Below are 53,987 nucleotides of genomic sequence, written 5' to 3' on the forward strand. Positions count from 1 at the left end.
AGATCGGCGTGGGACGTTTCGGCCAGCACCCATTGCTGGCTGAAGCCGTCGCGGAAATTGTGGCTTTCCGCCTCGCAAAGCGCGACGGCCTGAAGGCGCAGGATGCGCGTGGCGGGGGCCGCGCCCTCCCTCGCCATGCGCTACCCCCCGCGCCGGCGAAGCTCGGCCTGCGCTGCGCGCATAGCCTTGCGGAAATGCGGCGCCCGGCGGCGCGCCAGGATCGCCTCGCAGTAGCGGATCACCAGGCTGGGGCGGTTGCGCGCCTCGATCCGGCGCAGAAGTTCCTTTTCGTAGCGCGGGTTGCCCCGCCGCGCGCGCATGTGGCGGTAGAACCGCAGGGGCGTCAGGCGGTTCTCGACGCAGTCCAGGACGACCGGCTTCAGGATGCCGAGCCTCAGCCAGAGCGAAGCGATCCTGTGGCCCATGTGCCGGCAGTAGAATTTCCTGACATTGCCGCCCTGGAAAAGCGCCGCGTGCATCGCGTCGAGCTGAGACGACGGGTCGAAGAAGAGATGCACCCGGCGCGCCGCCGCCGTCATCTCCGGCGCGAAGCCGTAGCGGCCGGTGAAATCGCGCCGCCAGACCCGGTGATAGCGCGTTTCCCAGCTTGCGACCTCCCGCGAAAGCGTGGCCTGCGGCGAGATCGCGATCACCGTGGCGCCGGGCGCTGCGGCCGAGAAGACGCAGGCCGCGTAGCCGCCCATCGATGCGCCGTAGAAGACCACGCGCTCGAAGCGGTCGAAGAACCCCGCGTCGCGGAGCCGGTCGAAGAAATCGAACACCGCCGCGTCGCGGTACCAGGTCCAGCCATGCGCCATGAGGCCCAGCATCGACCAGCCCTGGCCCGAGACGAAGCCGTAACCCCAGGGCATCCGGTCGGCGGCGTTGTCGCGCACGTGGTCGAGGTTCTCGAAGGTGACGATGAGCGTCGGGCCCGCCTCCACGAAAAGCGCCGAGTGCTCCGACCCGATCTCCTCGTAGAAGCCGCGCTCCGCGCCGATCCGCGCCAGCGCCGCCCGCATCTCCGCGCGTGCCGCGGCCGGGGTGTCCGCCGGGGTCTCGAGCGCCTCGGACACGGGCTCAGCCGGCCTTCTCTATGAGCACGCGGCGGCGGTTGCCGCGTCGGTCGATCTCGCGCAGCGCGCCGAGATGGGCGAGCTCCGCGCACTGGGGCGCGAACCGGCCCTCGCGCAGGTCGAGAACGATGCGCCCGCCCGGTGCCACGTTGCGCTCGAAAAAGCGCATGTAGGCAGCGACCGGAAAGTGGAACCCGCAGGCCAGAAGGCTCACCGCGAGATCCACCTCGCCAAGGGCGTGCACGTCCTCCCGCTCCGGGTTGAGCGTGCGCACCCGCTCCGCCGGCACGCCGTTGCGGGTGAGGAACGCCCTTGCCCGGGCCAGGTCGGAGTAGGCCGCGCCCTCTTCGGCGAAACCGAAATGCCGGCGATCGTTCTCCTCGATGTCGATCAGGATCACCTCCGCGCCCGACTCGCGCGCTGCGAAAAGGTCGAAGACGCCGTAGCCGCACCCGATATCGGCGACCCGGCGGGGCGCCGGGGCGCCGAGCGCGGCCATGAGCGCGCGGTATTCCGCGCCGATGTCCGCCACGACGCGGGCGGGGATGTCCGCGCCCTTCTCGGCCACTGCCGCCTCCAGCGGGGCGGCGTCGCCGTGCGTCCACGCCTTGACGAGGCGTCCGACGCGCTTCACGTCCCACAGCACCTCGGATCGCTGAAGCACGAATTTCAGGTGATCGTCGGGACCGAACATCGCGTAGTCGAGCGTGTCGGGCGCGATCGCGTCCGGGCCGGCAAGGGCGTCTGGCGTCATGTTCCGGACCCTCCCGCGGCCGCGTCGCGAAAGAGCTCGGTCGCGCCCTGCTCGATCCGCTCGCGGCACGCCTTCACGAAACGCTCGTCGACCGCGTGGCGGCGGCAGAGTTGACCGACGCTTTCCTCGCCCCGCAGCGCCGCAAGCCCGATCTCGGCGCGGAACGCGGGGTCGTCGCGCCGCGCGGCGGCGGGCCGCGCCTTGGGCGGGATGGGCGCCGCGCCCGGGTCGATCCCGTGCTTCGCGATGAGGCCCTCCATGTAGCTGCCCCGGCGCGGGCGGTTGCCCTCCTTCTCCTCGAGGCGCGGCTTCATGCGCCGGGCCCAGAAATGCACCCCCCGCGTCTCGGGGCCGAGGCGGGAGGGGATGTCGAACCGGCTCTGGATCATGTGGTTCCGGTGCTTGAAGGAGACGGGGTAGAACACGCTCTGCGGCCGGGCGTGGCCGATCTCCCCGGTCTCGCGCAGGAACCACGTGACGGCGGCCGGGCCGGTGAACCCCCAGTCCTGCTCGGTCATGTGCACCGGCGCCCCGGCATCGCGCGCGGCCTCCAGCTCCTGCCGCTGCCAGGGCTTGAGCCACGGCGCGATGGCGTACTCGTCGCGGAAGAAGTCCAGCAGACCGTTGAGCGTGGGCGAATCCGGCGTCAGCCCCAGCACCGCGTTGCACACCAGCCCCTCCTTCTCCCATCCGAAGACGTGCGGCGTCTCGAAATCGAAGGGCCTGTGGCAGTACATGTCCGCGTCCACCCAGATCTTGCGCGTGTTGCGCAGGAGGTGGAGGCGCCAGAGATCGGCGTGGATCGCCGGGCTTCCGGTCCGGGCGTGGCGCAGCATCGGCTCGCCCGGAAAGATCTCGGCGGCGTTGCCGGGATGGACGCCGGGGGGCAGGTTGCCGACGGGCGCGTAGCTGTAAAGCGTCACGTGGTGGCCCGCGTCGGCAAAGGACTTCAGGCAGAGCTGCTCGAGCCAGGAGAGCCGCCCGCCGATCCAGAGGCTCGCAATTTCCGGGAGTGCCGCCATCCGCGCCCGTATACCGCCCTCTTCGCGCCTGCCATCGTGTCGCACCGCCGCCGACCCGCGTGGCCTGCGCCGATCTGTCGGGCGCTTCCCCGCCTCTTGGCGTATAGTGCCGGAAGCGGCAGTCTGCGGCAACCGTCCGATTCGCGGCCCGGTCACGGCGCGGCGCGGATCGGCCCGCAATTTCGCCGCAAAACGGCACTACCCCCTCGGCCAGAGGCCGGCGACAGACCGACGAACGAGTGATCCGATGCCCGACGCCCCCCTGCGCGACACCGAGCTCCTGAGCGGCCTCGACAGGCCGGAATGGCTCAGGCAGTTCGCGGCGATCACCCGCGCGAACGGGCATTTCCAGGTGCTCGATACGCGCCACCTCGCCGCCTACGTCGATCACGGCGCGACGCTTCTCGTCACCTTCGAGACGCTCGAGGGCATCCGCGCGCTCTCCGAACGCCACGAGCCGCTTGGCTGGGATTTCGTGCGCGCGGATGGCTGGTCGCATCTCGCGATCATCAGCGACGGCGATACCTGGTTCCGGTCCCAGGGCGTCTACGATTACGTCGACACGCTGATCGACGAGGCATTCTTCGACGATTTCGAGCGCGTTGTCGTCTACGGGGCCGGCCCATGCGGTTACGCCGCGGCGGCCTTCTCGGTCGCTGCGCCCGGTTCGGTGATCCTCGCCGTCCAGCCCCAGGCGACGCTCGACCCCGAGATCGCGGGCTGGGACGACCGCTTCGTCGAGATGCGACGGACCGATTTCACCGACCGCTTCGGCTTCGCGCCCCGGATGGCCGAGGGTGCCGAGGAGGGGTTCCTGATCTACGACCCCTTCGAGCGGCTCGACGCGATGCACGCGGCGCTTTTCCAGTCGGACCAGGTCGCGCGCCTCAAGTTGCGCCACATGGGCGATGCATTGCAGACCGATCTCATGGAGATGCGGCTTCTGACGCCGCTGCTGCGGGCCGCCGCCGACGGCGCGCTCGACGCGAGCCTTTTCCACGAATTGCTGCGCGCGCGGCGCGAGCATCTGCCCTACCTCCGCCGGCTTCTCGCCAAGCTCACCCAGGACCGCCGCGACGGCCTCGCGCGGCGGCTTTGCGCCAACGTGACCGCGCGGCTGAACGCGCCGCGTTTCGCCCGGCGCCTCGAAGCGCTGGAGGAGGCTGCCACGGCGGAGAAGGTGGGCGCCGACTGAGCCGCGGGCCGCGGGCTCTGGCGCGCCGCGGCGGGATTGTGTAAGCGCCGCATCCATGACCGAGACGCTGACGCTTCGCCGGCCCGACGACTGGCACCTCCACCTGCGCGACGGCGCGGTGCTGCGCGCCGTGCTGCCGGAAACCGCGCGCCACTTCGCCCGGGCGATCGTGATGCCGAACCTCGTGCCGCCGGTGGTCACCGCGGCCGACGCGCGGGCCTACCGGGACCGCATCCTCGCCGCGCTGCCGGCGGGCATGTCGTTCGAGCCGCTGATGACGCTCTACCTGACAGAGGACACAGATCCCGACGACGTGGTGAGCGCCCATGCCGAGGGCCTCGTGACCGCGGTGAAGCTCTACCCGGCCGGCGCCACCACGAACTCCGCCTCGGGGGTGCGCGATTTCGGGCGCGTGCGCGGGGTGCTCGAGCGCATGGCCGAGGCGGGCGTGCCGCTCTGCGTGCATGGCGAGGTGACCGATCCCGACATCGACATCTTCGACCGCGAGGCGGTCTTCATCGACCGCGTGCTCGACCCGATCCGCCGCGCGACGCCGGGCCTGCGGGTGATCATGGAGCACGTGACCACCGCCGACGCGGTGGATTACGTGACATCGGCCGCGCGCGACCTCGGCGCCACGATCACCACGCATCACCTCGTGATCAACCGCAACCACATCCTCGCCGGGGGCATCCGTCCCCATTACTACTGCCTGCCCGTGGCCAAGCGCGAGGCGCATCGCCGGGCGCTGCGTGCCGCGGCCACCTCCGGCGATCCCCGCTTCTTCCTGGGCACCGACAGCGCGCCCCACGTCGACGCGGCGAAGGAAACCGCCTGCGGCTGTGCCGGGATCTTCACCGCGACCAACACGCTTTCGATCCTCGCCCATGTCTTCGAGGAGGACGGGGCGCTGGACCGGCTGGAAGGGTTCGCCTCCCTGCACGGCCCGGCCTTCTACGGGCTCGCGCCGAACGCGGACACGATAACGCTGAAGAAGGGCGCGCCCACCGGCTGTCCGGAAAGGATCGAGACGGCCGACGGCCCGGTGACGGTGTTCGACCCCGGTTTCGACCTGCACTGGCGGGTGGCATGAGCGCGCACACGTCTTTCAAGACGTGTGGCAAGGGGCTTCGAAGCCCCTTGCACGCCCGGCCCAGGCGCCGCCCCCGGACCGAAACGATGCGAGGAAACAGCCGATGATCCCCACCGCCGCCCCGCCCCGCGAAGAGATCGCGCGCCTCGCGGCGCGCATGCTGCTCGAGGTCCGGGCCGTCCATTTCAACGCGGAGGAGCCCTTCATCCTGGCCTCGGGCCTGCCTTCGCCCACCTACATCGACTGCCGCAAGCTGATCTCCTTTCCGCGGGTGCGCGCGGCGCTCATGGACTACCTCGCCGCGACCGTGCTGCGCGAGGCGGGCTTCGAGGCCTTCGACGTGGTCGCGGGCGGCGAGACGGCGGGCATTCCCTTCGCCGCGCTCATCGCCGAGCGGTTGGCGCTGCCCATGGCCTATGTCCGCAAGAAGCCCAAGGGGTATGGCCGCAACGCCCGCATCGAGGGGGTCGTGGCAGAGGGCGACCGGGTTCTGCTGGTCGAGGACCTGACCACCGACGGCGGCTCCAAGCTTTCCTTCATCGACGCGATCCGCGAGACGGGGGCATCCTGCGCGCACACGGCCGTGATCTTCTCCTACGGGATCTTCCCGGAGACCGGGACGCGGCTGGCCGGGCACGGCGTACGGCTTCACGCGCTCACCACATGGCCCGACGTTCTGGCCGAGGCGCGCGCGCAGGGCGCCTTCGATCGCGCGACGCTCGACGAGGTCGAGTCGTTCCTGGCCGACCCCCGGGCGTGGCAGGCGGCACGGGCCGGCACCCCTCCGCCGCCCGAGAAGACATCCTGAACTTGCGACATCTTGTTGCGACTTCCTGCCGATACGCAGGATGTTGAGAAATTTATTTCACAGGAAATCCACAGAAACATACAATTTGCCCGCGCGACGACGGCTCGCCTAGACAGGCCGGACACAAGAACAAGAGGGCAGTCATGACCGAACTCGCGGCGATCAATCCGACCGGGGCCGAGATCGAGGCCCCGGAAACCATGCCGCACTCGATCGAGGCCGAGCAGCAGCTTCTGGGCGCGATCCTGACCAACAACGACGTCTACGACCGCGTGGCCAACCTGATCGGCCCGCAGCACTTCTACGAACCCGTGCACGCGCGGATCTTCGATCTCGCCGCGGCGCGCATCGCCAAGAACAACCTCGCCTCGCCGGTCACGCTCAAGGCCTTCATGGAAGACGACGAGGGGCTGAAGGAGCTGGGCGGGCCGGCCTACCTCGCACGTCTCGCAGGCGCCGCCATCGCGGCCTTCGCGGTGCGCGACGACGCGCAGCTCATCTACGACCTGGCGGTGCGGCGCGAGCTCATCGCGCTTGGCCGCGACATCGCCGCGCGCGCCGCGCGGGTCGACGTGGCCGAGGAGCCGCGCGAGCAGATCGTGGTCGCGGAACAGGCGCTTTACAGCCTCGCCGAGCAGGGACAGGCGCAGTCGGGCTTCCAGTCCTTCCTGAGCGCGGTCACCGACGCGGTGAAGGTCGCCAACGCCGCCTACCAGCGCGAGGGAGGGCTGGCGGGGGTGTCCACCGGGCTTGCGGATCTCGACGCGAAGCTGGGCGGGCTGCACAAGTCGGACCTGCTGATCCTCGCGGGGCGGCCCTCCATGGGCAAGACCTCTCTCGCGACCAACATCGCCTTCAACATCGCCAGGGCCTACCGGCGCGGTGCGCTGTCGGACGGGACAGAGGGCGCGGTCGACGGCGGCGTGGTCGGCTTCTACAGCCTCGAGATGAGCGCCGAACAGCTCGCCGCGCGGGTGCTCTCGGAGGCGGCCGAGGTGCCCTCCGAGCAGATCCGCAAGGGCGACATGACCGAGGAGGAGTTCCGCCGCTTCGTCGAGGCGGCCAAGGCGCTCGAGGCCTGTCCGCTCTACATCGACGACACCCCGGCCCTGCCCATCGCGCAGCTCGCCGCGCGGGCGCGCAGGCTAAAGCGGACCCACGGGCTCGACGTGCTGATCGTGGACTATCTCCAGCTCGTGCGCGGCACCGGCCGCTCGGAGAACCGGGTGAACGAGATTTCCGAGATCACCCAGGGCCTCAAGGCCATCGCCAAGGAGCTCGACATCCCGGTGATCGCGCTCTCGCAGCTCTCGCGCCAGGTGGAGTCCCGGGAGGACAAGCGCCCGCAGCTGTCCGATCTGCGCGAATCGGGCTCGATCGAGCAGGACGCCGACGTGGTGATGTTCGTCTTCCGCGAGGAATACTACAAGGAGCGCGAAAAGCCGGGCGACCACGACCTCGAGGCGATGGCCCGCTGGCAGGAAGAGATGGAACGGCTGCACGGCCGCGCCGAGGTGGTCATCGGCAAGCAGCGCCACGGCCCCATCGGCACGGTGGAACTTGCCTTCGACGGCCGCTTCACCCGCTTCAGCAACCTCGCGAAGCCCTGGCAGCGCCCCGCCGGGGAGAATTTCTGAGCAAGGCACGCGATGCCGCGCGGCCGCACGGCGATGTGACTGGACAGACGCGCCACCCCTTGCGCCAATGGGCCATGCGGTTCGCAGCCCTCATCGCGCTTGCCCTCTGGCCCGCAGCCGCCGCGGCGTGGGAGCCGGACGGCGTGGAGGTGGACCTCGAACTCGTGCTCGCGGTGGACGTCTCGCGCTCGATGTCCCCCGAAGAGCTGGAAATCCAGCGCCGGGGCTATGCCGAGGCGCTGCGCTCGCCCGAGGTGATCGCCGCGATCGAGGGCGGGCTGATCGGGCGGATCGCGCTCACCTACGTCGAGTGGGCCGGGCAGTACGCCCAGCGCGGCGCCGTCGACTGGGCCCTGATCGACGGGGCGGCGGCCGCGGACGCCTTCGCGGACCGGATCGGCGCGCATCTCGAGCCCGCGATGCGGCGCACCTCGATCTCGGGGGCGCTGCTCTACTCCGCCACGCTTTTCGAGCGGAACGGCTTCGACGGGTTGCGGCGCGTGATCGACATCTCGGGCGACGGCCCCAACAACGAGGGCCGGCCCGTGCCCGCCGCGCGCGACTCCGTGCTCTCGCGCGGGATCACGATCAACGGGTTGCCGCTGATGACGCCGGAAGACCGGCTTCAGGTCTGGGACATCGCCGATCTCGACGCGTATTACGAGGCATGCGTGATCGGCGGGCCCGGTGCCTTCGTCATTCCCGTGGTGGGCTGGGACCAGTTCGCCGACGCGGTGCGCCGCAAGATGGTGCTGGAGATCGCGGGGACCGGGCCCGCGCGGTTGTGGCAGGCACAAGGCCGCGCAGACTACGACTGCCTCGTGGGCGAGAAGATCTGGGAACGCTACCGGCGTTACTGGGGCGAGCCCTGAAGAGCCACGAGCCCGCCGAAGGCCGGGCTTTCCTCCCACGCGCCGGGGATGCCATGCAGATGCCGCGCCGCCTTGATCGTCCCGGCATGGGTCACGACGAGCGTGCCGTCCCCGGGCGCCGCGGCCAGCGCCGCCGCCACCCGGTCGCGCAGCTCGGCCACGCTTTCCCCGCCATGGGGGCGCGCGTGCAGGAAATCCGCCGCCCAGGCATCGAGTTCGGCGCGCGGGATCGCGTCCCACGCCATCCCCTCCCAGCGGCCGAAATCCATCTCCGTCCAGAGCGCCGCGACCTCGACATCAAGGCCGCGCGCGGCGCCGATGCGCTCCGCGAGGCGGCGGCAGCGCGAAAGCGGGCTGGTGACGAGGTGGCGGATCCCGGGCAACGCGGCCAGCACCGCCTCCGCCTCCGCCTCGAAGCTTTCGGCCAGCGCGAGGTCGGTCCGCCCGTAGCAGGTGCCCGGCGCGACCGCCGGCGTCGTGTGGCGCAGAAGCGTCAGGCCCCTGCCACGACCCCGAGAAGAAGCCCGAGCTCCGCCATCTGCTGCGTCGCGCCCAGACAGTCGCCGGTGTAGCCGCCAAGCTTGCGCAGGTAGAGCCGCGCGATCCCGCCCGCGAGACCGGCGCCCCCGAGAAGCCCCGCCGCCGCCGCACCCGGACCAAGCACGAGCGCCAGCGCGAGCGCCCAGGCCGCCGCCGTGGCCAGCGCCACCCGGTGGCCCGCCGCGCTCACCGAAGGCGCGACGAACTTCGCGCCGTCGTCGCGGGCATAGTCGAACCGCGCCACCACCGCGACGGGCGCGTAGCGGCTGATCCCGTGGCCCAGAAGCAGCGCGCAGGCGGCCTCCGCCGGGGCGAGCGCCATCAGCGCCGCCGCCTTGAGGGCAAGCGTCAGCCCGAGCGCCAGCGCGCCGTAGCTGCCCAGCCGGCTGTCGCGCATGATCTCGAGCGCGCGCCCGGGCGTGACCCCGCCGCCCAGCCCGTCGGCCGCGTCGGCGAGCCCGTCCTCGTGAAAGCCGCCCGTGGCGAGGACGGTGGCCGCCATGGACAGAAGCACGGCGACGGGCCAGGGCAGCGCCGCGGCCGCGGCCAGCAGGACGGCGGCCCCGATCGCGCCCACCAGAAGCCCCACCGCGGGGTAGTAGCGCGTCGCACGCAGAAGCCGCGCGTCGGAAAACGGCAGGTCGCGCGGCACCGGAAGGCGGGTCAGGAACTGCACAGCCAGCGCGAACACGGCCAGCTCGTCCCGCCAGCCGCCGAAAGGGGATTCCCGCGTCATTGCGACGCTTTAGCCGCCCCACGAGGGGTGGGCAAGCACCGCCGCGCGCGGCGACGGGGCCTTTTGCCTTGACCTCGCTCGCGGGCATGCCAAACACGCTGACATGGCGCAGGCTAAGCTGACGATCGACCTCGACGCGCTGGTGGCGAACTGGCGCGCCCTCGACGCCCTGACGCAGGGCGAAACCGCCGCCGTGGTGAAGGCCGACGGCTACGGGCTCGGTCTTGCGCAGGTCGCCCGCGCGCTGGCGCGGGCGGGGGCCCGCAGCTTCTTCGTCGCCATCGCCGAGGAGGGCGCGGCGCTCCGCCGCATCCTGGGCGAGGGGCCGGAGATCTTCGTCTTCGCCGGGCACATGGAGGGCGATACGGCGCTTCTGGCGGAGTTCTCGCTGGTGCCGATGCTGAACTCCATCGACCAGATGGTGCGCCATGTCGAGGGCCTGCCGGGCGCGCCCTTCGGCATCCAGCTCGACAGCGGAATGAACCGCCTCGGGATGGAGCCGGCCGAGTGGCAATCCCTGCGAGACGTGGCGCTGGAACTCGGCCCGCGCCTCGTGATGAGCCATCTCGCCTGCGCGGACGAGCCCGACCACCCGATGAACCGCGCGCAACTCGCCACCTTCCGCGAGATGACCGACGGCCTTACCGCGCCACGCTCGCTCGCGGCGACGGGCGGTGTTCTGCTGGGACCGGACTACCATTTCGAGATGACGCGCCCCGGCATCGGCCTTTACGGCGGCGCGCCCTTCGACGATGCGCAGCACGTCGTCACGCTGGACGTGCCGGTGATCCAGACGCGCGAGATCGCGGCCGGGGAGACGGTCGGCTACGGCAACAGCTGGACGGCCGAGGCGCCCGCGCGCATCGCCACCATCTCGGCGGGCTACGCCGACGGTCTGCACCGCATCATGGGGCCGAAGATCAGCGTTCACGCCGACGGCGTGCCCTGCCCGGTGCGCGGGCGCATCTCGATGGACCTGATCGGGGTCGAGATCACCCATCTTGAGGAAGCCCCAGCGCATCTTCGGGTGCTGGGCGCGCATCAGGGGGTGGACGACCTGGCAGAGGCGGCGGGAACGCTCGGATACGAGATCCTGCCCGCGCTCGGCGCGCGCGACGTCCGGAGATATTCGCGCACATGAGCCCCACGGCACCCCTCGCCGCCATCGGGCGCACGGTGCTGTCCATGCTCGCCGCGGCCGGCGCGGTGACCTTCTACGCGGGCCGGGTCGTGGGACACCTCTTCCGCCCGCCCTTCTACGCGCGCGAATTCCTGCATGCAGTCGTCCAGATCGGCTGGCTGTCGCTGCCCGTGGTCGGGCTGACCGCCGTCTTCACCGGCGGCGCGCTCGCGCTTCAGATCTACGCCGGCGGCTCGCGCTTCAACGCCGAGGCGGTGGTGCCGCAGATCGTGGCCATCGGCATCGTGCGCGAACTCGGCCCGGTGCTGGGCGGGCTGATGGTGGCCGCGCGTGTGGCATCCTCCATCGCGGCCGAGATCGGCACCATGAAGGTGACCGAGCAGATCGACGCGCTGGTGACGCTGTCGACCCACCCGTTGAAGTATCTCGCCGTGCCGCGCGTCCTGGCCGCAACGCTCTGCGTGCCCGTGCTGGTGGCGGTGGGCGATTCTATCGGGATCCTGGGCGGCTACCTCGTGGGCATCACGCGGCTGGAGTTCAACGCCGCGGTCTACCTGGAGAACACCGCGGACTTCCTCGAACGCTGGGACATCGTCTCGGGCCTCATCAAGGGCGCGGTGTTCGGGTTCATCGTCGCGCTCATGGGCTGCTATCACGGCATGACATCGGCGCGGGGCGCGCAGGGCGTGGGCCGGGCGACCAAGACGGCGGTCGTGTCCTCGAGCGTGCTGATCTTCGCCGCCAACTACATCCTGACCGAGCTTTTCTTCGCCGCATGATCGAGCTTACGGGCATCCACAAGGCCTTCGGCGAGAACCGCGTCCTGCGCGGCGTGGACCTTAGGGTGGAGACCGGGACCTCGATGGTCATCATCGGCGGCTCGGGTACCGGAAAATCCGTGCTGCTGAAGTGCATCCTCGGCCTCGTCGCGCCCGATGCCGGCGTCATCCGGCTCGACGGGAAGGACACGCGCGCAGGCGACCGCGACGCCTTTCTCGCGCGGTTCGGGATGCTCTTCCAGGGCGGCGCGCTCTTCGACTCGCTGCCCGTGTGGCAGAACGTGGCGTTCCGGCTGCTGCGCGGCTCGCTCCGGCGCCCACGCGACGAGGCGCGCCAGATCGCACTGGAAAAGCTGCGGCGCGTCGGGCTCGGCGAGACCGTGCTCGACAAGTACCCGGCCGAGCTTTCGGGTGGGATGCAGAAGCGCGTGGGACTGGCGCGCGCCATCGCGGCCGAGCCCGAGATCATCTTCTTCGACGAGCCCACGACCGGTCTCGATCCGATCATGGCCGGCGTCATCAACGATCTCGTCCGCGAGATCGTGACCGAGATGGGCGCCACCGCCATGACCATCACCCACGACATGACGAGCGTCCGGGCCATCGCGGACAACGTGGCGATGCTGCATGACGGGGTGATCCAGTGGACGGGCCCGGCCACGGACATGGACGCATCGGGCGATCCCTACCTCGACCAGTTCATCAACGGCCGCGCCGAGGGCCCGATCGCCGCGGTGCGCTGAGGCGCTGGCGCGCCGGGACGCGCGCCTCTATCTTCACGGGCAACGGGGAAAGCGAGCGGGCATCGCATGACGGGCTTCGAGCCGAATTACACCGTGCTGAGCTTTCTCGCGCTCAAGCAGTTCGCCTACCTTCCGGCGATCCTCGCGCTCGCCGTGCTTCGCGCCATCGCGGCCGAGGGGCCCAGCCGGGCCTGGGCGGCGGCGGCGGGCCTTTTGTCCTGCGCGGGGATCTTCGCCCTCTTCGGCCCCGCGGTGCTGGGCCTCTGGTCGGGGCCGGTGCACGCGGCCTCCAGCACGCTCGCGCGGGCGGGCGGCGGCATGGTGGTGCTTCTTGCCGCGACGGCGCCGCTGGGCCTCTCGGGCCTGGCCCGCGGCATGCGCTGGCGCTGGATCGACTGGGCGCACGGCCTTCTGGTCCTGGCCCTTCTGCTTCTCTGGCTTCTGACCCGGTAGCGGGATGCACGCGGGCCACCGGATCGGGGCGTCGCGCGCCCGGCACATGACCGCCCTTCGCGTCGCAAATCTCGCGCTTCTGGTGCTTTACCCGGTGGCGTGGTTCGCGCCCCTGATGCGGGCGGGGCTGCTGCCGCTCTTCGGCATGTCGGAGATCAGCGTGATCTCGGGGCTGCAAAGCCTTTGGGGGAGTGACGTGGCGCTCGCGCTTCTCGTGACCTTCTTCGCGCTGCTCGCCCCCTACCTGAAGACCGCGGGCCTCGCGCTGGTGCAGTTCGGGCTGCTGGACATGCGCACCCTTCCGGCGCTTCAGATGCTGGGCAAGCTCGCCATGGCCGATGTCTTCCTGATCGCGATCTACGTCACGGTGGCCAAGGGCATCGGCGTCGGCCGGATCGAGACGGCCTGGGGCCTCTGGCTCTTCACCGGATGCATCCTCGCCTCGATCGTGATCGGGCACCTGACACAGCGGTCGCTGGCCCGCGCGGCGTGAGCGCACCCCGCTTGCGGCCGGGCGCGGGCTCGGGCAGGAAGAGCGCCATGGCCAAGCGCTCCGCCTCGTTCACTTGCACCGCCTGCGGCAACGTCACCTCGAAATGGGCCGGCCGCTGCGAGGCCTGCGGGGCGTGGAATACCATCGTGGAGGAGCGCCCGCGCGCCCCCGCGCCGGGCGGCGCCACGCCGCGAGGCCGGGCGCTGCCGCTCACCGACCTGTCCCATGCCGAACCGCCGCCGCCCCGCGCCGCGAGCCGGATCGGAGAGTTCGACAGGGTGCTGGGCGGCGGCCTCGTGCCCGGCTCGGCGGTGCTGGTGGGCGGCGATCCGGGCATCGGCAAGTCCACGCTGCTGTTGCAGGCCGCGGCGCGCTTCGCGCAGGAGGGGCTGCCCACCATCTACGTCTCGGGCGAGGAGGCGAGCGCGCAGGTGCGGCTGCGCGCCCGGCGCCTCGGGCTGGCCGACGCGCCGGTGCGGCTCGCGACCGAGACGCGCCTGGCCGACATCCTCGCAACGCTGGAGGCCGAGCGCCCCGGCCTTGCCGTGATCGACTCGATCCAGACCATGTGGTCCGACACCGTGGACAGCGCCCCCGGCTCGGTCACGCAGCTGCGCGCCGCGGCGCACGAGCTCGTCACCCTGGCCAAGCGCAGCGGCATCGCGGTGATCCTCGTGGGGCATGTCACCAAGGAGGGCCAGATCGCCGGGCCGCGCGTGCTCGAGCACATGGTCGACACGGTGCTCTATTTCGAGGGCGAGCGCGGACACCAGTTCCGCATCCTGCGCGCGGTGAAGAACCGCTTCGGCCCGGCCGACGAGATCGGCGTCTTCGAGATGACGGGCGGCGGGCTTGCCGAGGTCGCGAACCCGTCTGCACTCTTCCTGTCCGAGCGCGGGCAGCCCGCGCCGGGGTCCGCGGTCTTCGCCGGGATCGAGGGTACGCGCCCGCTGCTGGTGGAGTTGCAGGCCCTCGTGGCCCCCACGCCCCACGCCCAGCCCCGGCGCACCGTGGTGGGCTGGGATGCGGGCCGCCTCGCCATGATCCTCGCCGTGCTCGAGGCACGCTGCGGCATTCCGTTCACCGGCCTCGACGTCTATCTCAACGTGGCCGGCGGCATGAAGATCGGCGAACCCGCCGCCGACCTCGCGGTCGCCGCGGCGCTTCTGTCGGCGCGGGAGGACGCGGCGCTACCCGCCGACACGGTCGTTTTCGGCGAAATCAGCCTCTCCGGCGCGCTGCGCCCGGTGGGACAGACCGAAAACAGGTTGAAAGAGGCGCAGAAACTTGGTTTCACCGCGGCCATCGCGCCCGCGGGCGGCGCGCCCGCTGCGGCGGGCGGGCTGAAGCTCACGCAGATGGAGGGCCTCGCGGCCTTCGTGGGCGAGGTGTTCGGCGCCGGGTGAGGCGCGGCAGGAGCAGGACGGGCAGCGACATGGAAGGCTTCACGATCATCGACGGGGCGGTGGCGATCGTCATCGTGCTTTCTGCGCTTCTGGCCTATGCGCGCGGCTTCGTCCGCGAGACGCTGGCCATCGCGGGATGGGTCGCCGCGGCGTTCGTGGCCTTCATCTTCGCGCCGCAGGCGCAGCCGCTGGTCAAGGAGGTTCCGGTCCTCGGCTCCATGATCGCCGACAGCTGCGAGCTTTCGGTCATCGCGGCCTTCGCGGCCGTCTTCGCCGTGGTGCTCGTGATCGTGTCGCTTTTCACGCCGGTCTTCTCGTCGCTGGTGCAGCGTTCCGCGCTCGGCGGGCTGGATCAGGGGCTGGGCTTCCTGTTCGGGGTGGTGCGCGGCATCCTGCTCGTGGCCATCGCCTATTTCGTCTACGAGACGGTGGCCGCCGCGCAGGACATCGCGATGATCGACGACAGCCGCTCCGCGCGGGTCTTCGCGCAGATGACCGACGCCATCGAGCAGCGCAATCCGGAACAGGCGCTGGGCTGGGTCACCCGCCAGTACGAGCAACTTGTCGGGATCTGCGACGCCCCGGCCTGAGGCCGCGCCGCGAGCGACGGGGCGAGAGCCCGGCCCGCCCTGACATGGCGAACCGCGGTCCTGCCGGGGAAACGGGCCGACCCCGCGCACCCGGCCCCTTTGCATCCGGTCGAACATGATCGTTTCGTGACACGCGCGTCACGATGCCTTAAGCAGACGCCAGAGCGTGCCCGGATTCGGAGCCTCCCTTCCTTGCCCCATCCCAGCGACAGATCAGACGCAACCCTGCCCCGACACCCGTTCGACGACGACAAGCTGCGCGAGGAGTGCGGCGTCTTCGGCGTTCTCGGCGTGACGGACGCGGCGAATTTCGTGGCCCTCGGCCTGCACGCGCTTCAGCACCGCGGGCAGGAGGCGGGCGGCATCGTCTCCCACGACCCGGAGACGGGGTTCAACTCGGCCCGCCGCTTCGGCTACGTCCGCGACAACTTCACCTCTGCGAGCCTGATGGAAACGCTGCCCGGCAGCCTTGCGATCGGGCATGTGCGCTACTCCACCACAGGGTCCAAGGGCCAGACCGCGATGCGGGACGTGCAGCCCTTCTTCGGCGAATTCTCGATGGGCGGCGCGGCGATCGCCCATAACGGCAACATCACGAACGCGATGGCGCTGCGGCGCGAGCTGATCGACCGTGGCTCGATCTTCCAGTCCTCCTCGGACAGCGAATGCATCATCCACCTGATGGCGCGGTCGCTTCAGCGCGACATCCCCGAGCGGATGGAGGACGCGCTGCGCCGCGTCGAGGGCGCGTTCTCGGTGGTCGCCATGACGCGCACGAAGCTCATCGGCGTGCGCGATCCGCTGGGCGTGCGCCCGCTCGTGCTGGGCCGCGTGGGCACCGAGGCAAAACCGGGCTGGGTGCTGTCGTCGGAGACCTGCGCGCTTGACATCATCGGCGCGGAGTTCATCCGCGAGATCGCGCCGGGCGAGATGGTGGTCATCACCGATGCGGGCGTGGAAAGCCACTTTCCCTTCCGGCCGCAGCGGCCGCGCTTCTGCATATTCGAGCATGTCTATTTCTCGCGCCCGGACTCGATCCAGGGCGGGCGCTCCGTCTACGAGACGCGCCGCCAGCTCGGCGTGGAACTGGCGCGCGAGGCGCCGGTGGAGGCGGATCTCGTCTGCCCGGTGCCCGACAGCGGGACGCCGGCGGCGATCGGCTACAGCCAGGAATCGGGCATCCCCTACGCGATGGGGATCGTGCGCAACCAGTACATGGGCCGCACCTTCATCGAGCCCACCGAGCAGATCCGCAACATGGGCGTGCGGCTGAAGCTCAACGTCAACCGCGCGCTCATCCGCGGCAAGCGGGTGATCCTGGTGGACGATTCGGTGGTGCGCGGCACCACCTCGCGCAAGATCAAGGAGATGATCCTGGATGCCGGCGCGAAGGAGGTCCATTTCCGTATCGCCAGCCCGCCGACGGCCTGGCCCTGCTTCTACGGGGTGGACACCCCGCAGCGCGAGAAGCTCCTCGCCGCGACGATGTCGGAGGAGGAGATGCGGGAACATCTGCAGGTGGATTCGCTGCGCTTCATCTCCCTCGACGGCCTCTATCGCGCGGTGGGCGAGGCGAACGGCCGCGATCCCGCGCAGCCGCAATACTGCGACGCCTGCTTCTCCGGCGACTACCCGGTCGAGCCGTCGGACATGGTCGAGCAGGGCTTCCGCCTCAAGGCGGCCGAATAGCGCGACGCGCCTGCTGCGTGACATGCAAAGAAAGGGCCGCCCGAGGGCGGCCCTTCGCGTCGCGTATGCGGCCGCCTCAGCGGCGCAGGCGGGACAGGGCGGCCCAGCCGCCCGCGATCGAAAGCGCGGCGATCGCCGATTTCACCAGGTCGCCCGGCACGAAGGGCAGCATCCCCGCCGAAAGCGCGGTGGACAGCTCCAGTCCGATCCCGAAATGCAGCCACGCCACGCCCGGCAGGTATATGGCCATCGCCGGAACCACGGCCGCCGCGCATAGCCGGAGAAGGCCGCGGTCGAGCCCGAGTTCCACCAGCCGGCCGGTGAGACACGCCATCGCGACGAAGCCCCAGAGATAGCCTGCGGTGGGGCCGACGAGGTGATGGGCGCCCGCGTCCCCGCCCGAGAAGACCGGCAGCCCGGCCGCGCCCTGCGCGAGGTAGGCAAGCACCGCGAGCGCGCCCATCCGCGCGCCGAAGGTGAGGCCGATCAGCGTGACGCCCAGCGTCTGAAGCGACATCGGCACCGGGAACATCGGCACCTCGACCTGGCTGATCAGCCCGAGGAAGACCGAACCGGCCAGCACGAGCAGACCCTGCGAGGTCAGGGAGCGGGGGGCGAGAGCGGCTTGGGTCAGGGTCACGGCGAAGTCCTTTCCAATTCCTTGTCCGCGGCAAATTCGACGATTTCGCGCCGGAAGGGAAGCCCCGATCTGCACGGGGCTTGCGCATGGCCGCGAAGGGTGGAAAGAGCGCGCACATGACGGAGACGGACCCATCCTCCCCCCCTGTCGCGCTCGTCACCGGCGCCTCGCGCGGGCTGGGCGCCGCGCTGGCCGAGGCGCTCGCCCCCCGGTTCCATGTCGTGGCGGTCGCGCGGACCGTGGGCGCGCTCGAGGAACTCGACGACCGCGTCAAGGCGCGCGGCGGCGCGGCCACGCTGGCGCCGATGGACATCACGATCCCCGACGCGATGGCCCAGCTCTGCCGGTCTATCCACGACCGCTGGGGTGGGCTCGCGCTCTGGGCGCATACGGCGATCCACGCGCCGCCGCTTTCGCCCGCGCCCTCGATCGACGAACGGGACATGGCCAAGGCGCTCGACGTCAACGTGACCGCCACGGCGCGTCTGATCGCGTATCTGGCGCCGCTTCTGGGCCAGACGGGACAGGCGCTCTTCTTCGACGATCCGCGCGGGGGCGAGAAGTTCTTCGGCGCCTACGGCGCGACCAAGGCCGCGCAGATCGCGCTGGCGCGGTCTTGGGCGGCGGAAAGCGCGCGCACCGGCCCGCGGGTGCACGTGCTGGAACCGCGCCCCATGGCCACGGCGACACGCGCGCGATTTCATCCCGGCGAGCCGCGCGAAGACCTCGCTCCGCGCGAGGAAGAGGCGCGGCGCCTTCTCGCGGGGATCGTCTGAGACGGCCACCGCTTGCCCCCCTTTTTCGCCTCCACTATGGAGGGTGAAACGGGCGGGCAGGGCAGCCGATGCGTATTCTCGTGACAAATGACGACGGCATCAACGCGCCGGGGCTGAAGGTGCTTCAGGCCATCGCGGGCGAGCTTGCGGGCGATGACGGCGAGGTCTGGACGGTCGCGCCCGCGTTCGAGCAGTCGGGCGTCGCGCACAAGATCAGCTATACCCATCCCATGATGATCGCGCGGCTCGGCCCACGCACCTATGCCGCCGAAGGCAGCCCGGCCGACTGCGTGCTCGCGGGGCTTTACGACGTGCTGGAGGGCGAGCGGCCCGACCTCGTGCTCTCCGGCGTCAATCGCGGCAACAATTCTGCCGAGAACGCGCTTTATTCCGGCACGCTCGGCGGCGCGCTCGAGGGCGCGTTGCACGGGCTGCCCGCGATCGCGCTGTCGCAATACATGGGGCCGGCCAACAACACGCTCGGCAACCCGTTCGAGGCGGCCGCGCGCCACGGCGCGCAGACGGTGCGGCGGATTCTCGCCGCCACGCCCGAGGAAAGCTCCGACTACCGGCTTTTCTACAACGTGAACTTCCCGCCGGTGCCGGCGGCGGAGGTGAAGGGCCTGCGCGTCGCGCCGCTGGGATTCCGGCAGGGCACGGGAGTTTCCACCGAACCCCACCATTCGCCGGCGGGACGGCGGTTCCTGTGGATCAAGGGCGGCGACCAGCGCGCCGAAAGCGCCCCGGGCAGCGACGCGGCGGTCAACCTCGAGGGCTATGTCTCGGTCACGCCCATGCGCGCGGATCTCACGGCGCATGACGTGCTCGACGCGGTGGCCCGCGCCTTATGACAGACACCGCCGAACGCAAGATGCAGTTCCTTTTCGCCTTGCGTTCCAAAGGGGTGACGGACAAGCGCGTGCTTTCGGCGATGGAGCGGATCGACCGGGGCGCCTTCGTGCGCCACTACTTCCTCGACCGCGCCTACGAGGACACGCCGCTGCCCATCGCCTGCGGACAGACGATCAGCCAGCCTTCGGTCGTCGGGCTGATGACCCAGGCGCTCAAGGTGCAGCCGCGCGACACGGTGCTCGAGGTGGGGACCGGCTCCGGCTACCAGGCCGCGATCCTGAGCCAGCTCGCCCGCCGGGTCTACACCGTGGACCGGCACGCCCGGCTGGTACGCGAGGCGCAGGCGCTCTTTTCGGAGCTCGACATGGCCAACATCACGGTCTTCGCCGCCGACGGCAGCCACGGCCTGCCCGACCAGGCGCCCTTCGACCGTATCCTCGTGACCGCCGCCGCGGAGGACCCTCCAGGCCCGCTCTTGGCGCAATTGAAGATCGGCGGTATCATGGTGTTGCCCGTCGGCCAGTCGGACGCCGTGCAGCACCTGATCCGCGTCACGCGGACGGATAACGGGTTCGACTACGACGAGTTGCGACCTGTGCGGTTCGTTCCCCTGGTAGAGGGGCTCGGCCGTGACGGATGAGCATCGGACCGGCCCCGCGCGGGGTCGCGCAAACCGGACCGACGCCCCGGCCACAAGGGGCGCGAGATTGAGGACATCGAGATGACCCGCCCCGACATGCCCAGCCTTCTGCGCGCCATTCTCGCCGGCACGGCGCTCGCCGCGCTCGCCGCCTGCGACGAGACGATGGACCTCGACCTCGACCTTCGCGGCGGCAGCTTCGACACCTCCGACGCCGTCCGCAACGGCACGGGCCAAAGGCCCGCGCCCGATCAGCGGGGTATCATCTCCTACCCGAACTACCAGGTCGCGGTGGCGCGGCGCGGCGACACTGTGGCCGACGTGGCCGCGCGGGCCGGCCTGGGCGCGACCGAGCTGGCCCGCTACAACGGCGTGACGCCGCAGACACGGCTTCGCGCGGGCGAGGTGATGGCCCTGCCCGGCCGCGTGGCCGCGACCGGCCCGCAGGACGGTCCGATCATCCGCTCCGGCCAGGTGGACGTGGCAAGCGTCGCGGGCGAGGCCATCGACAGCGCGGGTCCGAACACGGTGCAGACCACGCCCCTCGCCCCCGCGGCCGGCCCGGAACCGGTCCGCCACCGGGTCGAGCGCGGCGAAACGGCCTACACCATCGCCCGGCTCTACGGCGTCTCGGTCCGCGCGCTTGCGGAATGGAACGGGCTCGGCCCCGACTTCTCCGTGCGGCAGGGCCAGTATCTGCTGATCCCGGTGGCGCGCGAGGCCGCGCAAGAGACCTCCCGCACCGCTGCGGCGACCCCGCCGCCCGGCAGCGGCTCGCCCACGCCGACGCCGCCCAGCGCGACCCGCCCGCTGCCCGAGGAAGACGCCGCGCCGGCCGCCCGCCCTCAGACCGCGGCGCAACGGGAGCCGGTGCAGGATCTCGGGCGGGAAACGCAATCCACTGACGCGGCGCGCATGGTGTTCCCCGTGGACGGCCCGATCATCCGCGAATACGCGCGCGGGCGGAACAACGGGATCGCCATCGGCGCGGCCCCCGGCACGCCGGTGCGCGCGGCCGCCGCGGGCGAGGTGGCGGCCGTCACGTCGAACACCGACGAGGTGTCCATCGTGGTGGTCAAGCACCCCGACAACCTGCTGACCGTCTACGTCAACCTCGACGACATCAGCGTGACGAAGGGCGCCCGGGTAAGCCGCGGCCAGACCATCGCGCGCGTCGCGGGCGGTGATCCGTCCTTCCTGCACTTCGAGGTGACCCGCGGGACCGAACGCGTGGACCCGATGCCCTATCTGACACCGTGACGGCGGCGCTCCGCCCGATTTATCAGGAAGTTGAGCGCCACCGCGGTGAGCAGCGCCGCGGGAAGCCCGAAGACGGCCCACAGGATCGCGAGCAGCAGAAGCAGATTGACGAAAAAGAGGACCAGGCAGGTGCCCGTGTAGTCCTCCACCCGGCCGACAGGCTTTCCTCGCATCGCGTTTCTCCGCGCTCTCCCGGATCCGATCATAGCATAGCGCGCAAGCGTCAAGAGTCCGTAACCTGTTGGACGCAAGGCGGCTGGCCGGGTTTCGCCGAGGGCACGTGCGCCTATATTCGGTGCATAGGATTCGAGGAGATGCCGCGATGACCGATGCATCCAGACGCCGCGTGCTTCGCGTCTCGGGCCCGGGCGCACGCGACTTCCTGCAAGGGCTCGTCACGAACGACGTGGAAAAGCTCGACGCGGGGGCGGTCTATGCCGCCATGCTCACGCCGCAAGGCAAGTACATCGCCGACTTCTTCCTCGTGGAGGACGGCGATGCGGTTCTGGTCGACGTCGCGGACTTCCAGGCCGACGATCTCGTGAAGCGCCTGACGCTTTACAAGCTGCGCGCCCCGGTCGAGATCGAGGCCACGGGGCTCCGTGTGCGGCGCGGCACGGGCGACCCGGCGCCAGACGGCGCGGTCGCGGACCCGCGTCATCCCGCGCTCGGCTGGCGGCTCTACGGCGCGGAGGAGGGCGACGACGGCACCGACTGGGATGCGGTCCGGGTCGCGCATTGCATCCCGGAAGCAGGCAGCGAACTAACGCCGGACAGCTTCATCCTTGAGGCCGGATTCGAGCGCCTGAACGGCGTGGATTTCCGCAAGGGGTGCTATGTCGGGCAGGAGGTCACGGCGCGCATGCACCACAAGACCGAGCTTCGAAAGGGGCTGGCGACTGTCGAGCTGGAAGGTTCGGCCGAGCCTGGCGCCCGGATCGAAAGCGACGGCAAGGCCGCGGGCACGATCCACACGCGCGCGGGCGACCGGGCCATCGCCTATCTGCGCCTCGACCGCGTCGGCCCCGAGATGTCCGCAGGTCAGGCACGAGTGCGCCTCGCAGGCGAGGCGGCGCGCCCGGCCTAGAGACTCTTGAGGAAGATCGGCGTCGCCTTGTCGGGCCGCGCTGTCACGCGCGCTCGGAGTATTCCATCGTCTCGGTGTTCACGACGATCTTCTCGTCCGGGCCCACGAAGGGAGGCACGCTGATGCGCACGCCATTGTCGAGCAGCGCCGGCTTGAAGGAGTTCGCCGCGGTCTGACCCTTCACCACCGGCTCCGTTTCGGCGACTGTGCAGGTCACCTTCTGCGGCAGCGTCGCGTTCAGCGCCTCGTTCTCGTAATACTCGATCTGGATCGTCATGCCGTCCTGAAGAAACGGCCGCCGGTCGCCGAGGATCTCGGCGGGCAACTCGATCTGCTCGAAGCTGTCGGTGTCCATGAACACCAGCATCCCGTCCGTTTCGTAGAGGAACTGCTGGTCGCGCTGCTCCAGCCGCACGCGCTCGACCTTGTCGGCGGAGCGGAAGCGTTCGTTGAGCTTCGAGCCGTTGCGCAGGTTGCGCATCTCGACCTGGGCGAAGGCACCGCCCTTGCCGGGCTTCACATGATCGACCTTGACCGCGACCCACAGGCCGCCGTTGTGTTCCAGGACGTTGCCGGGGCGGATCTCGTTGCCATTGATCTTGGGCATTCGAAGCGGCCTTCACGCAGACTTGCAGAAATGACGCCGGCACCTATATCTCGCGCATCGCGCAGTGGCAACCCGGCTCATTTCGTGTGAACCTGGTCATGACTTATGCACCAAACGCATGATAGACATGCATCTCAGCGGTATCCGAATCGCGTGAATTCCGCCATAAGGGCCCTCACGCCCGAAAATGCAAGAGCAAGAACAAGGACAACGAGATGAAGGATTTCGTTGACGGAACGGCGTTCAACGAGGAGCAGGGCAATCGCGCCCGCAAGCTGTTCGCCGCCGTCGTACTCGCCGCTTTGGATGATGCCATCGCGGACGACAAGAAATATGGAAACGGCCCCGAGCAGATCGCCCGGTGGGCGCGCTCGCGCGACGGTCGCGAAGTGCTGAGCTGTGCCGGCATCGACCCGAATGAACGTGTCGTGAATGGCCTTATGGATTTCGTGGCGCGGGGCGTGCGCACCTCCGTCGCGCTGTCGCGCGAGGAAAGCGAGCGGCGGCACGCGGCCGAGCAGGCGGAGGCCGCCTGACCCCTACCGCCGCGGGCCAGACTGTCCGAACCGGAAAGCGCGCCCCCTTATCGGGGCGCGCTTTTCCGTTGTGGCCTTGCGAGGGTCAGTCGAGGTCCTGCGCGGTAAGCGCCCTGTGGATTTCGCGGCGCACGAGCTTGCGGACGTTGCGGGTGATGCGCTCACCCAGCGCGCCCTGCAATTCCTCGCGCACGATCTGCGCGACCAGGTCGCGCAACGCGTCCTCGTCGATAGGGCCAAGGCCGTCCGACGCGAAATCATAGCTTTCGGGGGCACGCTCTTCGTCCTCCCCGGCCCGGGGTTGGGCGCCGGTCCCTGTCTCGCGCGCGTCGTCCCGCGTCTCGCCGGCAGGCGCGGCGGCGGGCATTCCGACGACCGGCGTGACCATGTGCCAGGCGCTCTCCCGGGCGTCGCTGTCGGCTTCGGCCGCCTCCGGCGCGGGCTCCGCAACGCCGGGCGACGGTTCCACGGCCATCCTGCCGTCATGCGCCGCCGCATCGGCCCGCCCGCGCGCGGGCGCGATCCCTGCGACCGGCGAAACGACCGTCCAGCCGGGGTCCGAGGCCGAGTGCCCCGACGGGCCGGCGTCGTCGGCGGCCGCGGCCGCCGGCACGGGCCCGGCCGGGCCGTCTTCCCCGGATCGCGCGGAAGATCCTGCCCCGCCTTGCGACGCCGCCTCGCTGTCGTCCCGGCCCCCGGGGCCGCGGCTCAGCAATGCCTCGAGCTCGGCGATCTTCTGCTCCAGCGTGGCGGTGCGCAGCGCGTCTGCCGGCACGGTCTCGCTTCGGCCTTTCGGCGTCTCCTTCCGGGCGGCCGTCTCGCTGTCCTGCCATGCCTCGGCCTCGTCCACGCCACCGGCATCCCGGGCCGGGTCGGCGGGACGTTCCGCGGACGGTTCCAACCTGGGTCGGCCCGCGTCGTCCGCGGCGTCTCCGGCCCGGTCGCGCGCCCCCGCCGGCGCCATCGCGGGCGTGGGCGTGGACGTGTTGAAAATGATCTCGTCCACGCGGTCGCTCCAGCCCCGCATCACGGTCCAGCCATCGTCCTGCGCCGCCTCGACCTCGCCTGACCGGGGTGCGGCCCCCTCGTCGAAGCTTTCGCCGCCCGCATCGGGGGCGTGGCCCGCGGCGGGCGCGGCGTCGGATGGCGTCGCGTGATCCCGCGGCCCGTCCTCGGCGTCGGGCTCCGGCATGTCCTGCGCCGCGTCCCCGTTCCCCGGCAAGGCGTCCTCGGCCCGTGCGGCCGGTTCGCTGCGCGTGTCCTCGGGCGGCATGCTGGGCCCCGGCGCATCATCGGACCCTGTGACGGCGCTGGAGGCCTGCCCCGGCTCGTCCGGCGCGTCCTCAGGCGACGACTCGTCGATGCGCAAGGCCGGGGTCAGCACCAGTCTGCCCCCGCCGGCCGGCGGCCGGCGCCGTTCCGCGCGGCCGTCCTCGGACACGAGCCGACGGATGGAGGCGAGCACGTCGTCGATATCGGGCTGGGAAACCGGGTCTGACATTCGGGATGGGTTACCGCTCTGCTCTTTGGTGAAAGATTATCCGCCGTGGCGGACCCGCACAACGCATCGCGCGGAGCCTACTCCTTGCCGATGGCCCTGAGAACGCGGTCAAGCTCCCGGCCCTGGCGCGAGACGGCCGCCGGCGCGTCCTTCACGAGGTTGTAGTACTGCGCGGGATCGTAACGTTTTACCGGCAGGTTCAGATCCTCCGCCGTCAGGACGCCGATCGCCGCCAGAAGCTGGTAGGCGGCGGTGTAGAGCTGCGCGTTGGCGGCGATGATGTTGGCCCGCGCGTCCAGCAGATCCTGTTCGGCGTCCAGCACGTCGAGCGTCGTCCGGGCGCCGAGCGTGGCCTCCTCGCGCACGCCCTCGAAGGCGAGCTGGGCGGCGCGGACCTCGCGCTGGCTTGCCTCCAGCGCCGCGCGACGGGACTGGACGCGCGCGAACGCGGTCGCCGCGGTCTGGGCCAGCTGGTCGGAGACCTGAAGCAGAACGGCGCGAGACTCGTCCCGGCGCGCCATGGCCGCGCGGATCTGCGACGTCAGCCGGCCGCCCTGGTAGATCGGCCCCTGGGCGCCGATCGAGACCGACCCGGTGCGGCCATAGGCCTCGCTGTCGACGGTTTCCCGCGCCTGAAGGCCGGCGGTCAGCGAAATGTCGGGATAAAGGCCCGCATCCGCCAGCGCGACGCCAAGCTCGGCCACCGTCACGTTGCGCTGCGCCCGCTTGATGTCGGGGTGGTTGCGAACGGCAAGCGCGCGCGCCTCCTCAAGGCTGGCGGGAAGACGCGGAAGCGAGTTGGGCGGCGACAGCGCGCCCGGCGGGCGGCGCACGGCGGCGCGGAATTCCTCGATCGCCTCGGTGCGGTTGCCCTCTGCCACGGCGAGGTTCGCCCGCGCCCGGGCCAGACGCGCCTCGGCGAGCGAGACATCGGTCCGCGTGACCTCGCCCACCTCGAACCGGTCCTGCGCCGCGCGCAATTCGCGCGAGATCAGGCGCACGTTGTTTTCGCGAAGCGCGACGGTCTCGTTCGCCTCCCGCAGGCCGAAATACGCCTGAACGGCGCGCAGGAGCACGTCCTGTTCCACGCCCAGAAGCGACTGGCGCGTGGCCAACACCGTCTCTTTCGCGATGTCGACCCGGAGACGGGATTGGCCGAAATCGTACAGCAGAAGCTGAAGGTTGACGCCAAGATCGACCTGCGTGTCGGAGATGCCGGACTCCGAGAACACGCCGCCGATTTCGGATCCCTGCGTGCCGACGTTGCGACGGAAGTTGGCCTCCCAGTTGATTACCGGGCGCAGCGCCGCGATCGCCGAGGCCACATCCTCGTCCGCGGCGCGCAGAAGCGCGCGGTTCTGGTCGAGCAACCCGCTGTTCTCGTAGGCGCTGGTCAGCGTCGATCCAAGCGTTTCGGCCGCCCCCATGCGGGGCACGATCGCCATGGCCAGCGCCAGCGCGCCGACCGCAGCGCTATGGCGCGCTGTCCTCCACCATCTCTTCATGCCTGCCGTTCCTCATGCTTTTATTGTCTGCGCTCGAGTTCGAATGTCGCGTCAAAGGGTAAAGGCGGCGTGACGCTCGAACCCCGGGATCACGGGGGCGCCCGCGTTGAAGCCGAAGCGCCAGCTCATGGCCCCGTCGAGCCTGTAGCCGATGCGCACCACGCCAAGCGCGCCTTCCTGGAAAAGGCAGGCGATCCGGCCGCCGTCCTTCAGCTGGGCGGTGATCGCGTCGGGCAGCGTCTCGACCGCGCCCTCGACCACGATGACGTCGTAGGGGCCGTGTTCCGGCGCGCCTTCGGTGAGCGGTCCGTGATGCACGGCGACGTTGTCGGCGTTCTGGTCCGACAGCAGCGCCTGCGCGTCCTTAGCGCGCGCCGCGTCATCCTCCACGGCGACCACGGCCTCGGCCAGCCGCGCCATGACCGCCGCCGCGTAGCCAAGACCCGCGCCGATGTCGAGGACCAGCTCATCGGGTTGAATATCAAGCAAATCCAGCATCTTGGCGAGCGTCCGCGGCTCCAGTACGACGCGCCCGTCACCCAGATCCACATTCTCGCTGACATAGGCCACCTCGCGCTTCTCACGCGGCACGAAAACCTCGCGCGGGACCTCCTGCATCGCGGCGATGATCGGGAACTTGGTCACGTCCGCGACCCTGATCTGCGTGTCCACCATGTTCGTGCGGCGGGTGGCGAAATCGGTCATTCTGCGCCCTTGGCCTGGGGATCGTTCCAGTCTCTTGCCAGAATCACGGAGGCCGGGCAACGGCCGCCGCAACTATTCCGCGCCAGCTGCGCTCTTGCGGCCGCAGGTGCGATGGGCTATCCGTGCACCGCCACGGCGGCGAGTTGGCGGAGTGGTGACGCAGCGGATTGCAAATCCGTGTACACCGGTTCGATTCCGGTACTCGCCTCCAAATTCCTCCGAAGACCGAAACCCTGTTTCAGATCTCTCCCGCGGCGGCGTCCAGGGTCCGGGCAGCCGTCTCGATATCGGGGCCGAGCGGCCGGTCCGCGCCAAGCGGCGGGATGCGGTCGCGCAGCGCCGCGTCCAGCCGGGCCACGGGCGCGCCGAGGCCGCCGCCGCGCAGGTCGATGGCCTGCGCGGCGACCAGCGCCTCCGCCCCGGCGAGAAGCCGGAACGCGCGCATCTGGTCGCAGAGCTTGCGCGCCGCGAGCGGGGTGAGGCAGGCCATGTCCTCCACGCCCTCCGAAACCGGCGCGGGATCGAGGATCGCGGGCTGCGCATGGCGGCGGATCTCTGCGAGGAGCGCCGCGGCCGTTTTCTGAAGCGGCACCATCCCCGCCGCGGCCCCGCCCTCGGGCGAGAGATCCCGCGGCAGGCCCGAGAGGGCGGGCGACATCATCCGCTGCATGCGCTGCACCGCCCCCTGCCCCGCCATGGCCATCGCGAGCGACGCGCCCTCCAGCGCGAGCGCGAGCGCCGGGGCGTGGAAATTGGGCGTGGAGGCCATCGACCCGTCGGAAAGCGCAACGGGGCTGTCGGAAGTGCCGTTGGCCTCGTCCTCCCAGACAGCGACGGCGCGGGCGAGCGCGTCTTCGGCCGCGCCGGTCACCGGCGCCGCCTGGCGGAAGCTCAGCGCCTCCTGGATGCGGCGGGGCGCGTGGGCGGTGCCTGCGAGCCGCTCACGCAGCCAGGTCGCCGCCTCGGCCTGGCCCGGCGCGGGACGCAGCGCGTTCACCTCCGGGGCGAGGATGGCGCGGTTGGCGTCATAGCCCGCGTAAGACAGCAGAAGCGCGGCCTTCGCCGCGTCGAGCGCCGTGCGCGCCCGCCCGAGGGCATCGGCGGCAAGCGCGACCGAAAGCCCCGCATGGCTTGCGAGCGCGAGCCCGTCCCTGGGCCCGAGCTGCGGGGCGGCAGGCCCGGCCTCGGCGAAGGCGCGCGCCGCGGGCAGGATCTCGCCTGCGCGCCAGACCTCCCCCTCGCCGAGCACGCCCAGCGCCCAGACCGCGAGCTGCGTGAGGTCCGCCGCGCCGATCGAGCCGAACTCGGGCACGACAGGCGAAAGCCCGGCCTCGAGGAGGGCGCAAAGATGATCCGCCACCGGCAGCGACAGCGCCGCAGGCCCGTTCGCCGCCGAGACGAGCCGCGCGATCGCCACGGCCCGGCCCGTCGCCTCGGGCAGGGGCTGGCCCGCACCCACGGCGCGGCCCAGGACGAAGCGGCGCTGGAAGGCAGGGATGTCCTCGGCCGGGATGCGCTCGGCGAGCTTGGCGCCGAGGCCGGTGTTCATGCCGTAGACGGGATCGGGGCCAGCCGCGCGGGCCTCCACGATGGCGAGCGCGGCCGACATCCTTTCCCGCGCCGCCGGGGACAGCCGGACGGGCCCGCCGCCCGCGACCAGGCCCGCGAAGGCGGCGAGCGTGATCCGGCCTTCGCCGATCGGCGCCGCCGTCATGCGAAGCGCAGCCGCTGGCCCACACCCATGGCGCGCGCCTTTTCCAGCATGGCGTGGCCCAGCGCGATGTCGGAGAGCGAGAGGCCCCGATGCCAGAAGAGAATCGTCTCGTCCGGCCTCTCCCGCCCGGGCTTCCGCCCGGCGACGATCTCGCCCAGTTCGGCGTGGAGGGTCTCCGCCGTGAGCTTGCCCTGGTCCACATGATCGCGGAGCGCGCCGAAGATGCCGTGGGCCTGCCCCCAGTCGTCCATCACCACCTTGTCCATGATGTCGGTGAGCGTGATCTCCACCGCCGACATGGTGCCGTAAGGCACGACGAGCGCGCCCTTTTTCACCCATTCGGTACGGAAAAGCGGCGTGGGCTCGGAAAGCCGGGAGGCCTCCACCACGATGTCGGCGCCCTCGAGGCAGCTCCGCCAGTCCTCGGTGACGGTGATCTTCCGTCCCAGATCGGCCTCGAGCCGCGCCGCGAAGGCCTCGCGGCTCTCGGGGCGGCGGGAGTGGACGCGCACCTCCTCGAAATCGAAGAGATGGCAGAGAAGCCGGACGTTCCAGTAGGCGGTGCCCCGCGCGCCGACATGGCCGAGCACCCTGGGCTTCTCGGGCCCGAGATATTTCGCGCCGAGCGCGGTGACGGCCCCCGTGCGCATCTCGGTGATCCCGGTCGCGTCCACCAGCGCCTTGGGCGCGCCCATCCGCGGGTCGTAGAGGGTGAGAAGGCCGTATTCGCTGGGCCGGCCCGCCTTGTAGTTGTCGACGAAATCGCCCACCACCTTGACGCCCGCGCTGTCCACTTGCCCGCCGATCCAGCCGCGCAGCACGTTGAAATGCCCCTCGGCGCCCGCGCGCGGCCGGATATGGGTGCGGGGCTCGATCTCGGTGGCGCCCGCGCCCTGCATCCGCAGCCCCATCTCCACCGCCGCGAGGATCTCCTCGTCGGCGAGGCCGAGCGCCTCCACGTCGAAGCGGTTGAGATAGTCCATGTAGACGGGCGGGGTCATCGATCCTCTCCTTTCAGCATGTCGCGGGTCGCGGGACACGCCTCGCCCGCGTGGAAGGTCTCGAGCAGGGCGCGGAACGGCGCGGGATCCTCCGCCGCCATGGCGAAGAGCGTGGCCGAGGAGCGGAGCTTGAGCGCGTCCACCGCGCCCAGAACGTCTTCCGGCGCGCGGCCGGCGTTCGCCCGCATCGCCGCGGCGGCCTCCAGAAGCCGCGGGCCGAGCACGGGGTCGGCGAGATAGGCGCGCGCCTCCTTAAGGCCGGCGATGCCGAAGCGACGGGCGGTCTCCGACCGGCCGAGCCCGCGGAGTTGCGGGAAGACGAACCACATCCAGTGCGTCGCCTTGCGGCCCGCACGAAGCTCTTCCACCGGCGCGGGCCAGATCCGGTCCTGCGCCTCGCGGAACCGCGCGAGGCTCATTTCAGGATGCCGGGCAGGTCGAGGCCATGCTCCCGCGCGCAGTCCAGCGCCTCCTCGTAGCCCGCGTCGGCGTGGCGCATCACGCCCGTAGCGGGATCGTTCCAGAGCACGCGGCCGATCCGGCGCGCCGCCTCCTCCGTGCCGTCGCAGCAGATCACCATGCCCGAATGCTGGGAAAAGCCCATGCCCACGCCGCCGCCGTGATGGAGGCTGACCCAGGTGGCGCCGCTCGCCGTGTTGAGAAGCGCGTTGAGAAGCGGCCAGTCCGACACGGCGTCCGAGCCGTCCTTCATCGCCTCGGTCTCGCGGTTGGGGCTCGCCACCGACCCGCTGTCGAGATGATCGCGCCCGATCACGACAGGCGCCTTCAGCTCGCCGCGCGCGACCATCTCGTTGAAGGCGAGCCCGAGCTTGTGGCGCTGGCCGAGGCCCACCCAGCAGATCCGCGCGGGCAGGCCCTGGAAGGAGATGCGCTCCCGCGCCATGTCGAGCCAGTTGTGCAGGTGCGCGTCATCGATGAGTTCCTTCACCTTGGCGTCGGTGCGGTAGATGTCCTCCGGATCGCCCGAGAGAGCGCACCAGCGGAACGGCCCCACGCCCCGGCAGAAGAGCGGGCGGATATAGGCCGGCACGAAGCCGGGGAAGGCGAAGGCGTTTTCCAGCCCCTCCTCCCGCGCGACCTGGCGGATGTTGTTGCCGTAATCCAGCGTCGGCACGCCGCGGTTCCAGAACGCCACCATCGCCGCGACATGGTTGCGCATGGAGGCGCGCGCCGCGGCCTCCACCGCCTCCGGGTCCGTCTCCTGCCTGGCGCGCCATTCCGCGACCGTCCAGCCCTGGGGCAGGTAACCGTGCAGCGGGTCGTGCGCCGAGGTCTGGTCGGTCACGATGTCGGGGCGCACGTCCCGCCGGGCGAGCTCGGTGAAGACGTCGGCCGCATTGCCGATGAGCGCGACGGACTTCGCCTTCCCGGCCGCGGTCCAGCGCGCGATCATCGCGAGCGCCTCGTCGAGGTCATGCGTCTTTTCGTCGACATAGCGGGTGCGCAGCCGGAAATCGGCGCGCGTCTCGTCGCATTCCACGGCAAGGCAGCAGGCCCCGGCCATCACGGCAGCGAGCGGCTGCGCGCCGCCCATGCCCCCGAGCCCGCCGGTGAGGATCCAGCGGCCCTTCAGATCGCCGCCGTAATGCTGGCGCCCGGCCTCGGCGAAGGTCTCGTAGGTGCCCTGCACGATGCCCTGCGTGCCGATGTAGATCCAGGAGCCCGCGGTCATCTGGCCGTACATGGCGAGCCCCTTGCGATCGAGCTCGTTGAAATGCGCCCATGTCGCCCAGTGAGGAACGAGGTTCGAGTTGGCGATGAGCACGCGGGGCGCGTCCGGGTGCGTAGGGAAGACGCCCACCGGCTTGCCCGACTGCACCAGCAGCGTCTCGTCCTCGGCAAGCCGCTTCAGCGTGGCCACGATCGCGTCGAAATCCTCCCATGTGCGGGCCGCGCGGCCGATGCCGCCGTAGACGACGAGCTCGTGCGGGTTCTCGGCCACGTCCGGGTGCAGGTTGTTCATCAGCATCCTGAGCGGCGCCTCGGTCTGCCAGCTCCTCGCGCTGATCTCGGGGCCGGTGTCGGGATAGATATCGCGGATGTTGTGGCGGGGAGCGGTCATGGGCAGTCTCCTGGTCGGGCGTCGCCGCCCCGAAGGTTATCCACAGCAGGGCGGGCTTGAGGCGGCTCCACAGCCTCGGGCGGCAATGCACTGGAAAAAAGATAAAAATGGTGGAAGCGCACGGTCTCCTCTTCCGGACCTGCCCACAGCGCCCCGCCTCATCTCAGCGCGCCTCCGAGCGCCAGCCGCTCGAGCGCCTCGAGCACGCGCGCCAGATGGCCGCGCAGCCGCCCCGCGCGATCGGCCCGCCAGGTCCAGGGCGGCGCCTCCTCCATGTAGGTGGACTGCGCGAGCTCCATCTGGATCGCGTGAACCCCCGTCTCCGGGCGGCCGTAGTGCCGCGTAGTCCAGCCGCCCTTGAAACGCCGGTTGACCACCGTGCTGTAGCCCGGCGCCGCGTCGCAGACCGCGCGCACGGTCTCCTCCACCACCGTCGCGCAGCTCCGCCCGTCATCGGTGCCGATGTTGAAATCCGGCAGAACGCCCGCGAAGAGGAAGGGCGCGGTCGAGCGGATGGAGTGGCAGTCGTAGAGGATCGCCACACCGTGGCGCGCCCGCACCCGCGCGATCTCGGACGCGAGCGCCTCGTGGTAGGGCGCGTGGTAGGCGTCGCGCAGGCGCGCCACCTCCTCCGCGTCGGGTTCCGCGCCGTCCTGCCAGATCGGCTCCCCGTCGAAATCGGTGCGCGGGACGAGCCCGGTGGTGTTCTGCCCCGGGTAGAGGCTCGCCCCGTCGGGGGCGCGGTTCACGTCGATGGCGTAGCGGTGGATCGTGGTGCGCACCTTGCTCGCCATGGGCGCGAGCCCCGCGTAGAGCCGGTGCACGTGCCAGTCCGTGTCGGCGAGCGCGCGGCCCCGCTCGTTGAGCCGCGCGGCCACCGCCTCGGGCAGGTCCGTGCCGGTATGCGGCAGCCCCAGGACCAGCGGGCCGTCGGCGCGCGCGCCCTCGATCATAGCAACCCCTCCAGCCCCGCGGCCGCCACCAGCGCGCCGTCGCGGACGAGCGCGGCGGCGGTCTCGATGTCGGGAGCGAGATAGCGATCCTCGACGAGCGGCGGCACGTCCTGCCGAAGCCGTGCCAGCACGCCGCGCAGCGTCTCGGAGCTGCGCAGCGGCGCGCGCGCCTCGATCCCCTGCGCGGCGCAAAGCGCCTCGACGCCGTGGATCACGGAGAGGTTCTGCACCATCCGGAAGAGCCGCCACGCGCCGTGGGCGGCCATGCTCACGTGATCCTCCTGGTTGGCGGAGGTTGGTGTCGAATCCGTCACGCAGGGGTGGGCGAGGTGCTTGTTCTCGCTCATCAGCGCGGCGGTGGTGACCTCGGCGATCATGAACCCCGAGTTCAGGCCCGGATCGGGCGTGAGGAAGGGCGGCAGGTCGAAGGACAGCGCCGGGTCCACCATCAGCGCCACGCGGCGCTGGGAGATGCTGCCGAGCTCTGCGAGGGCGAGCGCGATCTGGTCGGCGGCGAAGCCCACGGGTTCCGCGTGGAAGTTCCCGCCCGAGACGATGCGGCCCTCCCCGACCAGCACGAGCGGGTTGTCGGTCACCGCGTTGGCCTCGATCTCGAGCGTGCGCGCGGCCGTGCGCAGCACGTCGAGCGCCGCGCCCGCCACCTGCGGCTGGCAGCGGATGCAGTAGGGATCCTGCACGCGCGGGTCGCCCTCGCGGTGGCTCTCGCGGATCTCGCTGCCCTCCATCAGGCGGCGCATGGCATCAGCCCCCTCGATCTGCCCGGCATGCCCTCGCAGCCTGTGGATCTCCGCCACCAGCGGCGCCGTGGAGCCCATGATCGCATCGGTGGAAAGCGCCGCGATCACGGCGGAGTTTTCCACCGCGCGGAACGCGTCGAAGAGCGCGGCGAGGGCGCAGGCCGTGGAAAACTGCGTGCCGTTGATGAGGGCGAGCCCCTCCTTCGGGCCGAGCGCCACCGGCGCGAGACCCGCCGCCGCCAGCGCGTCCGCGCCCGCCATCTCGCGGCCCTGGTGCCAGGCGCGGCCCTCGCCGATCATCACGGCGGTCATGTGCGCAAGCGGCGCGAGATCGCCCGACGCGCCGACGGAGCCCTGGTGCGGCACCACCGGCGTGACGCCCCGCGCGAGCATCCCTTCAAGAAGCGCGCAGATCTCCCAGCGCACGCCCGATGCGCCCCGGCCGAGCGACATGAGCTTGAGCGCCATCATCAGACGCGCCAGCGCCTCGGGCATCGGCGCCCCCACGCCGGCGCAATGCGACAGGATCAGGTTGCGCTGAAGCTGCGCGGTGTCCCCGGCCGCGATCTTCCGGCTGGCGAGCTTGCCGAAGCCGGTGTTCACGCCGTAGACCGGCGCCTCCCCGAAGGCGGCCCGGGCCACGAGCTCTGCCGCCGCCTCCACCGGCCCGCGCGCCGCCGGGTCGAGCCGCGGCGCCTCGCCCTCGCGCCAGAGCCGCTCCAGATCGGCCAGGGGCACGGCGCCGGGCGAAAGGATCATGTGCGCCCCCCCACGATCCGGCGGTGGAGCGGGTTGAACCCGATGCGATAGGCGAGTTCGGCCGGGCGCGCCACGTCCCAGACGCAGAGATCGGCCCGGAGGCCCGCCGCGATGCGCCCCCGATCGGCAAGGCCGAGCGCGCGGGCCGCGTGAACGGTGACGCCACGCAGTGCCTCCTCGGGCGTCATCCGGAAGAGCGTGCACCCCATGTTGAGCGCCAGAAGCAGCGAGGTGAGCGGCGAGGAGCCGGGATTGCAGTCCGTGGCGAGCGCCATCGGCACGCGGTGGGAGCGGAACGCGCCCACGGGCGGCAGCTGCGTCTCGCCCAGCGTGTAGAAGGCCCCGGGCAGCAGCACCGCCACCGTGCCGGCGCGCGCCATGTCCGCCGCATCCTCCCAGGTGGCATATTCGAGGTGGTCGGCCGAAAGCGCGCCCCGCGACGCGGCGAGCCGCGCCCCGCCCATCCAGGACAGCTGCTCGGCATGGAGCTTCACCGGCAGTCCCAGCTCGGCGGCGAGATCGAAGACGCGCGCGATCTGCGCCGTGTCAAAGGCGATGCTTTCGCAGAACCCGTCCACCGCGTCGGCGAGCCCCTCCTCCGCCGCCCGGCGCAGCGCGGGCAGGCAGACCTCGTCGATGTAGCTGTCGGCGCGGCCCGCCTGCTCGGGCGGGACGGCGTGCGCACCCAGAAAGCTCGTGCGCACGGTAACGTTTCGCGCCTCGCCCAGCCGGCGGGCCGCGCGCAGCATGCGCAGCTCGGTCTCCGCGTCGAGGCCGTAGCCCGATTTCACCTCCACCGTGGTGACGCCCTCGGCGATGAGCGCGTCGAGCCGGCGAAGCGCACCGGATACCAGCGCCTCCTCGGCCGCCTTGCGGGTCTCGGTGACGGTCGAGACGATGCCGCCACCGGCGCGGGCGATCTCCTCGTAGCTCGCGCCTTCGAGGCGCATCTCGAACTCCCCCGCGCGGTCGCCGCCGTGGACGAGATGCGTGTGGCAATCGATCAGGCCCGGCGTCACGAGACGCCCTTCCAGCCGCTCCGCCGGCCAGCCGTCGAAGGGCGAGGGCAACGCGTCGGCCGGCCCCGCCCAGGCGATGCGATCGCCTTCGACAGCCACCGCGGCCTTCGGCACCAGGCCGCAGGGCGCGGACGCATTCATCGTCGCGAGGACGGCATCGGTGAGGACGGAGGCGGACATTGAACCCTCGTGAAATCGGGTTTATCGATTTTATGTCTGCACATATTAACCCCGTCAAGAGGCCCCGATGACGATCATCCACGCAGCGCAGGCGCTCCTGCCCGAGGGCTGGGCCAGCGAGATCCGCGTCGCCATCGCACCCGACGGGCGGCTCGCCGAAGCGCCGGCCGGCGCCGCGCCCGATCACCGCACGGGGCTCTTGCTGCCGGCGCCGGGCAACCTGCATTCCCACGCCTTCCAGCGCGCGATGGCCGGCCTGGCCGAGCGGCGCGGCGGCGCGGGGCAGGACAGTTTCTGGACCTGGCGGCAGCTGATGTACCGCTTTCTCGAAGCGCTCGGCCCCGACGAGGTGGAAGCCATCGCCGCGCAGGTGCAGATGGAGATGCTGGAGGCGGGTTTCGCCGCCGTGGGCGAGGTTCATTACCTGCACCATCAGCCGGGCGGCGCCCCCTCCCCCCGTCTCTCGGAACTTGCCGACCGGATCGTCGCCGCGGCGGCGGAAACCGGGATCGGCCTCACACTTCTGCCGGTGCTCTACAGCCAGGGCGGCTGCGACGGGCGTCCCCTGGGGGACGGGCAGCGCCGCTTCGGCAACGACACCGACCGCTTCTCCCGGCTGGTGGAGGGCGCGGCCGGGGCCATGACGACGCTGGGGCCGGATGCCGTGCTTGGCCTTGCCCCGCATTCGCTCCGCGCCGTCTCTCCGGACGCGCTGGCGCAGATCGCCGAAGTGGGGCTGGGGCCCCTGCACATGCACCTCGCCGAGCAGGAGGGCGAGGTGAGCGAGGCCATGTCGGCGCTCGGGGCGCGGCCCGTCGAGTGGCTTCTGGACAACGCGGAGGTGGATGCGCGGTGGTGCCTGATCCACTGCACCCAGATGCGCCCGCACGAAACCGCCAGGTTGGCGCGCACCGGCGCCGTCGCGGGGCTCTGTCCCGTGACGGAGGCCAATCTCGGCGACGGCATCTTCGACGGGGCGGGCTGGCGCGCCGCGGGGGGCCGGTTTGGCGTCGGCTCCGATTCCAACCTGCGGATCTCGCTCTCGGGAGAGCTTTCGGCGCTCGAATATTCCCAGCGGTTGCGGGATCGCGCCCGCGCCGTGCTGGCCGATCCCGGCCAGTCCACGGGTCGCCAGCTTCTGGAGGCCGCCGCGACCGGCGCCGCGCAGGCGCTCGGGCGGGGGCGCGGCGCGATCGCGCCCGGCGAATGGGCCGACCTCGTGGCGCTCGACACCGAGGCCACCGCCCTCGTTGGACGGAACGGCGACACCGCGCTCGACACATGGATCTTCGCCGCCGGCGACGGGCTGGTGCGCGACGTCTGGTCGGCAGGCCGCCACGTGGTCCGCGACGGCGCCCACGTGGCGCGGAGCCGGATCGAGGCGCGGTTCCGCGAGGCGATGGTCCGGCTCGGGGATGCGCTATGACGACCGGGCGGCGCCCGGCATGGCGCGCGGTGCACGACGAGGCCCTGCGCCGCATCCAGACCCGGGAGTGGCAGCCCGGAGAGCTGATCCCGAGCGAGGTGGCGCTCGCGCGCGAGTTGGGCCATGCCCGCGCCACGGTGAACCGCGCACTCCGCGCGCTGGCCAAGCAGGGGCTGCTGGAGCGGCGCCGCCGCGCCGGCACACGCGTTGCCGAGGCGCCGCAGCGCCGGGCCCTTCTGTCGGTTCCGATCGTCCGCGAGGAGGTCGAGGAACGCGGCGCGCGCTACGCCCACGCGCTGATCGCGCGCGGGGCCGCGCCCGTGCCCGAGGCTCCGCGCCTCGCGCTGGGGCTCGCCCCCGGCGCCCGCGCCGAGCGGGTTCGCGCGCTCCACCTCGCCGACGGGCGGCCCTACGCCTGGGAGGACCGCTGGGTGAACCTCGCCGCCGCGCCGGGCTTCGCCGCCGCGCCGCTCGACGAGATCAGCGCGAACGAGTGGCTGGTGCGACACGCGCCGTTCGATCGCGGCACGCTCGACTACGCCGCCGAGCCCGCCAGCGCCGATGCCGCCGCTCATCTGGGCTGCGCGCCCGGAACGCCCGTGATGGTGCTGGAGCGCGCCACCCAGGGTCCGGACGCGCCAGTCACCTGGGTGCGGCTGGCCTACGCGCCGGGCTACCGGCTGCGCATGAAGATCTGAGCCGGGCGCCTCAAAACGGGTGCTCGCGCCCGTCCCAGGTCAGAAAACGTCCGGTCGTGGCGACGCTCAATTCGCCGAAGCTCTCGATCAGGCCGCGGGCGGCGTCCTCGACACCGATCTCGGCCCTCGCGCCGCCCATGTCGGTGCGCACCCTGCCGGGGTGGTAGATGCCCACCGCGATCCCGAGCGGCGCGAGATCCGTGGCCAGGTTGCGCCCCAGGTTCACCGCCGCGGCCTTCGAGGCGCGGTAGATGTAGCTGCCGCCCGGCGCGCGCGTGGAACTGCCCATCTGGCTGGAGATCACGGCGATCCGCGGCGCGTCAGAGATCTGGAGATTGGGCAGGAGCGCCTGGGCGGTGAGGAACACGCCCGTCACGTTCACCGCGAAGGTCTCGGCCCACATCTCGGCCGGGTAGCCGTCGGCGAGGCTCTCGCCCTTGTCGGGGTAGATGCCCGCGTTGCAGACCAGCAGGTCCACCGGCACCGAGTCCAGCCGTGCCGCGAGGGCGCCGACACTCTCGGGATCGCGCACGTCGAGAGGCAGGAACCCGTCGCCGGCGCGCGCGGTGCCAGAGACGGTCCAGCCCGCCGCCCGGAGCCCCGCGTCGAGGGCCGCGCCTATGCCGCGGTTGGCCCCGGTGATCACGGCGTGAGGCGGGCGAGCCATCTCAGTTCGACTTGCGCGTGGGCAGGAAGGGGAGCGGCGCCACGGTCACCCCGTCCTCGACGAGCTTGCGCGCCTCGGCGGGCCGCGCCTGCCCCCGGATCGCGCGTTCCGGCGCATCGCCCGCGTGAATCGCGCGCGCCTCCCGCACGAAGTTCTCTCCCACGTCCTCCGAGTTCGCCTCGACGAAGGCGCGGAGGCGGCGCAGCGCGGGCTCGGCCGGGTGCGCGGGCGCACTCAGCGCGGGCGCAGGGCGCGCGCGTCGCGTCGATTTGCCCACGCGGGGCGACATCACGTCCTTCTGCACCTTCGTCGATCCGCAGACCAAGCAGCAGACCATGCCCGCGGCCTCGAGCTTGTCGAAGGCGATGGCGGACTGGAACCAGCTGTCGAAGCTGTGATCGTTCGCGCATTTCAGAGTGTAGTGGATCATCGCTGCAACTCGCGGAACAGGTCCGGGCAGTAGATAAGGACGCCGTCGCGGCGATCAACTCTCCTTGTCCGCCGGGGGCAGCATGTGCTGCACCGCGGCCACCACCGCCTCGGCGTCCGCGCCGTGCCCCAGCGCCTGCGCCCCCGCCTGCCCGAGCGCCGTCTGCGCGTCCAGCGCGGCAAGGTCCGAAAGCGCCCCGGCCAGCTCCCCGGCGCCGGAGACCCGCCGGCTCGCCCCCGCCTCCGCGATGCGGCCATAGGCGGGCGCGAAATTCTCCAGGTGCGGTCCGTGAAGCAGGGCGCAGCCGAAGGCCGCGGGTTCGTAGGGCGTGTGCCCGCCTTTCGGCACGAGCGATCCGCCGACGAAAACGGTCCCGGCCAGCGCGTACCACAGGTGCATCTCGCCCATCGTGTCGGCAAGCAGCACCTCGGCGCCCGTGATCTCGCCGCGACTGCGCCGGTCGAAGTCGATCCCGGCTTGCGCAAGCAGGGCCGCCACCGCGTCGCCGCGCGCGGGATGGCGGGGCGCGAGGATCAGCCGCAGACCGGGGCGCGCCGCGCGGGCCGCGAGATGGGCGGCGATCACGATGTCCTCCTCGCCGTCGTGGGTGGAGGCCGCAAGCCACGTCCCGGCGCGCGGAAAGGCGGCTTGCAACGCCCCGTCCGGTTCGCCCGGCGGCGGGGTGTAGAGCGCCTTGAGATCCAGCACCGGCCCGGCGGCCGCCCCCGGCAGGCCGAGCGCGCGCAGCCGCTCGAGCGAGCGGGCGTCCTGCGCCGACAGGAAGGAGATATGCCCCAGGACGCGGGTCGCGAGACCCGGAAGGCGCGCCCAGCCCCGCGCCGTCCGCGCGCTCATCCGCGCGCCGAGCACCGCCACGGGCACGCCCGCCGCGCCGCAGGCCGAAAGGCGGTTCGGCCAGAACTCGGACTCCACGACGATGTGCAGCCGCACGTCCCACCGCCGCAGCAGGCGCCGCGCCGCCCCGCGCAGATCGAGGGGCGCGCACTCCGCCGCCACGCCCCAGCCCCGTGCGAGATCGCGGCCCGTCACGCTGTTGGCCGTCACGAACCAGCGAAGATCGGGCCGCGCCCTCCGCAGCCGCGCGACGAGCGGCGCGACCGACGCAAGTTCCCCGTTCGACGCGGCGTGCAGCCAGACCGTGGGCCGCCGGTCGCCCGGCGCGGGCGCGACCCCGAGCCGTGCGCGGAGCGCGGCCAGGTCCTCGCGCCCGCGCAGCGTCCGCACTGCGAAAAGCGCGGCGAGCGGGAACGCCGCGACGGCGAAGATCACGCGGTAGAGCCACATGGCCACGTCCCGTAGTCCCCAGCCCCGGGCCGCACAAGCCCGGAGGGTTTCGCTTGCGCCCGCCCGCGCGACTGCCTACACCGCCCGGCGACCTCGACACCGGGTGATGGCCCCATGTCCGTTCTGGTGATGAAATTCGGCGGCACCTCCGTCGCCACGCTCGACCGTATCCGCCGCGCGGCCAAGCGCGTGGGCGTCGAGGTGGCCAAGGGGCACGACGTCATCGTGATCGTCTCGGCCATGGCCGGACGCACCAACGAGCTTGTCGGCTGGGTGAACGAGACCTCGCCGCTCTACGACGCGCGCGAATACGACGCGGTGGTGAGTTCCGGCGAGAACGTGACCGCGGGGCTGATGGCGCTCACGCTCCAGGAGATGGAGATCCCGGCGCGCAGCTGGCAGGGCTGGCAGGTGCCGGTTCTGACCACCTCCGCCCACGGCGCCGCGCGGATCGAGGATATCCCGAGCGGGAACATCTCGCGCCGGTTCGCGCAGGGCATGAAGGTGGCCGTCGTCGCCGGCTTCCAGGGCGTCAGCCCCGAGGGACGCATCACGACGCTGGGCCGGGGCGGAAGCGACACGACCGCGGTGGCCTTCGCCGCCGCCTTCGACGCGGTGCGCTGCGACATCTACACCGACGTGGACGGGGTCTATACCACCGACCCCCGGATCTCGGAGAAGGCGCGCAAGCTTGACCGCATCGCCTTCGAGGAGATGCTGGAACTCGCCTCGCTCGGCGCGAAGGTGCTCCAGACCCGCTCGGTCGAGCTCGCGATGCGCTACAAGGTGAAGCTGCGCGTGCTCTCGAGCTTCGGCGAGCAGTCGGACGAGGCGGGCACGCTGGTGTGCGACGAGGAGGACATCATGGAACAGAACGTGGTCTCGGGCGTCGCCTATTCCCGCGACGAGGCGCAGTTGACGCTGGTCTCGGTCGCCGACCGCCCCGGCATCGCGGCGGCGATCTTCGGCCCGCTTTCCGAGGCGGGCGTGAACGTGGACATGATCGTGCAGAACATCTCCGAGGAGGGGCGCACCGACATGACCTTCTCGCTGCCCACCGAGCAGGTGCTGCGCGCGGAACAGGCGATGATGGCCGCGAAGGAGCGGGGCGAGATCAACTTCCACGACCTCATCGCGAACCAGGCGGTCGCGAAGATCTCCGTCGTCGGGATCGGGATGCGCAGCCAGTCAGGCGTGGCGGCGAAGATGTTCAAGGTGCTGGCCGACGAGGGGATCAACATCAAGGTCATCACCACCTCCGAGATCAAGATCTCCGTGCTGATCGACCGGAAATACACCGAACTCGCCGTGCAGGCGCTGCATGACGCCTTCGAACTCGGGCAGCCGCGCTGATCCCGGGGTCGTCCAGCCGTTCCGCCGCGCCGCGGCACGCGAAGGAAGACGTTTCTTTCCGACCGCGGGTTGTGCTCTAAAGGCGTCCGGACGATGACCGACCGGGGCGAGGAGCGACAGCCAGGCATGCCCGACCGAGGCGAGAGCGAAAGCCGGAAGCTTCTGCGCCGGTTGCGCGAGGCGATGGCCGGCGAGAGCGCGGGCCAGGAACGGCTCGACAGGATCACCACGCTGATCGCCGAATCGATGGGCACCGAGGTCTGCTCCATCTACCTCTTCCGCGACCGCGAGACGCTGGAGCTTTGCGCGACCGAGGGGCTGAAGCCGGAGGCGGTGCACCAGACCCGGCTGCGGCTCGGCGAGGGCCTCGTGGGCCGGGTCGGCCGCTCGGGCCGGATCATCAACACGGAGAACGCCCCCGCCCTGCCGGGCTTCCGCTACATGCCGGAAACCGGCGAGGAGGCCTACACCTCCTTCCTCGGCGTGCCGATCCAGCGGCTGGGCGAGACGCTGGGCGTGCTGGTCGTTCAGTCGCGCGAGCCGCGCGGCTTCACCGCCGACGAGGTCTACGCGCTCGAGGTCGTGGCCATGGTCCTGGCCGAGATGGCGGAGCTCGGCGCCTTCGTGGGCGAAGGCGCGGCGATGACCGCGCGCCACCAGCAGCCGGTCACGCTGCGGGGCACGATCGGGCAGGAAGGCGTCGCGATGGGTCATGTGTGGCTGCACGAACCGCGCGTGGTCGTCGCCAACCCCATCGCCGACGATCCCGACCGGGAGGCGGAGCGCCTGCGCGAGGCGGTGGACCGCCTGCGCGTGGGGGTGGACCGGATGCTGGACGGCGCGGCGGGCGGTGACGCCGAGCAGCTTCAGGTGCTCGAGGCCTACCGCATGTTCGCCAACTCGCCCGGCTGGTTGCGGCGGATGGAAGAAAGCGTGGCCAGCGGCCTGTCCGCCGAGGCCGCGGTCGAGAAGGAACAGTCCTCCGCACGGGCGCGCCTCACGCAGGTGAGCGACCATTATCTCCGCGACCGGCTGCACGATCTCGACGACCTGTCGAACCGCCTGCTGCGGCTGCTCACCGGCCAGGGCAAGGAGACCGGGGCGCAGATGCCGGCCGACCCGATCCTGATCGCGCGCAATATCGGGCCCGCGGAGCTTCTGGACTACGGCCGCGCGCTCAGGGGCGTGGTGCTGGAGGAAGGCTCGGTGGGCAGCCACGCCGCCATCGTCGCGCGCGCGCTCGCCATCCCGCTGGTGATCCACGCCGAGCGGATCACCACGGAGGCGCTCAACGGCGATCCGATCGCCGTGGACGGCGAGCAGGGCATCGTGCACCTGCGCCCCGACGACAGCATCGCCGCCGCCTTCCGCGACAAGATCGCGATGCAGGCGGAGGCGCAGGAACGCTACGCCTCGATCCGCGACAAGCCCGCCGAGACGCTTTGCGGCACCACGATCGGAATGCACATGAACGCGGGGCTCATGGCCGACCTGCCCTCGCTCGCGGGGTCGGGCGCCGAGGGCGTGGGGCTCTTCCGGACCGAGCTGCAGTTCCTTCTGCGCAACAAGATGCCGCGCCGGTCGGAGCTCTCGGCGCTCTACGCCCGGATCATGCAGGCGGCGCAGGGCAAGCGCGTGGTGTTCCGCACGCTCGACATCGGCTCGGACAAGGTCCTGCCCTACATGACGGCCGTGGACGAACCGAACCCGGCGCTCGGCTGGCGCGCGATCCGCGTGGGCCTCGACAAGCCGGGCGTGCTGCGGATGCAGCTTCAGGCGCTGGTGCGGGCCGCCAATGGCGGGCCGCTTTCGGTGATGTTCCCCTTCATCGCGCAGTACGAGGAATATGTCGCGGCGCGCGCCGAGATGGACAAGGCGCTGGCGCGCGAGCGCATCCTGGGGCACCCCCTGCCCTCCTCGCTGGACGTGGGGGCGATGCTCGAGACCCCGAGCCTCGCCTTCGCGCCGCGGCGTTTCTTCGAGGAGGTGGAGTTCCTCTCGATCGGCGGCAACGACCTCAAGCAGTTCTTCTTCGCCGCCGACCGTGAGAACGAGCTGGTGCGGCGGCGCTACGACACGCTGAACGTGAGCTTCCTGACCTTCATCGAGCAGATCGTGCGGCGCTGCGAGGAGACGGGCACGCCGCTTTCCTTCTGCGGCGAGGACGCGGGCCGCCCGGTGGAGGCGCTTTGCCTCGCGGCGATGGGCATCCGGCTCCTGTCCATGCGCCCGGCCTCCATCGGGCCGGTCAAGCACCTCTTGCGCCGCGCGCACCTGGGAGAGGTGCGCACGGTGATCGAGGGGGCACGCGAGCGCGGCGAGCAGTCGGTCCGCGCGGCCGTCATGGAGTATCTGAAACGCTGACGGGAACCCGGGATCAGCGGCGCGCGGCGAAGAAATCGCGCAGGAGCGCCGCGGCCTCCTCCTCGGCGATGCCGGGATAGATCTCCGGCACGTGATGCGCCTGCGGGTGGGTGAAGACGCGCGCCCCATGCGCCACGCCCCCGGACTTCGGGTCAGACGCGCCGTAATAGAGCCGCGCGATACGCGAGAAGGCGATGGCCTGCGCGCACATCGCGCAGGGCTCCAGCGTGACGTAGAGCGCATGGCCCGGCAGCCGTTCGGATTCCGCCGCCGCGCAGGCTTCGCGGAGCGCGAGGATCTCGGCATGGGCGGTCGGATCGCTGAGTTCGCGGGTCCGGTTGCCGGCACGCGCCACCTCCCGGCCCGCCGGGTCCACGACGACGGCGCCCACCGGCACCTCGCCCCGGGCCGCCGCCGCGCGCGCCTCGGCCAGCGCGGTCTCCATGTGCGAACGGAAGGTCATGGCGCCTGATGCCGCCCGCGCGACGCTTGCGCAAGGGTCGCGCGGGGCCTATGCGCGGGGCATGAGCGAGAAGACCCCCGAGGGCGAGCGCATCGCCAAGGTTCTGGCGCGGGCCGGCGTGGCGAGCCGGCGCGAGGCCGAGCGCATGATCGAGGCGGGCCGCGTGGCGGTGAACGGCCGCCGCGTGGAGCGCGCGGCGCTCAACGTCACGCCCGCCGACCGGATCACCGTGGACGGCCGGCCCGTCGGGGCGCCCGAGCCGCCGAGGCTATGGCTTTACCACAAGCCCACCGGTCTGGTGACGACGACCCGCGACGAGCAGGGCCGTCCCACGATCTTCGACGCGCTGCCCGAGGACATGCCCCGCGTCATGAGCATCGGACGGCTCGACCTGACCTCGGAAGGGCTTCTGCTGCTGACCAACGACGGCGCGATCAAGCGCCGGCTCGAGCTGCCCTCGACGGGCTGGACGCGCAAGTACCGGGTCCGCGTGAAGGGCACGCCCGCCGACGAGACGTTCGAGCCGCTGCGGCGCGGCCTGAGCGTGGACGGCGAGCGCTTTCAGCCGATGACCGTCACGCTCGACCGCCAGCAGGGCGCGAACGCGTGGCTGACCGTGGCGATCAAGGAGGGGAGGAACCGCGAGATCCGCCGCGCGATGACGGCCGTGGGCCTGACGGTGAACCGCCTGATCCGCATCTCCTACGGGCCCTTTCAGCTGGGCACGCTGAAGCCGGGCGCGGTGGAGGAGGTGCGCCAGCGCGTCCTGCGCGACCAGCTTGGGCTGGGCGAGACGAAAAGCGCGGCCCAGGGCAAGCCGAAGCTGCGCCGCCATCGCCGGAGCTGAACCGCCGTCACGAGGACGTTACACGCGTCTGCGCAAGCCCGGAAGGGGCGGTTCCGGAACGGGCGGCGCTCCGCCGCCGGGGCTGGCCCCGAAGCCCGCCATGGCCTATCGTGGTGGCGACCCTGACGCAGGAGCACCATGTCGCGACTTGTGCTTATCCTCGTGCTGGTGGCCGTGGTCACGGCCCTGGCCGCCATCGCCGTCGCTGTGATCTCCGAGACGGGGGGGCGCACCGGGCGCGCGATGGGGCGCCCCGGCGGGCGGCTCAACGCCGTGCAGCGCATGGCCTATCTGCTTCTCATGGCGGTCATGCTGGGCACCGCCACCGGCCTGCTGGAGGCGGGCTGATGGCGCGGCGCTACGGCGGACGGTTCAGCCCGGAGGCGGGGGCGGAGGAGACGGAGGGCGCGCATCGCCTGTCCACCACCGCGACGGAATTCCGGATCGCGCCCGGCGGGGCCCGCGTCAACCTGCTCTACCTTCCGGCCGCGGTGCTGGCCGTCTTCTCGCTGGGCGGCGGGCCCGAGCGGCTTGCCCTGGGGCTCATCGGCGCGAGCCTCTGGGCGCTGGCGGCCTGGCTGACGCGCGAGGGGCTGCGCGCCGAGGCCGCCTGGCACGACCGCAAGGTCGCCCGCCGCCCGGCGATGCCGCGCAAGCTGTCCGCCTCGCTCCTGGTGGGCATCGGCACGGCGGTCGCCGCGGGCAGCGGCAACGGGGATCTTCCGGGCGCGCTGCTTTACGGCGTGATCGGGGCGGCGTTGCACGTCACGGCCTTCGGCGTCGATCCGCTCACCGACAAGGGAATCGAAGGCGTGGACCGCTTCCAGCAGGATCGCGTGGCCCGCGCCGTGGACGAGGCCGAAAAGCACCTCACGGCGATGCGGGACGCCATCGCCCGGACCGGCGACCGCCAGATCGAGGCGCGGGTGGAGCGGTTTCTCGCCACGGCGCGGAAACTGTTCCGCACGGTCGAGAACGACCCCCGCGACCTGACCTCGGCGCGAAAGTTCCTGTCGGTCTACCTGATGGGCGCGCGGGACGCCTCGGTGAAGTTCGCGGAGGTCTACGCGCGCGGCCGCGACGCGGGGGCGCGCGCCGACTACCTCGCTCTGCTCGACGATCTGGAGCAGAATTTCGCCGCCCGCACGGAGAAGCTGCTGGCCAACGACCACGCCGACATGAGCGTTGAGATCGAGGTGCTGCGCGACCGCCTCAAGCAGGAGGGCCTTCGGGCCGACTACCAACAGGAGTGAGTCCATGCCGATGTCCGAAAACGTCCGCCAGGAGGCGGAAAAGACCCTCTCGCTTGTGGAGGAGATGAACGCCGTGGTGCTGCCCGATCCCGCCGAGACGTCCGAGATCGTCCCCCTGGAGGAGGCCGATACCGCCAAGAGCGGCGAGCTCCGGCGCCGCATGGACGAGATCGACATCGCCGACACGAACTCGATCGTCTCCTTCGGCTCCGCCGCCCAGGCGGAGTTGCAGGAGATCAGCCAGGCCATGCTGGCCGACGTGCGCAACAAGGACGTGGGCCCGGCGGGCGATTCGCTGCGCGACATCGTCACCACGATCCGCGGCTTCTCGGTGTCCGAGCTGGACGTGCGCCGCGAGCGCAGCTTCTGGGAGCGCCTGCTCGGACGCGCGGCCCCGGCCGCGAAGTTCGCGGCGCGCTACGAGCACGTTCAGGGCCAGATCGACCGTATCACCGAGAACCTTCTGCACCACGAGCCCCGGCTTCTGAAGGACATCAAGTCGCTCGACATGCTCTACGAGAAGACCCTGGGCTTCTATGACGAGCTCGCGCTCTACATCGCGGCGGGCGAGGCCAAGCTGAAGGACCTCGACGGCAACGACATCCCCGAGAAGGAAAAGGCGGTGGCCGCGGCGCCCGAGGACGATCAGGTGATGAAGGCGCAGGAGCTGCGCGACCTGCGCGCGGCGCGCGACGACCTGGAGCGCCGGGTCCATGACCTGAAGCTCACCCGGCAGGTGACGATGCAGTCGCTGCCCTCCATCCGCCTCGTGCAGGAGAACGACAAGAGCCTCGTCACCAAGATCAATTCCACCCTCGTGAACACCGTGCCGCTGTGGGAAACGCAGCTCGCACAGGCGGTCACGATCCAGCGCTCGGCCGAGGCCGCGGCCGCGGTGAAGGAAGCCTCGGACCTGACGAACGAATTGCTGACGGCGAACGCCGAGAACCTGCGCGCCTCTAACAAGGCGATCCGCCAGGAGATGGAGCGCGGCGTCTTCGACATCGAGGCCATCAAGAAGGCCAACGCCGATCTGGTCGGCACGATCGAGGAGAGCCTTCAGATCGCCGACGAGGGCAAGGCGCGCCGCGCCGCCGCCGAGCAGGAACTTCGAAAGATGGAGTCCGAGCTGCGCGACACGCTGTCCTCCGCCAAGGCGCGCGCCACGGGCACGGGCGACACCGCGGCGACCGCCGTTCCCAAGGCGTGAACGGGATGCGGCGGGCGCTCTTCGCGGCGCTTTGCGTCGTGCTGGCGGGATGCGATGCGGCACCGGTGCCACCGGTCGCCGCCCCGCCCGCCCGACCGGACGAGCTGGCCCCGCCGCCCGCCCCCGCAGGGGATCCCGCCGCGCGCACCACGGAGAGCCGCCAGCTCGCGGCCTACTACGCAAGGGTGCAGGCCGACCTTCTGGCGCAGGGCCTGCTGCGCACCGACGGCGGCGGCCCCGACACGCCCTACGGGTCCGCGGATATCCTGCGCAACTTCGAGCGTATCGCCTTCTTCGACGAGTATACCCGCGGCGCCGGCCTGCGGCCGGGCCGGAACGTTTCCGGGCGGCTCAAGCGCTGGCCCGGGCCCGTGCGCATCGCGGCGGCATTCGGCGCCTCGGTGCCGCCCGCCCGACGCACCCGCGACGCCAACGCCGTGCGCGGCTACGCGGCGCGGCTGGCGCAGGTGACAGGGCATCCGATCTCGGTGAGTTCGCCGCGCTCCGCCAACTTCCATGTCCTGTTCATGGGCGAGGACGACCGCGACGAACTGCTCGCCCGCGTGCGCGGGATCGTGCCCGACATCGCGCCGGACGCGCTGGCGATCTTCGACGATCTGCCGCGCTCGATCCATTGCCTGGTGCTGGCGTTTTCGGGCACGTCGGGCGGATACGACTATGCCCGCGCCATCGCCTTCATCCGCGCCGAGCATCCCGACCTGATGCGCCTTGCCTGCATCCACGAGGAGATGGCGCAGGGCCTCGGGCTTGCCAACGACAGCCCTCGGGCGCGTCCTTCGATCTTCAACGACGACGACGAGTTCGCATTGCTCACCACTCATGACGAGGAGCTCCTGCGGCTGCTCTACGATCCGCGCCTCGAGATCGGCATGCGCCTCGAAGAGGCGCGGCCGATCCTGCGGGACATCCTCGAGGGCCGCGACGCCGCTCCGGAAAGCTGACGGGGCGCGCGGAGACTGGATTCGCCATCGCCGCGCGGTATGGTCTCCGCGGCGCGCAGCAAGGAGGCAGGCCATGCCGATCTTCGACTTTCTCTCCGGCCAGTTCATCGACGTCATCCACTGGACCGACGACACCCGCGACACCATGGTCTGGCGCTTCGAGCGCGAGGGGCACGAAATCAAGTACGGCGCGAAGCTGACCGTGCGCGAGGGGCAGGCGGCGGTCTTCGTCCACGAGGGGCAGCTCGCGGACGTGTTCACCCCGGGACTCTATTTTCTCGAGACCAACAACATGCCGGTCCTGACCTCCCTGCAGCACTGGGACCACGGCTTCCGCTCGCCCTTCAAGTCCGAGATCTACTTCGTCAACACCACCCGCTTCTCGGACCTGAAATGGGGCACGAAGAACCCGATCATCGCCCGCGATCCCGAATTCGGACCGGTGCGGCTGCGCGCCTTCGGAACCTACACCGTGCGCGTCGCGGACCCCGCGCGCTTCCTCCAGGAGATCGTGGGCACCGACGGCGAGTTCACGATGGACGAGATCAGCTTCCAGATCCGCAACATCATCGTGCAGGAGTTCAGCCGCGCGCTCGCCTCCTCGGGCATCCCGGTGCTCGACATGGCGGCGAACACCCGCGATCTGGGCAAGCTCGTCGCGCGCGAGATCCAGCCGACGCTTGTCGAATACGGCCTCGAGATCCCGGAACTCTACATCGAGAACATCTCGCTGCCGCCGGCGGTGGAGCAGGCGCTCGACAAGCGCACCTCGATGGGGCTCGTGGGCGATCTGAGCCGGTACGCGGAGTTCTCCGCGGCAGAGGCGATGACAAGGGCCGCCGACAACCCGGCGGGCGGCGGCATGGCCGCGGGTCTCGGCGCGGGAATGGGGATGGCGATGGGATCGCGGATGGCGCAACCCGGTCCATGGGGAGGCGCAGCCCCGGGCGCCGGGCAGGGCGCGCAGCCTGCCGCCGCGCCGCCGCCCCCGCCGCCGGTGGAGCATGTCTGGCACATCGCCGAGAACGGGCAGACGCGCGGCCCCTTCTCGCGCGCCGATCTTGGCCGGATGGCCGTCGCGGGCGAGCGCGCCCGCAACAGCTACGTCTGGACCCAGGGACAGGATGGCTGGAAGCATGCCGAGGACGTGCCCGAGCTTGCCCAGCTCTTCACCGTGATGCCCCCGCCGCCGCCAGGCAGCTGAGGCCCGCGGCCCGCCGGACACCAGGCCCATGGCACCCGAACCGCCCCCGCCGCCCGACGCGCCCGCGCGCGCCGCGGCCCCGCTGGAGACGCACCGCTTCCCCTGCGAGGCCTGCGGCGCCGACCTGCGCTTCGAGCCTCGCGCGGGCCGGCTCGTCTGCGATCATTGCGGCAACACCGAGCCGATGGAGACCCGTGACGGCGCCGCGGCCATCCGCGAGCTCGACTTCCGCGCGGCGCTGGAGCGGGCGCTGCCGCAGGCGGAGATGGAAGAGACGCGCGTCACCACCTGCCCCAACTGCGGCGCACAGGTGGAATTCGACCCCGAGCTTCATGCCCGGGACTGCCCGTTCTGCGCCACGCCCGTCGTCACCGACACCGGTATGCACCGCCACATCAAGCCGCGCGGCGTGGTGCCCTTCGCCCTCGACGAGCGCGCGGCGCGGCAGGCGATGACGCGCTGGCTGGGCCGGCTCTGGTTCGCGCCGGGCGGGCTGAAGCAGTATGCCCGAAAGGGCCGGAAGATGCAGGGCATCTACGTGCCCTTCTGGACCTTCGACGCCGACACGGCGAGCCGCTACAGGGGCGAGCGCGGCACCGCCTACTACGAGACGCGCACCGTGATGCGGGACGGCAAGCGCGTGCAGCAACGCATCCGAAAGATCCGCTGGCGGCCCGCCTCGGGCCGCGTCGCGCGGTTCTTCGACGACGTGCTGGTGCTGGCCTCGCGCTCCCTGCCCAAGACCTTCACCGACGCGCTCGAGCCCTGGGACCTCGCCGCGCTCGAACCCTACCGCCCCGAGTTCCTCGCGGGGTTCCGGGCCGAGGGCTACCAGGTGGACCTCGCCCCGGGCTTCGAGGAAGCGCGGGCCCGCATGGACATGGTGATCCGCCGCGACGTGGCCTTCGACATCGGCGGCGACGCGCAGCGCATCCACGCCATCGATACCGATCTGCGCGACGTGACCTTCAAGCACATCCTGCTGCCCGTCTGGCTCGCCGCCTACAAGTATCGCGGGAGAACCTACCGCTTCGTCGTCAACGGCCAGACCGGGCGCGTTCAGGGCGAGCGGCCGTGGTCGGCCTGGAAGATCGCCCTCGCGGTGCTTGCCGGCCTGCTCCTGGCCGGGACCCTCGGCTTTCTTCTGGCCGCGAACCCCGACCTGCTGGAGCAGGGCTTCTGACCGCGATCAGCCCTTCCTGACGTCGATCCGGCGCGCGCCGGCGCTGCCGGTCATGCGGCGGGGCACCGTCACGGTCAGGACACCGTCCTTCATGTGGCCGTCCACCTTGTCCTGCTGCGCGTCCGAGGGAAGGCGGAAGGACCGGGTGAAGCTGCCGTACTGCCGCTCGCTGAAGAACCAGGTGTCGCCGCTTTCCTCGCGCTCCGACCTCTTTTCCCCCTTCACGGTCACCACGCCGTCATCCACCGAGACCTCGATGTCGTCCTCCGACACGCCGGGCAGTTCCATCGTGATCGTGTAGGACTCGTCGCTGCCCGAGGCATCCGACGCCGGTGCGAGCATCTCGGCGATGCGGGTGCCGAAGCTGCGAAACGGCTCGTAGAGCGAGGGCCAGAGGCCCGACATGCTGGATTTCTCGACCATTCGAATCTCCTCCGTCTTGCATGTTGGCGCGCGCAAGTCTGGCAAGGCGCGCGCCCGGCGTATTTGACCGGCGTCAAGCCTGCGCAGACTTGCATCGCCCGCTCCCGCGCGGCAGCGTGCCCCGGCGGCGAAACGGAGGCGAAGCGCCATGAAGGCAGTGTTGCAAAGGGTCTCGGAGGCGTCGGTGAGCGTCGGCGGCGCCGTCGTGGGCGAGATCGGCCCCGGGCTCATGGTCCTCGTCTGCGCCATGGAGGGCGACACGGAGGAGCAGGCGCGCAAGCTCGCCGCGAAGGCGGCGAAGCTGCGCATCTTCCGCGACGAGGACGGACGGATGAACCGCTCGATCCTCGACATCCGCGGCGCGGCGCTCGTCATCAGCCAGTTCACGCTCGCGGCCGACACATCGCGGGGCAACCGGCCGGGTTTCTCCGCCGCCGCACCGCCCGAGGAGGGCCGCCGCCTCTACGAAAGCTTCGCCGCGGCTCTTCAGGCCGAGGGCGTGGCCGTGGCGACAGGGCGCTTCGGCGCGGACATGCAGGTGAGCCTCGTCAATGACGGGCCGGTGACGATCCCGCTCGAGCTCTGACGGATCGGGGTTGGCAGCACGGCCCGGGATGCTAGGTAGCCTGCGGCGCGACGATTGGTCCAAGACGCAAGACAGGATCCGCCAAGTGCCGAATGCCGAGTTCCAGGATTTCGTGCCGGGCGCCGGCGCGGAGCGCGACTTCCGCGACGCGCTGGGCCGTTTCGCGACCGGCGTGACCGTCGTGACCTGCGCGGGCGCGGACGGACCGGTCGGCATGACGGCCAACAGCTTCTCGAGCCTGTCGCTCGACCCGCCGCTCATCCTCTGGGCACCGGCGCGCGGCTCCCATCGCTTCCCGGCCTTCGACGCCGCGGGCCACTTCGCCGTGCATGTCCTCGGTGCCGATCAGGACGAGATCTGCCAGGCCTTCGCGAAGAACGCCGATGCCTTCGACCTTCTCGACTGGCACAAGACACCGGAGGGCGTGCCGGTGTTCGACGCCTGTCTCGCGCGTTTCGAATGCGCCAAGCGCGCGGCCCACGACGGCGGCGACCACGAGATCCACGTGGGAGAGGTCCTGCGCGCCCGCAGCCGCGAGGGATCCCCGCTCATCTTCTTCGGCGGCGCCTACGGCGGCCTCGCCGGCCGCCCGTGATCGAGGGGGCGGCGTCGTCGAGGCGCTGACCGGCGGGACATGGCGGGCAGGCAGCCCGCCGCAAGCGCCCGGAAACTGTCAGGCAAGCTCCGCCGGCAGGTGCGCGTGGCCGCGAAAGCGGATGCGCCCGCCCGATCGTCTGCCGGCAACGACGCGATAGCCGGGAAACCGCGCGAGGAACCGCCCCACCGCGACTTTCCCCTCGAGCCGGGCGAGGCTCAGCCCGACGCAGACATGCGGCCCGCCCGCGAAGGCGAGGTGGCGGTTGGGCGTGCGGCCGATGTCGAAGCGGTGGGGCTCGGGGAACTGCGCCGGGTCGCGGTTCGCCGCCCCGATCACGAGGTGCAGGTTCGTGCCCGGCGCGATGGTCTCGCCGCCGATCTCGACCGTTTCGGTCGCCTCCCGGTTGCCGAGCTGATTGGGCGACGCGTAGCGCAGGACCTCCTCGATCGCCGAGCCGAGCAGATCCGGATCCTCCAGCAGGCGCGCCTTCTGGTCCGGATGGTCGTGAAGCAGCGCCAGCGCGTTGCCGATGAGGTTCGTGGTGGTCTCGTGCCCGGCGTTCAGGATGAAAATGCAGTTCTGCAGAAGCTCGGTTTCCGAAAGCTGGCCGTCCGCCCCCTCCCCCCGGATGAGACGGGTCAGCACGTCCGTCTCGGGGTCCCCCGGCCGGGCGCGGCGGCGCGCCACGAGATCCTCCAGATAGGCCGTGAATTCCGCCACGGCCGCATTGCCCCGGGCGAGGTGATCTTCGGACAGGGCCGGCTCCAGCGCGCCCAGGATCGCGAGCGACCAGTCGCGCAGCGGCCCGCGTTCCTCCATCGGCACGTCGAGCAGGTTGCCGATGATCTGGATCGGGCTCGTGCTGGCGTAATCCTCCACGAGATCCACGGCCGCACCCCCGCGCCCCCGCTCGGCCATGCGCTCGAGCAGCGCGTCCACGACCGCGACAAGCCCCGGCTCCATCCGGGCGATGGCGCGCGGCGTGAGCGCCGAGGTCATGATCCGGCGCACGCGGGTGTGCAGCGGCGGGGCGTTGAAGACGAGCGACGTGGTGTGGTGGGTGTAAAGCGGTGTGCCCTCCCCAAACTTGGGCGCGAACGCCACCGTCTTGTCCGACGAGAAGCGGCGCGTGTCCCGGTAGATGCGGTCGAGATCCGCGTGGCGCGCCACCAGCACCGAACCGTCGCGCTGGCGCAGCACGGGCGCATGGGCCAGGAGCCCGGCATAAACCGGGAACGGATCGTCGGCGAAGCCCGGCGGCGGCGCCATCAGGTCGAAGCCGCGCGCCTCGGCTGCGGTGATCATGGCCCATCCTCCCGTCGCGGTGACCGGGGCGGAACCTGCCCCAGCGCCCGTGGCTTGGCAAGCCGGGCGCGCGCGCCTTGTCTCGCCCCCGCACGGCGGCTACACCC

General features: G+C 71.1%; 57 protein-coding genes and 1 tRNA gene (1 of these 58 running past the window's edge). 33 read left to right on the forward strand and 25 right to left on the reverse strand.

Features of this window, described 5'->3' with window-relative positions; translation table 11 throughout:
- The 4 genes in view from AB6A65_RS03210 to AB6A65_RS03225 are tightly spaced (at most 4 nt apart) and all read right to left on the reverse strand, a layout consistent with a single transcriptional unit that may run on beyond the window.
- Positions 1-137 carry the 5' portion of a hypothetical protein gene (locus tag AB6A65_RS03210; protein ID WP_371036916.1) on the reverse strand. Its footprint begins 1,468 nt before the window's first position, so the window shows 137 of its 1,605 coding nt (coding positions 1-137); its start codon is at positions 135-137; its stop codon lies off the left edge, out of view.
- A gap of 3 nt (positions 138-140) precedes the next feature.
- A complete protein-coding gene (locus AB6A65_RS03215) occupies positions 141-1,076 on the reverse strand; it encodes a phosphoadenosine phosphosulfate reductase (RefSeq protein ID WP_371036917.1) in 936 nt (311 codons plus the stop codon).
- Positions 1,077-1,080: 4 nt separating this feature from the next.
- Positions 1,081-1,830 (reverse strand): cyclopropane-fatty-acyl-phospholipid synthase family protein, encoded by a 750-nt coding sequence (locus AB6A65_RS03220; protein ID WP_371036918.1) that lies wholly within the window; start codon positions 1,828-1,830, stop codon positions 1,081-1,083.
- Positions 1,827-2,852 (reverse strand): hypothetical protein, encoded by a 1,026-nt coding sequence (locus AB6A65_RS03225; RefSeq protein ID WP_371036919.1) that lies wholly within the window; start codon positions 2,850-2,852, stop codon positions 1,827-1,829. The genes AB6A65_RS03220 and AB6A65_RS03225 overlap by 4 nt, the downstream gene beginning before the upstream one ends.
- Positions 2,853-3,099: 247 nt before the next feature.
- Between AB6A65_RS03225 and AB6A65_RS03230 the strand changes: the two genes are divergently transcribed.
- The 5 genes from AB6A65_RS03230 to AB6A65_RS03250 all read left to right on the forward strand — a co-directional run bounded on the left by AB6A65_RS03230 (position 3,100) and on the right by AB6A65_RS03250 (position 8,457).
- Positions 3,100-4,047 carry a phosphoadenosine phosphosulfate reductase gene (locus AB6A65_RS03230; protein ID WP_371036920.1) on the forward strand — a complete coding sequence of 316 codons (948 nt, stop codon included), beginning with the start codon at positions 3,100-3,102 and terminating at the stop codon, positions 4,045-4,047.
- Between the two features lie 55 nt (positions 4,048-4,102).
- Positions 4,103-5,140, forward strand: a complete 1,038-nt coding sequence (gene pyrC / locus AB6A65_RS03235) for a dihydroorotase (protein ID WP_371036921.1) — start codon at positions 4,103-4,105, stop codon at positions 5,138-5,140.
- Between the two features lie 103 nt (positions 5,141-5,243).
- Positions 5,244-5,948 carry an orotate phosphoribosyltransferase gene (locus AB6A65_RS03240; protein WP_371036922.1) on the forward strand — a complete coding sequence of 235 codons (705 nt, stop codon included), beginning with the start codon at positions 5,244-5,246 and terminating at the stop codon, positions 5,946-5,948.
- 143 nt (positions 5,949-6,091) lie between these two features.
- Complete coding sequence (locus tag AB6A65_RS03245) at positions 6,092-7,585, forward strand: replicative DNA helicase (RefSeq protein WP_371036923.1); 1,494 nt, start codon at positions 6,092-6,094, stop codon at positions 7,583-7,585.
- 74 nt (positions 7,586-7,659) lie between these two features.
- Entirely contained in the window at positions 7,660-8,457 is a 798-nt protein-coding gene (locus AB6A65_RS03250; protein WP_371036924.1) for a DUF1194 domain-containing protein, read from the forward strand.
- Here AB6A65_RS03250 and AB6A65_RS03255 read toward each other — a convergent pair.
- Positions 8,439-9,017: a histidine phosphatase family protein gene (locus AB6A65_RS03255; RefSeq protein WP_371037240.1), complete on the reverse strand. Its 579-nt coding sequence runs from the start codon at positions 9,015-9,017 to the stop codon at positions 8,439-8,441. The genes AB6A65_RS03250 and AB6A65_RS03255 overlap by 19 nt on opposite strands.
- Positions 8,951-9,733 (reverse strand): adenosylcobinamide-GDP ribazoletransferase, encoded by a 783-nt coding sequence (locus AB6A65_RS03260; RefSeq protein WP_371036925.1) that lies wholly within the window; start codon positions 9,731-9,733, stop codon positions 8,951-8,953. Before AB6A65_RS03260 ends, AB6A65_RS03255 begins: the two co-directional genes overlap by 67 nt.
- A 103-nt stretch (positions 9,734-9,836) precedes the next feature.
- Here AB6A65_RS03260 and alr point away from each other — a divergent pair, with 103 nt between their 5' ends.
- From alr to purF, 8 genes are all read left to right on the forward strand, one after another.
- Positions 9,837-10,874: an alanine racemase gene (gene alr, locus AB6A65_RS03265; RefSeq protein ID WP_371036926.1), complete on the forward strand. Its 1,038-nt coding sequence runs from the start codon at positions 9,837-9,839 to the stop codon at positions 10,872-10,874.
- Positions 10,871-11,653, forward strand: coding sequence for an MlaE family ABC transporter permease (locus AB6A65_RS03270; RefSeq protein WP_371036927.1), 783 nt, complete (start codon positions 10,871-10,873; stop codon positions 11,651-11,653). Before alr ends, AB6A65_RS03270 begins: the two co-directional genes overlap by 4 nt.
- The gene (locus AB6A65_RS03275) at positions 11,650-12,396 is read left to right on the forward strand and encodes an ABC transporter ATP-binding protein (protein ID WP_371036928.1); all 747 of its coding nucleotides are present in this window, start codon (positions 11,650-11,652) and stop codon (positions 12,394-12,396) included. The genes AB6A65_RS03270 and AB6A65_RS03275 overlap by 4 nt, the downstream gene beginning before the upstream one ends.
- Before the next feature lie 66 nt (positions 12,397-12,462).
- The gene (locus AB6A65_RS03280; RefSeq protein WP_371036929.1) at positions 12,463-12,849 is read left to right on the forward strand and encodes a hypothetical protein; all 387 of its coding nucleotides are present in this window, start codon (positions 12,463-12,465) and stop codon (positions 12,847-12,849) included.
- Between the two features lie 46 nt (positions 12,850-12,895).
- The gene (locus tag AB6A65_RS03285; RefSeq protein ID WP_371036930.1) at positions 12,896-13,342 is read left to right on the forward strand and encodes a paraquat-inducible protein A; all 447 of its coding nucleotides are present in this window, start codon (positions 12,896-12,898) and stop codon (positions 13,340-13,342) included.
- 47 nt (positions 13,343-13,389) lie between these two features.
- A complete protein-coding gene (radA, locus tag AB6A65_RS03290) occupies positions 13,390-14,748 on the forward strand; it encodes a DNA repair protein RadA (protein ID WP_371036931.1) in 1,359 nt (452 codons plus the stop codon).
- 29 nt (positions 14,749-14,777) lie between these two features.
- Entirely contained in the window at positions 14,778-15,338 is a 561-nt protein-coding gene (locus AB6A65_RS03295) for a CvpA family protein (RefSeq protein WP_371036932.1), read from the forward strand.
- A 192-nt stretch (positions 15,339-15,530) separates the two neighbouring features.
- Positions 15,531-17,027: an amidophosphoribosyltransferase gene (gene purF, locus AB6A65_RS03300; protein ID WP_371036933.1), complete on the forward strand. Its 1,497-nt coding sequence runs from the start codon at positions 15,531-15,533 to the stop codon at positions 17,025-17,027.
- Positions 17,028-17,103: 76 nt separating this feature from the next.
- Here purF and AB6A65_RS03305 read toward each other — a convergent pair whose 3' ends face one another.
- Positions 17,104-17,667 (reverse strand): biotin transporter BioY, encoded by a 564-nt coding sequence (locus tag AB6A65_RS03305; protein ID WP_371036934.1) that lies wholly within the window; start codon positions 17,665-17,667, stop codon positions 17,104-17,106.
- A 116-nt stretch (positions 17,668-17,783) separates the two neighbouring features.
- Here AB6A65_RS03305 and AB6A65_RS03310 point away from each other — a divergent pair, with 116 nt between their 5' ends.
- From AB6A65_RS03310 to AB6A65_RS03325, 4 genes are all read left to right on the forward strand, one after another.
- Positions 17,784-18,443 carry an SDR family NAD(P)-dependent oxidoreductase gene (locus AB6A65_RS03310; protein WP_371036935.1) on the forward strand — a complete coding sequence of 220 codons (660 nt, stop codon included), beginning with the start codon at positions 17,784-17,786 and terminating at the stop codon, positions 18,441-18,443.
- A 68-nt stretch (positions 18,444-18,511) separates the two neighbouring features.
- Complete coding sequence (gene surE, locus AB6A65_RS03315; protein WP_371036936.1) at positions 18,512-19,294, forward strand: 5'/3'-nucleotidase SurE; 783 nt, start codon at positions 18,512-18,514, stop codon at positions 19,292-19,294.
- A complete protein-coding gene (locus AB6A65_RS03320; protein ID WP_371036937.1) occupies positions 19,291-19,935 on the forward strand; it encodes a protein-L-isoaspartate(D-aspartate) O-methyltransferase in 645 nt (214 codons plus the stop codon). The genes surE and AB6A65_RS03320 overlap by 4 nt, the downstream gene beginning before the upstream one ends.
- A gap of 81 nt (positions 19,936-20,016) precedes the next feature.
- Complete coding sequence (locus AB6A65_RS03325; RefSeq protein WP_371036938.1) at positions 20,017-21,195, forward strand: peptidoglycan DD-metalloendopeptidase family protein; 1,179 nt, start codon at positions 20,017-20,019, stop codon at positions 21,193-21,195.
- Here the strand turns inward: AB6A65_RS03325 and AB6A65_RS03330 are convergent.
- Positions 21,180-21,368, reverse strand: coding sequence for a histidinol phosphate aminotransferase (locus tag AB6A65_RS03330; RefSeq protein WP_371036939.1), 189 nt, complete (start codon positions 21,366-21,368; stop codon positions 21,180-21,182). The genes AB6A65_RS03325 and AB6A65_RS03330 overlap by 16 nt on opposite strands.
- Before the next feature lie 131 nt (positions 21,369-21,499).
- On the opposite strand from AB6A65_RS03330, the gene AB6A65_RS03335 reads away from it, so the two are divergent.
- Positions 21,500-22,282 (forward strand): folate-binding protein YgfZ, encoded by a 783-nt coding sequence (locus AB6A65_RS03335; RefSeq protein ID WP_371037241.1) that lies wholly within the window; start codon positions 21,500-21,502, stop codon positions 22,280-22,282.
- 43 nt (positions 22,283-22,325) lie between these two features.
- On the opposite strand, the gene efp is transcribed toward AB6A65_RS03335, so the two are convergent.
- Positions 22,326-22,889 carry an elongation factor P gene (efp, locus tag AB6A65_RS03340; RefSeq protein WP_371036940.1) on the reverse strand — a complete coding sequence of 188 codons (564 nt, stop codon included), beginning with the start codon at positions 22,887-22,889 and terminating at the stop codon, positions 22,326-22,328.
- A 215-nt stretch (positions 22,890-23,104) separates the two neighbouring features.
- Between efp and AB6A65_RS03345 the strand changes: the two genes are divergently transcribed.
- Positions 23,105-23,425 carry a DUF6280 family protein gene (locus tag AB6A65_RS03345; protein ID WP_371036941.1) on the forward strand — a complete coding sequence of 107 codons (321 nt, stop codon included), beginning with the start codon at positions 23,105-23,107 and terminating at the stop codon, positions 23,423-23,425.
- A gap of 85 nt (positions 23,426-23,510) precedes the next feature.
- On the opposite strand, the gene AB6A65_RS03350 is transcribed toward AB6A65_RS03345, so the two are convergent.
- The 3 genes from AB6A65_RS03350 to AB6A65_RS03360 form a co-directional block, all read right to left on the reverse strand.
- Complete coding sequence (locus tag AB6A65_RS03350; protein WP_371036942.1) at positions 23,511-24,926, reverse strand: hypothetical protein; 1,416 nt, start codon at positions 24,924-24,926, stop codon at positions 23,511-23,513.
- A 77-nt stretch (positions 24,927-25,003) separates the two neighbouring features.
- Complete coding sequence (locus AB6A65_RS03355; protein WP_371036943.1) at positions 25,004-26,431, reverse strand: TolC family outer membrane protein; 1,428 nt, start codon at positions 26,429-26,431, stop codon at positions 25,004-25,006.
- Positions 26,432-26,482: 51 nt separating this feature from the next.
- Entirely contained in the window at positions 26,483-27,136 is a 654-nt protein-coding gene (locus AB6A65_RS03360; protein WP_371036944.1) for a protein-L-isoaspartate O-methyltransferase, read from the reverse strand.
- 137 nt (positions 27,137-27,273) lie between these two features.
- Between AB6A65_RS03360 and AB6A65_RS03365 the strand changes: the two genes are divergently transcribed.
- Positions 27,274-27,347: transfer RNA gene (locus tag AB6A65_RS03365), tRNA-Cys, on the forward strand.
- A 27-nt stretch (positions 27,348-27,374) separates the two neighbouring features.
- Here AB6A65_RS03365 and AB6A65_RS03370 read toward each other — a convergent pair.
- From AB6A65_RS03370 to hutI, 7 genes are all read right to left on the reverse strand, one after another.
- Positions 27,375-28,850: an aromatic amino acid lyase gene (locus tag AB6A65_RS03370; protein WP_371036945.1), complete on the reverse strand. Its 1,476-nt coding sequence runs from the start codon at positions 28,848-28,850 to the stop codon at positions 27,375-27,377.
- Positions 28,847-29,851: an ornithine cyclodeaminase family protein gene (locus AB6A65_RS03375; RefSeq protein ID WP_371036946.1), complete on the reverse strand. Its 1,005-nt coding sequence runs from the start codon at positions 29,849-29,851 to the stop codon at positions 28,847-28,849. Before AB6A65_RS03375 ends, AB6A65_RS03370 begins: the two co-directional genes overlap by 4 nt.
- Positions 29,848-30,270, reverse strand: coding sequence for a DUF1810 domain-containing protein (locus AB6A65_RS03380; RefSeq protein ID WP_371036947.1), 423 nt, complete (start codon positions 30,268-30,270; stop codon positions 29,848-29,850). Before AB6A65_RS03380 ends, AB6A65_RS03375 begins: the two co-directional genes overlap by 4 nt.
- Positions 30,267-31,934: a urocanate hydratase gene (hutU, locus tag AB6A65_RS03385; protein WP_371036948.1), complete on the reverse strand. Its 1,668-nt coding sequence runs from the start codon at positions 31,932-31,934 to the stop codon at positions 30,267-30,269. The genes AB6A65_RS03380 and hutU overlap by 4 nt, the downstream gene beginning before the upstream one ends.
- Before the next feature lie 158 nt (positions 31,935-32,092).
- The gene (hutG, locus tag AB6A65_RS03390; RefSeq protein ID WP_371036949.1) at positions 32,093-32,887 is read right to left on the reverse strand and encodes an N-formylglutamate deformylase; all 795 of its coding nucleotides are present in this window, start codon (positions 32,885-32,887) and stop codon (positions 32,093-32,095) included.
- Positions 32,884-34,404, reverse strand: a complete 1,521-nt coding sequence (gene hutH / locus AB6A65_RS03395; RefSeq protein ID WP_371036950.1) for a histidine ammonia-lyase — start codon at positions 34,402-34,404, stop codon at positions 32,884-32,886. The genes hutG and hutH overlap by 4 nt, the downstream gene beginning before the upstream one ends.
- Complete coding sequence (gene hutI, locus AB6A65_RS03400) at positions 34,401-35,603, reverse strand: imidazolonepropionase (protein WP_371036951.1); 1,203 nt, start codon at positions 35,601-35,603, stop codon at positions 34,401-34,403. The genes hutH and hutI overlap by 4 nt, the downstream gene beginning before the upstream one ends.
- Before the next feature lie 67 nt (positions 35,604-35,670).
- On the opposite strand from hutI, the gene AB6A65_RS03405 reads away from it, so the two are divergent.
- Positions 35,671-37,029: a formimidoylglutamate deiminase gene (locus tag AB6A65_RS03405; protein ID WP_371036952.1), complete on the forward strand. Its 1,359-nt coding sequence runs from the start codon at positions 35,671-35,673 to the stop codon at positions 37,027-37,029.
- Entirely contained in the window at positions 37,026-37,727 is a 702-nt protein-coding gene (locus AB6A65_RS03410) for a GntR family transcriptional regulator (RefSeq protein WP_371036953.1), read from the forward strand. Before AB6A65_RS03405 ends, AB6A65_RS03410 begins: the two co-directional genes overlap by 4 nt.
- Before the next feature lie 10 nt (positions 37,728-37,737).
- Here the strand turns inward: AB6A65_RS03410 and AB6A65_RS03415 are convergent, their stop codons facing one another.
- The 3 genes from AB6A65_RS03415 to AB6A65_RS03425 are packed head-to-tail and all read right to left on the reverse strand — an operon-like array spanning position 37,738 to position 40,129.
- Positions 37,738-38,394, reverse strand: coding sequence for an SDR family NAD(P)-dependent oxidoreductase (locus AB6A65_RS03415; protein ID WP_371036954.1), 657 nt, complete (start codon positions 38,392-38,394; stop codon positions 37,738-37,740).
- Between the two features lies 1 nt (position 38,395).
- Complete coding sequence (locus tag AB6A65_RS03420) at positions 38,396-38,824, reverse strand: DUF1178 family protein (RefSeq protein ID WP_371036955.1); 429 nt, start codon at positions 38,822-38,824, stop codon at positions 38,396-38,398.
- A gap of 54 nt (positions 38,825-38,878) precedes the next feature.
- Positions 38,879-40,129, reverse strand: a complete 1,251-nt coding sequence (locus tag AB6A65_RS03425; RefSeq protein WP_371036956.1) for a 3-deoxy-D-manno-octulosonic acid transferase — start codon at positions 40,127-40,129, stop codon at positions 38,879-38,881.
- 114 nt (positions 40,130-40,243) lie between these two features.
- On the opposite strand from AB6A65_RS03425, the gene AB6A65_RS03430 reads away from it, so the two are divergent.
- Both AB6A65_RS03430 and ptsP read left to right on the forward strand, forming a co-directional pair.
- Positions 40,244-41,482: an aspartate kinase gene (locus AB6A65_RS03430; RefSeq protein ID WP_371036957.1), complete on the forward strand. Its 1,239-nt coding sequence runs from the start codon at positions 40,244-40,246 to the stop codon at positions 41,480-41,482.
- Positions 41,483-41,608: 126 nt separating this feature from the next.
- On the forward strand, positions 41,609-43,846 hold the full coding sequence (gene ptsP, locus AB6A65_RS03435) for a phosphoenolpyruvate--protein phosphotransferase (protein ID WP_371036958.1): 2,238 nt from the start codon (positions 41,609-41,611) through the stop codon (positions 43,844-43,846).
- Positions 43,847-43,859: 13 nt separating this feature from the next.
- Here the strand turns inward: ptsP and AB6A65_RS03440 are convergent, their stop codons facing one another.
- A complete protein-coding gene (locus AB6A65_RS03440) occupies positions 43,860-44,309 on the reverse strand; it encodes a nucleoside deaminase (protein ID WP_371036959.1) in 450 nt (149 codons plus the stop codon).
- 61 nt (positions 44,310-44,370) lie between these two features.
- Here AB6A65_RS03440 and AB6A65_RS03445 point away from each other — a divergent pair, with 61 nt between their 5' ends.
- From AB6A65_RS03445 to AB6A65_RS03475, 7 genes are all read left to right on the forward strand, one after another.
- Positions 44,371-45,156 carry a pseudouridine synthase gene (locus AB6A65_RS03445; protein WP_371036960.1) on the forward strand — a complete coding sequence of 262 codons (786 nt, stop codon included), beginning with the start codon at positions 44,371-44,373 and terminating at the stop codon, positions 45,154-45,156.
- A gap of 138 nt (positions 45,157-45,294) precedes the next feature.
- The gene (locus AB6A65_RS03450) at positions 45,295-45,504 is read left to right on the forward strand and encodes a hypothetical protein (RefSeq protein WP_371036961.1); all 210 of its coding nucleotides are present in this window, start codon (positions 45,295-45,297) and stop codon (positions 45,502-45,504) included.
- Positions 45,504-46,409 carry a 5-bromo-4-chloroindolyl phosphate hydrolysis family protein gene (locus tag AB6A65_RS03455; RefSeq protein ID WP_371036962.1) on the forward strand — a complete coding sequence of 302 codons (906 nt, stop codon included), beginning with the start codon at positions 45,504-45,506 and terminating at the stop codon, positions 46,407-46,409. The genes AB6A65_RS03450 and AB6A65_RS03455 overlap by 1 nt, the downstream gene beginning before the upstream one ends.
- Positions 46,410-46,419: 10 nt before the next feature.
- Positions 46,420-47,619, forward strand: coding sequence for a toxic anion resistance protein (locus tag AB6A65_RS03460; RefSeq protein WP_371037242.1), 1,200 nt, complete (start codon positions 46,420-46,422; stop codon positions 47,617-47,619).
- Between the two features lie 5 nt (positions 47,620-47,624).
- Complete coding sequence (locus AB6A65_RS03465; protein ID WP_371036963.1) at positions 47,625-48,581, forward strand: DUF2927 domain-containing protein; 957 nt, start codon at positions 47,625-47,627, stop codon at positions 48,579-48,581.
- A 73-nt stretch (positions 48,582-48,654) separates the two neighbouring features.
- Positions 48,655-49,785 (forward strand): SPFH domain-containing protein, encoded by a 1,131-nt coding sequence (locus tag AB6A65_RS03470; protein ID WP_371036964.1) that lies wholly within the window; start codon positions 48,655-48,657, stop codon positions 49,783-49,785.
- Between the two features lie 28 nt (positions 49,786-49,813).
- Entirely contained in the window at positions 49,814-50,968 is a 1,155-nt protein-coding gene (locus tag AB6A65_RS03475) for a TFIIB-type zinc finger domain-containing protein (RefSeq protein ID WP_371036965.1), read from the forward strand.
- Between the two features lie 6 nt (positions 50,969-50,974).
- Here the strand turns inward: AB6A65_RS03475 and AB6A65_RS03480 are convergent, their stop codons facing one another.
- A complete protein-coding gene (locus tag AB6A65_RS03480; RefSeq protein ID WP_371036966.1) occupies positions 50,975-51,391 on the reverse strand; it encodes an Hsp20/alpha crystallin family protein in 417 nt (138 codons plus the stop codon).
- A 148-nt stretch (positions 51,392-51,539) separates the two neighbouring features.
- Between AB6A65_RS03480 and dtd the strand changes: the two genes are divergently transcribed.
- Positions 51,540-51,977 carry a D-aminoacyl-tRNA deacylase gene (gene dtd, locus AB6A65_RS03485; RefSeq protein ID WP_371036967.1) on the forward strand — a complete coding sequence of 146 codons (438 nt, stop codon included), beginning with the start codon at positions 51,540-51,542 and terminating at the stop codon, positions 51,975-51,977.
- Between the two features lie 85 nt (positions 51,978-52,062).
- Positions 52,063-52,572, forward strand: a complete 510-nt coding sequence (locus tag AB6A65_RS03490) for a flavin reductase family protein (RefSeq protein ID WP_371036968.1) — start codon at positions 52,063-52,065, stop codon at positions 52,570-52,572.
- Between the two features lie 78 nt (positions 52,573-52,650).
- On the opposite strand, the gene AB6A65_RS03495 is transcribed toward AB6A65_RS03490, so the two are convergent.
- Complete coding sequence (locus AB6A65_RS03495; RefSeq protein ID WP_371036969.1) at positions 52,651-53,880, reverse strand: cytochrome P450; 1,230 nt, start codon at positions 53,878-53,880, stop codon at positions 52,651-52,653.
- Positions 53,881-53,987 lie beyond the last annotated feature (107 nt).

The sequence above is a fragment of the Rhodosalinus sp. FB01 genome, from assembly GCF_041365715.1.
In the GTDB taxonomy this organism is placed as follows: domain Bacteria; phylum Pseudomonadota; class Alphaproteobacteria; order Rhodobacterales; family Rhodobacteraceae; genus Rhodosalinus.

Coding starts and splice junctions, on each gene's coding strand:
- AB6A65_RS03480 (WP_371036966.1), bottom strand. CDS start 51,391: ATGGTCGAGAAATCCAGCATGTCGGGCCTCTGGCCCTCGCTCTACGAG.
- AB6A65_RS03225 (WP_371036919.1), bottom strand. CDS start 2,852: ATGGCGGCACTCCCGGAAATTGCGAGCCTCTGGATCGGCGGGCGGCTC.
- radA (WP_371036931.1), top strand. CDS start 13,390: ATGGCCAAGCGCTCCGCCTCGTTCACTTGCACCGCCTGCGGCAACGTC.
- AB6A65_RS03405 (WP_371036952.1), top strand. CDS start 35,671: ATGACGATCATCCACGCAGCGCAGGCGCTCCTGCCCGAGGGCTGGGCC.
- AB6A65_RS03445 (WP_371036960.1), top strand. CDS start 44,371: ATGAGCGAGAAGACCCCCGAGGGCGAGCGCATCGCCAAGGTTCTGGCG.
- AB6A65_RS03245 (WP_371036923.1), top strand. CDS start 6,092: ATGACCGAACTCGCGGCGATCAATCCGACCGGGGCCGAGATCGAGGCC.
- hutI (WP_371036951.1), bottom strand. CDS start 35,603: ATGTCCGCCTCCGTCCTCACCGATGCCGTCCTCGCGACGATGAATGCG.
- AB6A65_RS03350 (WP_371036942.1), bottom strand. CDS start 24,926: ATGTCAGACCCGGTTTCCCAGCCCGATATCGACGACGTGCTCGCCTCC.
- efp (WP_371036940.1), bottom strand. CDS start 22,889: ATGCCCAAGATCAATGGCAACGAGATCCGCCCCGGCAACGTCCTGGAA.
- AB6A65_RS03295 (WP_371036932.1), top strand. CDS start 14,778: ATGGAAGGCTTCACGATCATCGACGGGGCGGTGGCGATCGTCATCGTG.
- AB6A65_RS03270 (WP_371036927.1), top strand. CDS start 10,871: ATGAGCCCCACGGCACCCCTCGCCGCCATCGGGCGCACGGTGCTGTCC.
- dtd (WP_371036967.1), top strand. CDS start 51,540: ATGAAGGCAGTGTTGCAAAGGGTCTCGGAGGCGTCGGTGAGCGTCGGC.
- AB6A65_RS03310 (WP_371036935.1), top strand. CDS start 17,784: ATGACGGAGACGGACCCATCCTCCCCCCCTGTCGCGCTCGTCACCGGC.
- pyrC (WP_371036921.1), top strand. CDS start 4,103: ATGACCGAGACGCTGACGCTTCGCCGGCCCGACGACTGGCACCTCCAC.
- hutH (WP_371036950.1), bottom strand. CDS start 34,404: ATGATCCTTTCGCCCGGCGCCGTGCCCCTGGCCGATCTGGAGCGGCTC.
- ptsP (WP_371036958.1), top strand. CDS start 41,609: ATGCCCGACCGAGGCGAGAGCGAAAGCCGGAAGCTTCTGCGCCGGTTG.
- AB6A65_RS03410 (WP_371036953.1), top strand. CDS start 37,026: ATGACGACCGGGCGGCGCCCGGCATGGCGCGCGGTGCACGACGAGGCC.
- AB6A65_RS03325 (WP_371036938.1), top strand. CDS start 20,017: ATGACCCGCCCCGACATGCCCAGCCTTCTGCGCGCCATTCTCGCCGGC.
- AB6A65_RS03275 (WP_371036928.1), top strand. CDS start 11,650: ATGATCGAGCTTACGGGCATCCACAAGGCCTTCGGCGAGAACCGCGTC.
- AB6A65_RS03330 (WP_371036939.1), bottom strand. CDS start 21,368: ATGCGAGGAAAGCCTGTCGGCCGGGTGGAGGACTACACGGGCACCTGC.
- AB6A65_RS03320 (WP_371036937.1), top strand. CDS start 19,291: ATGACAGACACCGCCGAACGCAAGATGCAGTTCCTTTTCGCCTTGCGT.
- AB6A65_RS03475 (WP_371036965.1), top strand. CDS start 49,814: ATGGCACCCGAACCGCCCCCGCCGCCCGACGCGCCCGCGCGCGCCGCG.
- AB6A65_RS03380 (WP_371036947.1), bottom strand. CDS start 30,270: ATGAGCCTCGCGCGGTTCCGCGAGGCGCAGGACCGGATCTGGCCCGCG.
- AB6A65_RS03375 (WP_371036946.1), bottom strand. CDS start 29,851: ATGACCCCGCCCGTCTACATGGACTATCTCAACCGCTTCGACGTGGAG.
- AB6A65_RS03415 (WP_371036954.1), bottom strand. CDS start 38,394: ATGGCTCGCCCGCCTCACGCCGTGATCACCGGGGCCAACCGCGGCATA.
- AB6A65_RS03240 (WP_371036922.1), top strand. CDS start 5,244: ATGATCCCCACCGCCGCCCCGCCCCGCGAAGAGATCGCGCGCCTCGCG.
- AB6A65_RS03430 (WP_371036957.1), top strand. CDS start 40,244: ATGTCCGTTCTGGTGATGAAATTCGGCGGCACCTCCGTCGCCACGCTC.
- AB6A65_RS03280 (WP_371036929.1), top strand. CDS start 12,463: ATGACGGGCTTCGAGCCGAATTACACCGTGCTGAGCTTTCTCGCGCTC.
- AB6A65_RS03345 (WP_371036941.1), top strand. CDS start 23,105: ATGAAGGATTTCGTTGACGGAACGGCGTTCAACGAGGAGCAGGGCAAT.
- AB6A65_RS03285 (WP_371036930.1), top strand. CDS start 12,896: ATGACCGCCCTTCGCGTCGCAAATCTCGCGCTTCTGGTGCTTTACCCG.
- AB6A65_RS03455 (WP_371036962.1), top strand. CDS start 45,504: ATGGCGCGGCGCTACGGCGGACGGTTCAGCCCGGAGGCGGGGGCGGAG.
- AB6A65_RS03465 (WP_371036963.1), top strand. CDS start 47,625: ATGCGGCGGGCGCTCTTCGCGGCGCTTTGCGTCGTGCTGGCGGGATGC.
- AB6A65_RS03460 (WP_371037242.1), top strand. CDS start 46,420: ATGTCCGAAAACGTCCGCCAGGAGGCGGAAAAGACCCTCTCGCTTGTG.
- AB6A65_RS03355 (WP_371036943.1), bottom strand. CDS start 26,431: ATGAAGAGATGGTGGAGGACAGCGCGCCATAGCGCTGCGGTCGGCGCG.
- AB6A65_RS03450 (WP_371036961.1), top strand. CDS start 45,295: ATGTCGCGACTTGTGCTTATCCTCGTGCTGGTGGCCGTGGTCACGGCC.
- AB6A65_RS03370 (WP_371036945.1), bottom strand. CDS start 28,850: ATGACGGCGGCGCCGATCGGCGAAGGCCGGATCACGCTCGCCGCCTTC.
- AB6A65_RS03420 (WP_371036955.1), bottom strand. CDS start 38,824: ATGATCCACTACACTCTGAAATGCGCGAACGATCACAGCTTCGACAGC.
- AB6A65_RS03440 (WP_371036959.1), bottom strand. CDS start 44,309: ATGACCTTCCGTTCGCACATGGAGACCGCGCTGGCCGAGGCGCGCGCG.
- AB6A65_RS03360 (WP_371036944.1), bottom strand. CDS start 27,136: ATGACCGATTTCGCCACCCGCCGCACGAACATGGTGGACACGCAGATC.
- AB6A65_RS03495 (WP_371036969.1), bottom strand. CDS start 53,880: ATGATCACCGCAGCCGAGGCGCGCGGCTTCGACCTGATGGCGCCGCCG.
- AB6A65_RS03260 (WP_371036925.1), bottom strand. CDS start 9,733: ATGACGCGGGAATCCCCTTTCGGCGGCTGGCGGGACGAGCTGGCCGTG.
- hutG (WP_371036949.1), bottom strand. CDS start 32,887: ATGATCGAGGGCGCGCGCGCCGACGGCCCGCTGGTCCTGGGGCTGCCG.
- AB6A65_RS03470 (WP_371036964.1), top strand. CDS start 48,655: ATGCCGATCTTCGACTTTCTCTCCGGCCAGTTCATCGACGTCATCCAC.
- alr (WP_371036926.1), top strand. CDS start 9,837: ATGGCGCAGGCTAAGCTGACGATCGACCTCGACGCGCTGGTGGCGAAC.
- surE (WP_371036936.1), top strand. CDS start 18,512: ATGCGTATTCTCGTGACAAATGACGACGGCATCAACGCGCCGGGGCTG.
- AB6A65_RS03230 (WP_371036920.1), top strand. CDS start 3,100: ATGCCCGACGCCCCCCTGCGCGACACCGAGCTCCTGAGCGGCCTCGAC.
- AB6A65_RS03250 (WP_371036924.1), top strand. CDS start 7,660: ATGCGGTTCGCAGCCCTCATCGCGCTTGCCCTCTGGCCCGCAGCCGCC.
- hutU (WP_371036948.1), bottom strand. CDS start 31,934: ATGACCGCTCCCCGCCACAACATCCGCGATATCTATCCCGACACCGGC.
- AB6A65_RS03220 (WP_371036918.1), bottom strand. CDS start 1,830: ATGACGCCAGACGCCCTTGCCGGCCCGGACGCGATCGCGCCCGACACG.
- AB6A65_RS03425 (WP_371036956.1), bottom strand. CDS start 40,129: ATGTGGCTCTACCGCGTGATCTTCGCCGTCGCGGCGTTCCCGCTCGCC.